Origin of the sequence: Kitasatospora sp. NPDC028055 (assembly GCF_040637885.1) — a bacterium.
GTDB lineage: Bacteria > Actinomycetota > Actinomycetes > Streptomycetales > Streptomycetaceae > Kitasatospora.
In genome coordinates, this window is record NZ_JBEZXE010000051.1 from 1 (window position 1) to 55,041 (window position 55,041).

The window sequence follows — 55,041 nt, forward strand, 5'->3', positions numbered from 1 at the left end:
ACCGGCACCCTCCGCCGCAACACCCCCGAAACCACCCAACTCACCCACGCCCTCGCCCACACCTGGACCCACAACACCCCCACCACCCCACCCACCACACCCACACCCACCACCCCCACCCACCACACCCCCCTCCCCACCTACCCCTTCCAACACCACACCTACTGGCTCCACCCGGTCGCCGACTCCGGCGACTTCGGACGGCACGGCACCGGACACCCACTGGTCGGCGGCGCCATCGAACTCCCGGGCAGCGACGCCCTGGTGCTCACCGGACGGGTCTCCCTCGACGCCCAACCCTGGCTGGTCGACCACGCGGTCCTCGACACCGTCCTGCTCCCCGGCACCGCGTTCCTCGACATCGCCATGCGGGCAGGGTCCGAGGTCGGCTGCACCCACGCACAGGACATCACCCTGGACAACCCGCTGCTCGTGCCCGAACACGACACGGTCGACCTACAGATCCAGGTCAACTCACCCGGCGATGACGGAAATCGGCCCTTCACGATCCACTCCCGCCTCGGCGACGCCGAGTGGATCCGGCACGCCACCGGCGTACTCTCCCCCGAAGCACCGCCGGCACCGCCGGCACCGCCGACTCCGCAGCACGCGGCCTGGCCGCCCCCGACCGCCACGCGCCTTCCGATCGCGGACCTCTACGGGCAGCTGGCGGAACGCGGCTACACCTACGGACCCGCGTTTCGGGGACTTCGGGCCGCCTGGCAGGACGCGGACGCCCTGTACGCCGAAGTGGAACTGGCCGAGGACGTCAGTGAGGCCGGTTTCGGGGTCCACCCCGCACTGCTCGACGCGGTGCTCCACGTGCGGCTCGCAACCACCGGTGACGACGGTGACGGCACGGACCTGGAGCTGCCGTTCTCCTGGTCGGGCGTCAGCCTCCACGAATCGGGCGCCCGAACGCTCCGCGCCCGGGTGGCCCTCGTGGACGACGCCACGATCGCCCTGGACGTGACGGACGCGAACGGCAGGCCGGTCCTCACGGTCGGCGCTCTGGCCACGCGGCCGGTGGACCCGGCGAAGCTCGTGTCGAGCGACCTCGCGCCGTTGGCGTTGGAGTGGGTCCCCGCCACCACCGACACCACCGCCACCACCACACCCCCCACCCCCGACATCCTCATCGTCCGCCCCGACGACACCACCACACCCCACGACCCCATCGCCGCAGCCCACCACCTCGCCGAACAAACCCTCACCCGCGTACAGGAATGGCTCGCCCAGGACCACCCCGACAACGCCCACCTCGTCATCCTCACCCGCGGCGCAGTAGCCACCCACCCCGACGACCCCATCACCGACCTCCCCGCCGCCACCACCTGGGGACTCATCCGCACCGCACAGAACGAACACCCCCACACCCTCACCCTCCTCGACCACCACGGCGACACCCCCAGCCCCGACACCATCACCGCCGCCCTCACCACCGGCCAACCCCAACTCGCCCTCCGCAACGGTGACTTCCTCACCCCCAAACTCACCCCCACCACCCCCACCATCGACCCCACCGCACCCACCCTCGACCCCAACGGCACCATCCTCATCACCGGCGGCACCGGCACCCTCGCCGCACACCTCGCCCGCCACCTCATCACCACCCACGGAGCCCGCCACCTCCTCCTCACCAGCCGCCGCGGACCCACCGCACCCGGCGCACCCCAACTACGCGACGAACTCACCACCCTCGGCGCCACCACCGTCACCATCACCGCCTGCGACACCTCCAACCCCACCGCACTCGCGGAACTGCTCGCCGACATCCCCCAAGAACACCCGCTCACCGCCGTCATCCACACCGCCGGCGTCCTCGACGACGCCACCCTCACCACCCTCACCCCCCACCAACTCCACACCGTCCTCCAACCCAAAATCGACACCGCCTGGCACCTCCACCAACTCACCCAACACCTCCCCCTCACCGCCTTCGTCCTCTTCTCCTCCGCCGCCGGCACCCTCGGCACCCCCGGCCAAGCCAACTACGCCGCCGCCAACACCTACCTCGACACCCTCGCCCACCACCGCCACACCCAAGGACTCCCCGCCACCAGCCTCGCCTGGGGACTCTGGACCGACACCAGCACCATGACCAACACCCTCACCACCACCGACCACCAACGCCTCAACACCACCGGACTCACCCCCCTCACCACCCCCACCGCACTCACCCTCTTCGACACCACCCTCCACACCCCCCACCCCCACCTCCTCCTCACCCCCATCGACCGAACCGCCCTACGCCGCCACGCACGCAACGGCACGCTCCCGCCGCTCCTCGACCGGCTGGTCCCCGCCCCGGCCCGGCAGGCGGCGGCATCGGGCGGCGGCGCGGCGCTGGCCGAACGGCTCAGCGGGCTGGACGGGACCAAGCGGGAACAGGTCCTGCTCGATCTGGTGCGCACGCACGTCGCGACGGTGCTGGGACACGAATCGGCCGCCGGCATCGATCCGGACTCGGCGCTCAAGGAATTGGGCTTCGACTCGCTCACCGCCGTCAGCCTGCGCAACCAGCTGTCCGCCGCGACCGGCCTGCGGCTGTCGACCACCCTGGTCTTCGACCACCCCAGCACGGCGGCCATCGCGAGCCATCTCGGCGAGCAGTTCGAGGGCGGTGCGGGTCGCCAGGCGCCGGTCCAGGCGGAGCTGGACCGTCTCGAGGCGGCCGTGGCCGCCACCGACCTGGACGACGCGGGCCGGGAGCGGCTCGGGGCCCGGCTACAGGCCCTGCTGCTGCGGGTCACCGAGACGCGAGGGGCGGCAACGGCAGCCACCGAGGACGACGATCTCGCGTCGGTGACCGACAACGAACTCTTCGACGTCCTCGACCAGGAGCTCGGACTGTCAGGGCTGGAGGACCGATGACCGGAGGACCTGCACAGATGGACGCGGTGAAGGAGCAGAAGGTCGTCGACTACCTCAGGTGGACGACCGCCGAGCTTCAGGACACCCGGCGGCGGCTCGCCGAGGCCGAGGCCGCCCAGCGCGAGCCGATCGCCATCGTGGCGATGGGCTGCCGCTACCCCGGCGGAGTACGGTCACCCGAGGACCTGTGGCGGCTGGTGGCGGACGGCGTGGACGCGGTCTCGTCCTTCCCGCGCGACCGCGGCTGGGACCTCGAGGCACTCTACGACCCGGACCCGGAGAAGGCCGGCACCTGCTACACGCAGGAGGGCGGATTCCTCTACGACGCCGCCGAGTTCGACCCCGAGTTCTTCGGGATCAGCCCGCGCGAGGCGATGGCCGTCGACCCGCAGCAGCGGCTGCTGCTCGAAACCGCCTGGGAGACCCTGGAGAACGCCGGCATCGACCCCGCCACCCTGCGCGGCAGCCGGACCGGTGTCTTCGCCGGCGTCCTGTACGACGACTACGCCGCCCGCCTGATGGAGCGGACACCGGAGGGCTTCGAAGGCTTCCTGGGGACGGGGAGCGCGAGCAGCGTGGCGACCGGGCGGATCGCCTACACCCTCGGCCTGGAGGGCCCGGCCGTCACCGTGGACACGGCGTGCTCCTCCTCGCTGGTCGCCCTGCACCTCGCGGCCCGGGCGCTGCGCGCCGGGGACTGCGAGCTGGCGTTGGCGGGCGGGGTGACCGTGATGGCGACGCCCGGCGTCTTCGTGGACTTCAGCCGGCAGCGCGGACTGTCGCCGGACGGGCGCTGCAAGTCCTTCGCGGCCGGCGCGGACGGCACGGGCTGGGGCGAGGGCGTCGGCCTGCTGCTGCTGGAGCGCCTCTCCGACGCCCGCCGCAACGGGCACCCGGTCCTCGCCGTGGTGCGCGGCTCGGCGGTGAACCAGGACGGCGCCTCGAACGGGCTGACGGCACCGAACGGTCCGGCCCAGCAGCGGGTGATCCGCCAGGCCCTCGCCGACGCGCGCCTGGAGCCGTCGGACGTGGACGTGGTGGAGGGGCACGGCACCGGCACCGTCCTGGGCGACCCGATCGAGGCCCAGGCGCTGCTGGCCACCTACGGGCAGGGCCGGCCCGCCGAACGGCCGCTCTGGCTCGGCTCCGTGAAGTCCAACATCGGCCACACCCAGGGCGCCGCCGGGGTCGCCGGGGTGATCAAGATGGTGCAGGCCATACGGCACGGCGTGCTGCCCCGGACCCTGCACGCGGACGAACCGAGCCCGCACGTGGACTGGACGGCCGGCAACGTCGCGCTGCTGGCCGAGGCCCGCCCCTGGCCGCACGGGCCCGGGCCGCACCGCGCCGCCGTCTCCTCGTTCGGGGTCAGCGGCACCAACGCGCACGTCATCGTGGAGGAGGCGCCCGAGCCGACTGCGGCGGAGGCGCCCGCGCCCACCGACGCGACGCCGCACGGTGCCCCGGCGAACGGCACCCCGGTGCGCCGCACGGCACCGGACGACGCTCCGGCCCGGCCGGTCCCGCTGGTGCTGTCGGCCCGGAACGGACAGGCGCTGCGTGACGCCGCCCGCGCCCTGGCCGTCCGGCTCGCGGCCGACCCGGCGCCGCGCCCCGTGGACGTGGCGTTCTCGCTCGCCACCACCCGCACCGCCATGGCGCACCGCGCGGTGGTCGTCGGCGCGGACCGGACCGACCTGACCCGCGGCCTGGACGCCTTGGCCCGGGGGGACCTGCTGCCCGGCAACGTGGTGGTGGGCCGCGCCGAGTCCGGGCCGGGCAGGCTCGCCTACCTGTTCACCGGCCAGGGCAGCCAGCGCGCCGGGATGGGGCGCGCCCTCGCCGCGGCCCACCCGGTGTTCGCCGACGCCCTGGACGAGGTGTGCGCCGAGCTGGACCGGCACCTCGACCGCCCGTTGCGCCCACTGATGTTCGGCGCCAAGGACCACCCGGACGCCGCGCTGCTGCACCGGACGCAGTACGCGCAGCCGGCGATCTTCGCCGTGGAGACGGCGTTGTTCCGGCTGCTCGGGCACTGGGGGCTGCGGCCCGACTTCCTGTTGGGCCACTCGGTCGGCGAGCTGGCCGCCGCGCACGTGGCCGGGGTACTCGACCTGTCCGACGCGGCCGGGCTGGTCGCCGCACGGGCGCGCGCCATGCAACGGGCCCGGCCGGACGGCGCGATGGTCGCCGTCGAGGCGGCGGAGGAGGAGGTGCTCGCCACCCTGGTCGGCCGTGCGGCCCAGGTGTCGCTGGCGGCCGTCAACGGGCCGTCGGCGACGGTGGTCTCCGGCGACGAGGAGGCGGTCCTGGAGGTCGCCGCCCACTGGCGCGCCGAGGGCCGGCGGGTCCGGCGGCTCGACGTCAGCCACGCCTTCCACTCCCCGCACATGGACGAGGTCCTGGCCGAGTTCGGGGAGGCCCTGGCCCGGGTGACGTTCGCCGAGCCGACCGTCCCGCTCGTCTCCAACGTCACCGGCGGGCTCGCCGACCCGGCCGAACTGCGCACCGCCGGCTACTGGTTGGGGCACGCCCGGCAGCCCGTCCGGTTCGCCGACGGCATCCGGACGCTGCGCGCGGCCGGGGTGACCTGCTTCGTCGAACTCGGGCCGGACGCGGTTCTGACCGCACTGGCGCGCGAATGCCTCCGCGACCGGACGTACGGCGGACCGGCGGCCCCCCGGCAGGCGAACGGCGGGCCTGCGGGCGACGGCCCTGCGGGCGACGGGCCGACGCCCACGCTGGTGCCCGTGCTGAGCGCCCGGCGGCCCGAGCCGCAGACCGTGCTGACGGCGCTGGCCGCGGTTCACGCGACGGGCCGCCCGGTCGACTGGGCGGCCCAGTTCGCCGGTACGGGGGCCGCGCGCGTCCCGCTGCCGACGTACCCGTTCCAGCGCCGGAGCTACTGGCTCAACCCCGTCGCCGACCCGGCCGGAGCCGGCACCGGACCGGGACAGCGATCCCTGGAGTCCCGGTTCTGGGCGGCCGTCGACGAGCAGGACGCCGAGTCGCTCGGCCGGTCCCTGCGGCTGTCCGCCACCCAACTCGCCTCGCTGGCCGAGGTCCTGCCCCTGCTGGCGGTCCACCGACGGCGCGCCGGGTGGCATCACCGGACGCTCTGGCAGCCCCTCGCGCAGAGCCCGGCGGCGGACGCCCCGCGGCTGCTCCTGCTGGTGCCCGACGATCCGGCCGACGGCGGCCCGGCGGCCCGGCTGGCCGCCGTGCTCGGCGACGCCGCCGACCGCCTCGTGGTTCCGGCCTCCTTCGGGAGCGCCGGGGAGACCGCGGACACCGACGGCCTCACCGCACTGATCGGCGCCGCACTGACCGGCGCCGGGGCCGCCGGCCGCCCGGAGGGGGCGCCCCGCGCGGTCGTGTCGCTGCTCGCCTTCGCACCGGAGCCCGGCCGGGGTCTGGCGCTGACCGCCGCCCTGCCACCGGCGCTGGACCGGGCCGGGGTGGCCGCTCCGCTGTGGGTCCTGACCAGCGGCGCGGTCACGGTCGGCCGGCTCGACCCGCCGGCCTCGCCGGAGCACGCCGCCGTCCGGGGCCTCGGCGAGGTCCTCGTCGGCGACCACCCGCACCGCGCGATCGGCCTGCTCGACCTGGAGGTACCTCCCGCGCGGCCCGGAGCGCAGGCCCCGGCCGACCCCCACCGCCCGGACCAGGACGGATCCGACCGGCCCGCGCAGCGGCTGGCCGGCCTGCTCTCCGCTCCCCCGGCCGACCCGCGCCTCGCACTGCGCGGTCCCGGTCTCTTCGCCCGGCGGCTGGCCCGGATCGCCCCGCCCGAGGACGGCCGCGACCTCCCCCGGTGGCCGGAGGGAACGGTCCTGGTCACCGGGGCCGACCCGGTGCTCGGCGGCCATGTGCTCCGCTGGCTCGCCGAGCACGGCGCCACCCGGCTGGTCCTGGCCGGCCCGCCGGCGCCGGCCGCAGGGTCCGCCCGGGCGTCCGACCTCACCGGGCCGGCCGAGCAGGCGGGCACCGACGTCACGGTGGCGCACTGCCCGGCCGGCGACCGCGAGGCGCTCGCCCGGGTGGTCGCCCAGTGGCCGCCCACGGCCGTCGTGCACCTCGCCCACACCGGCGGCACGACCCCGTCGGCGACGGTCGACACGGCGCTCGCGGTCGACGAGGCGCTCGCGGTCGACGAGGCCACCGCGCACCTCGACCTGGCGGCGTTCGTGGTGTGCTCCTCCGGTCCGGGCGCGCTGGCCGCCCCCGGCGAGGACGGGCCGGCCCCCGTGCACGCCGCCCTGGCCGCGGTGGCCCGGCGACGGCGGGAACGCGGGGGGCGCGCGCTGTCCCTCGCGTTCGGTCCGCTCGTCCCCGGCACCGTCGACGCCCCAGGCACCGGCGACGCCCCCGGCAGCGTCGACGCCCCCGACTCCGCCGGCGCCACCGCGGTCCCCGTCGACGGGGGGCACCCCGCCCCTCCCGCCGGACTCCGGCCGGTGCCGGCGGCCCTCGCCGTCGAGGCGTTCGGCTACGCCGTCCAGCCCGGCGCCGGGGACGTGACGGTGGCCGACCTGGACGGGAGCGCCGCGCCCTGGCCCGGGTCCGACCCGCTCTTCGCCGACCTGCCCGGCTTCGGCTCCGCCGCCGCGGCCGCGTCCGCACCGGGCTCCGCCGCCGGCTCCCCGGCGGTGGATCCCGTGCTGTCGGCCCGGCTCGCCGCCGCGGACCCCGCCGAACGCGCCGCCGTCGTGCTGGAGCTGGTCCGCGCCGCGGCGGCGGAGGTCCTGGGCATCGACGCCGCCGGGGGGGTCGACCCGGACGCCGATCTGCCCGCCCTGGGCCTGTCGTCCCTGGCCGCCCTGGACCTGAGTGCCCAGATGCGCGCTGCGGGACTGGACGTGACACCGCAGCAGGTCTTCGACAATCCGACACCCGCCAAGCTCGCCGCGTCCGCGTCCGCGTACCCGGCCCGCTAGAACCCTGGGGGACATCTCCATGCAGCACGACATCGTCATCGTCGGCGCCGGACCGGTCGGGCTCATGCTCGCGTGCGAGCTGCGGCTGGCCGGCGCGGAGGTCGTCGTCCTCGACGGCCGCCCCGGCCCCGAGGCCCACGCGCCGGGCGTGGCCGTCAACCCCGGGGTCATCGAACTCCTGGAGATGCGCGGGCTGATGGAGGCCTGCCGCCCGGACGGCTTCGAGTTCCCGATGGCCCACTTCGCGCACATCTGGCTGGACCCGTCCGCGCTCGCCGACCGGTACCCGTACAACTTCTCCCTGCCGCACGGCAGGCTGGTCCACCACCTGGTGGAGCGGGCGCGGACGCTGGGGGCGGACCTGCGGTTCGGGCACCGGGTGGTCGGCGTCGAGCAGGACGAGTACCGGGTCGAGACGCGGGTCGAGGGCCCGGCGGGCGGGCAGACCCTGCTCAGCCGGCACCTGGTCGGCTGCGACGGGGTGGACAGCGTGGTGCGCCGGGCGGCCGGCATCGCGTTCCCGGGCCACGAGGAGCCCTTCCACGGCACGGTCTCCGACTTCTCGGTGACGACGGACAGCGTCCTGCGCCAGCACCTGGGCGCCCGCGAGTACCCGGCGGGACTGCTGGCGGTCAGCCCGCTGGGGCCGGACACGGTCCGGGTCCTGACGGCCGAGTTCGGCGTGGAGCCTCCCGAGGGTGACGCCGCGCCGGAACTGGCGGAGATCCAGGGCGCGGTGAGCCGCCTCGCGGGCGTCGGGTTCGCCGACGGGCCGCCGCTCTGGTCGGCCCGCTGGTCCAACGCGACCCGGCTCGCCGAGCGCTACCGTGCCGGGCGGGTGTTCCTCGCGGGGGACGCGGCTCACCGGCACTTCCCGCTCGGCGGGCAGGCGCTCAGCACCGGGCTGGACGACGCGGTGAACCTGGGCTGGAAGCTCGCGGCGGACCTGGCCGGCCGGGCACCGGAGGGCCTGCTCGACAGTTACCACGACGAGCGGCACCCGGTCGGGGCCCGGGCCTGTCTGACGACCCGTGCGCAGGCGGCGCTGCTGCACCCGCTGACGCCGTTGCGGGAGGTCTTCGCCGAGCTCGTCCGCTTCCCGGACGTCAACGAGTACCTGGTCACCCTGGTCGGCGGCACCGACACCCGTTACCAGCTGGGGCAGGCCGGACCGGACGCCGATCCGCTGCTCGGCCGCCGGCTGCCCGGGGTGGCGGCGGCCGCGCGGGCGGTGCCGGGGCTGGCCTCGGCCTGGGAGGCCGGCCGCGCGGTGCTGCTCGATCTCCGTGCCGGAGGCGGCGACGCCGGCACCGACCTGGCCGGCGAACTCGCGGGCCGGGAGGGCCTGGTGGACTTCGTCACGGCGAAGCCGCTGCCCGGCGTGGACGCCGAGGCCGTCCTGCTGCGACCGGACGGCCGGATCGCCTGGACGCTGCCGGCGGACGGGGACTCCACGGGCCTCGCCGCCGCCCTCGCCGCCCTGTTCGGCGAGCCCGCCGCCTAGCGGGCACCACCGAAGCACTCCCCGCCCCGGGCCGAGCCGCACCCGCCCCGGCCCGGCGGCCCGGCGGCCCTTAGGACCGATTAAGCGCCACGACCCAGCATGACGGTGGCAGGCGAAAGGACGAACATGGACGTGTACGTGCACTCCGCCGGGACGGTGCTGCCCGGCGCGCCGGTGGACATCCCGGCCCTGGCCCGACGGTTCAAACTGCCCCAGGTCTGGGAGCAGTGGGTGGACACCTTCATCGGCACCCCCCTCCGGCACTACTCGGTGGACCTGGACTCCGGCGAGGTCCGCTTCTCCCTGGCCGACCTCGCGGTGACCGCGGCGCAGCGCGCGCTGACGGCCGCCGGGATCACGGCGGCCGAGGTCGACCTCGTCGTCATGGGCACCTCCTCGCCGGACATGCTGATGCCGGCCACGGTCAACGTGGTCGCCGATCGGCTGGGCATCGACGGGGTGCCCGGCTACCAGCTCCAGTCGGGGTGCGCGGGCGCGGTGCAGGCCCTGGACGTGGCCCGGCACATGCTGGGCTCGGGGGCGTTCCGCACCGCGCTGGTGATCGGCGCCGATTCCTGTGCCAAGCACTTCGACCTGACCTTGGACGTCAGCGCGCTGCCGCCCGGCGAGCAGGTCAACGGTGTGCTGTTCGGGGACGGCGCCGGGGCGGCGGTGCTGAGCACGGAGCCGTCGGCGGAGCCGGTCGCGCTGCGCTGGACGCAGGTGCGGTGCGTGGGCCGGAACCGGCCGCCGGGGCAGACCCTGGACTGGTTCGGCGCGGCGGACCGGCACCTGGACCGGCCCGCGGCGGTGGAGGACTACCAGGCGGTCCGCGATTCGGTTCCCCCGCTGGCCGTGGCCACCCTGGACGAGGTGCTCGCGGAACTCGACTGGAGCCGGGACGAGTTGGACTACATCCTGCCGCCGCAGCTGTCCGGCCGGATGACCGCCGAGATCCATGCCCGGCTGGACGTGCCGGACGCCCGGGAGGTCAGCTGCATCCGGGAGACCGGCAACACCGGCAACGCGCTGCCGTTCTTCCAGCTGGAGCGGCTGCTGCCGCGCATGATCGCCGGTGACCGGGCGGTCGGGGTCGCGATCGAGTCGAGCAAGTGGATCAAGGCCGGGTACGCCCTGGAGCGGGTGGAGCGATGACCGCCACCGCCGCCCCCTCCGCGCGCGCGGTCGCCGACCTGCACGCGGCCGGCCGACTCGCCGCCGACTACCCGCGGGTCCGCGGACTGCTCGCGGACCTGCCGGACGCCGAACTGGCCAGGGCGGGCCAGGTACTGGCCCGGCTCGACCCCGACGAGGTGCTGCGCGCGCACCCGTCCGTCCCGGTGGTCGAGGTCGCGGTCACCGGGCACCGCACGCTGGGCACCCTGGTCCCCCCGCTGACCGCCGAACTGGCCCGCCACGGCCTGCTGGCGCGGACGCGCCTGTCCGGATTCGACGCCTGGGTCTTCGACCTCGGCGACCCGGGGAGCGACCTGTACGCGGCGCGGCCGGACGTCGTGCTGTGCGTGCTGGACCCCGAGGTGGTCTTCGACGAGGTGCCGCTCCCGTGGACGGCCGCGGACGTCGAACGGGTCCTGGACGAGAAGGTCTCGCTGGTGCGGGACCTGGCGGCCGCGTTCGGCCGCCGGGGCACCGGCACGCTGGTGCTCAACACGCTGCCGCTGCCGAGGCGCTTCGCCGCGCAGCTGGTCGACTACCGCTCCCGGGCCCGGCTGGGCACTGCCTGGCGCACCGCCAACTCCCGGCTGCTGGCCCTGGGCGAGGAACTCCCCTCGGTGGTCACCCTGGACCTGGACCCGCTGCTCGCCGAGGGGATCCCCGCGGAGGACGCCCGGCTGGGCCGCTACGCCGGGGTCGGCCTGTCGCCGGCCCTGCTGGCCCGGTACGCCCGCGAGGTCGGGCACCTGGCGCGGCACCTCGCCGGGCGGACCCGCAAGGCGCTGGTGTGCGACCTGGACGGGACCCTGTGGGGCGGGGTGCTCGGGGACGACGGCGCGGACGGCGTCGAGCTGGGCGGGACCCCCCGGGGCGAGGCGTTCGCCGCGTTCCAGCGGGTGGTCCGGCAGCTCGGCTCGCAGGGCGTCCTGCTGGCGGTGGCGAGCAAGAACGATCCGGAGCCGGTCGCCGCGGCGCTGCGCGACCACCCGGGCATGGTCCTGCGGCCGGAGGACTTCGTGCGGGTCGCGGCGAACTGGCGGCCGAAGCCGGAGAACCTCGCCGAGCTGGCGAGCTCCCTCAACATCGGCGTGGACTCCTTCGTCTTCGTGGACGACAGCGCTTTCGAGTGCGGGATGGTCCGGCACGCGCTGCCCGACGTCGCGGTGGTCCGGCTGGACGAGGAACCCGCCCGGCACGTCGAGCGGCTGCTGGCCGACGGCTGGTTCGACACCCGGGAGCTGAACGCGGACGACCGCGCCCGGTCCGCCCGCTACCGGGAGGAGCTGGACCGGCAGGGCTTCCTGGCCTCGTTCGACTCCGTCGCCGACTACCTGCGCGGACTCGGGGTGCGGGTGCGGTTCGGGCCCGTGACGGAGGCCGAGGTGGCCCGGGCCTCGCAGCTCACGCTGCGGACCAACCAGTTCAACATGACCGGCCGGCGGCTCCAGCCGCCCGAGGTGCGGGCGGCCGCGGCCGCCGCCGGCAGCCGGGTGCTCGCCATCCGCTCCGCGGACCGGTTCGGCGACAACGGCATGGTCGGCGTGGTCCTCACCCGGGCCGAGGCCGGCGTCGTGCACATCGACAACTTCGTCCTCAGCTGCCGGGTGTTCTCCCGGGGCATCGAGTCGGCCTGCCTGGCCGCCGTGCTGGCGGACGCGAAGGCCACCGGGGCGCACGCGGTGGAAGCCGTGTTCCGGCCGGGCCCGAAGAACGCCGGAGCGCGGGACTTCTACCCGGAGCACGGCTTCACCCGGGTCGGCGAGGCGGAGGGCGGCGGTGCGCTCTACCGCCACGACCTGACCGGCATCGCGGCGCCGCCCGCACACATCGAGTTCACCGAGTCCCAGGAGGAGAGCAGTTGACGACCATCGAGGACTTCATGGTGCTGGTCCGCGACGAGATCGGGCTGCCGCTGGGGCCCGAGGACGCCGGCCTGCCGCTCGACCGGCTCCCCGGCTGGGACTCGGTGCACCTGCTGACCCTGCTGACCGCCCTGGAGCGGGAGACCGGGCGGCCGATCTCGCTGCCGGACGTCCTGGCGGCGGACAGCCTGCGGGAGATCCACCGCGTGGCGGTGGGCGCATGACGGCCGGGCCGTCCGTGCCGGTCGGGCCGGTCGCCCGGGAGCGGCGCCCCACCCTGTACTTCCTCCGCGAGATCCGGTCGTTCGCGCCGGTGCACCTCGACACCGAGGTCGACATGACCCGGATCGGGGCGCTCCGGGCGGCCGCGCTCGCCGAGGGCCGGCGCTCGTCCTGGCTGAGCTACGTGCTGTTCGCGGCGGGCCGTGCCCTGGCGGCCCACCCGGAGGCCAACGCCGCGATCGGCGGCCGGGTGCGGCCCAAGGTGGCCCGTTCCGCCTCGGTGAACGGCAAGTTCACGATGGACCACACCACGAACGGGCAGCGGGTGGTGCTGTCGGCGGTCGTCCCCGACCTGCAGACGGCGAGCCTGGAGGAGATCCAGCGGCAGGTCGACCACTACACGGGGGGTGACGCCGAGCAGCTGCCGGAGTTCGCCGGCGCACGGCTGCTGCGCCGCCTCCCCTGGGTGCTCGGCGAGGCGGCGTACCGCGCGCGGGTCCGCCCGCTGCGCGGCCGGGCCGCCGCGGTCGGGACCGTCGCGGTGACCTCGCTGTCCCACCGCGCGGTGGACGGCTTCCACTCGGTCGGCGGGACGACGGTCACGATCGGCCTCGGGCGGATCACCGACCGGCCGGTGGTGCGCGACGGCGCGGTGACGGTGGCGCCCGTGATGCGGCTGAACCTCACCTTCGACCACCGGGTGATCGACGGCGCGGAGGCCGCCGACCTGCTGACCGACCTCAAGCGCCTGTTGGAGGAGTTCGAGGACGAGCCGGCCCGGCCGGGCGGCACCAACGACGTCGGCGAGTTGAAGCAGTTCGTGCTGGCGCACACCCGGGGGCAGAAGGTCGCGGGCCACGAGGCGGTGCTGGCCCGGATCCGCGACGACGCGGACGGCGAGGGGTCGTGGGCCGCCGAGTGGACCCGCTCGGCGAAGCGGCTGGAGCTCGAGGGGCGGCTGCTGGACGCGTGCCGCCACTACTCGATGGCCCGGTTCCCGTTCGTGGACGGGGCCGTGCGCCGGCGGGCGCTGGACGAGACGGTGCGGACCTTCGACGAGTGGCGCCGGGCCGACCCGGACATCGAGCGGCTGGAGGTGGAGCTGCCGAACGGGCGGGTCGCCGCCTGGGCGACCGGGATGTCCGACGGTGTGCGGCGGCCGCTGCTGATCGTCAGCGGCGGCATCGTCACCGTCAAGGAGCAGTGGGGGCCCACGCTGGCCGCGATCCGGCGCCTGGGCATGGCCGGGATCGTCACCGAGATGCCCGGCGTCGGCGAGAACACCCTGCCCTACGACCGGGACGCCTGGCGGATGCTGCCCGGGCTGCTCGACCACGTGGCCGACCGGGCCGACGTGGCCGACTCGTACGCGCTGGCCCTGAGCTTCAGCGGCCACCTGGCCCTGCGCGCCGCGTTGGACGACCGCCGGATCAGGGGGGTGCTGACGGCCGGGGCCCCGGTCAGCGGCTTCTTCACCGACCGGGACTGGCAGGCCGCCCTGCCGCGGATCACCGTGGACACCCTGGCGCATCTGATGGACCGAAAGCCCGACGCCGCGTTCGAGGAGCTGCGGGAGTGGGCGCTGCGGCCCGAGCAGCTCGCCGCGCTGGACATCCCGGTCCGCTACGTCGCCTGCGCGCGCGACGAGATCATCCCGAACTCGGACGTGTCCCTGCTCCGCGCCCACGTGCGGGACTTCCGGAGCCTGCTCCACGACGACGTGCACGGCGCGCCCGCACACTCCGTGGAGACGCAGTTGTGGCTGATCCGGTCGCTGCTGGGGATCCGCGGCGGGAACGTCCCCGCGGCCCTGACCATCGGCCTGCTCTACCGGCTGGCCCGGCTGCGCAGCGGAGCCGCGGGCTGACGACTCCGGGCCGGCCCGGCCCGGCCCGGCCGTCGGACGGGCCGGGCCGAAGGGGTCCGGCCCGGCCCGCGCGGCCGGGGTCCTGGCGGTCGGCGCCGCTACCCGGCGGGCGCGGGGAGCGCGGGGGCGATCCGTTCCAGGGTGGAGCGGATCGCCTCCGACAACGAGACGTTCTGCGGCTCGTCGACCCAGAACTCGATCGCGACCCGGACCGCGTTGACCACCATGGTGGCCAGCAGCCGCGGGTAGACGTCGGTGCGCGGGTCGACGCCGAGCCGCTCGGCGATCCCGGCGGCGAGGGCGGTCTCCCGGGCGGCGTGCGCCTTGAGGTACTCGCCGCCGAGCGGCGAGGTCGCGACGGCCAGCCGCACCTTGGTGACGAGGTCGCGGTCCACGTTGTCGCCGGCCAGGAAGGCGGCGAGCATGGCGTTGACGACCGCTTCGAGCAGCGGCTCGTCGGCCGGCCGGTCCCTCAGGTGCTCACGGATCGCCGCCGACCGGTCGAGGTCGACCGCGAACAGGGCCTCGTTCTTGCTGCGGAAGTAGTTGCCGAACGAGCGGGTGGACATGCCGGCCCTGGCCGCGATGTCCTCGACCCGGACGTTCTCCCAGCCCCGTTCCACCGCCAGGCCGAGCGCGACCTCGCTGAGCGCGCGGCGGACGGCGGCCACTTTGCTGTCCCGAAGCGTTGGCGTCACGGCCTCAGCGTCGCACGCCGGTTCCGGCGGGGCAAGTTCGGACACCGCAGGGAATTGCCGAGTCTGCAAGAGCGGCCCGGGCCCGCGGCCGGGTGTTTTCAGGGGCCCTTTAGCCCGGTCGGATGGACTGGGCCTGTCTGGCCGCACATATCCCCGGGAGTCCACCATGCGCGTCCTGTTCACCCCGCTCCCAGTCGGGAGCCACCTCTACCACCAGGTGTCGCTGGCGTGGGCGTTCCGCGCCGCCGGGCACGAGGTGCGGGTCGCCTCGCAGGCGTCCCTCACCAAGACGACCCTCAGCACCGGACTGACCGCGGTCGAGGTCGGCGACGACTACGACTTCATGGCCAGCATGGCGGCCATGCCCGAGAGCCACCGGATCAGCGCGGCCGCGCTGATGGTGATGTCCGAGGACGAGCGGCGCGCGATGGGGCAGCGCCGGTCCGGCCCGCTGATCGAGCTGAACCAGAGGCTGGCGCCGGACCTGCTGCGGTTCGCCGAGGAGTGGCGGCCCGACCTCCTGGTCACCGACCCGACGCTGTTCGCCGCGCCGCTGGTCAGCGCCGTCCTCGGCATCCCGATCATCCGGAACATCTGGGGCCCCGACATCATCTTCGGCCACCCGTTGCAGGGACAGCCCAACACCGGCGCCGAGCGCGAGCAGTGGCACCCCGGCCTGGTCGAGCTGTTCGACCGCTACGGGGCGGAGGTCCGCAACGACTACATCACCCAGACCGTCGACCCCTGGCCGGCCAGCCTGCGCACCTTCGGGGCGGCCAACCCGCTGCCCCGCCGCTACGTGGCCTACAACGGCGCGGGCGCGGCGCCGGACTGGATCCTCAAGCGCAGCGGCAAGCCGCGGGTCTGCGTCACCTGGGGGACCACCACCAGCGTGCTCGGCGGCCACAGCGCCCTGCTCCCGCGCGTCGTCGACGCGCTCGCCCCGCTCGACATCGAACTCGTGGTCACGGTCAGCAGCACCGACCGGGCGAGCCTCACCGGCCTGCCGGACAACGTGCGGGTGGTCGAGAACCTGCCGCTGAACCTGCTGATGCCCAGCTGCGACGCCATCGTCAACCAGGGCGGCACCGGATCGGTGCTCACGGCCGCCGCCGCCGGGGTCCCGCAGGTCCTCGTGCCGGAGATCTCCGAGGCGCCGACCAACGCGATCAGCTTCACCGCCAGCGGCGCGTCCGTCCTGCTGGAACCGGCCGAACTCACCGCCGAGGCCGTCACCGCCGCGGTGACGGCCGTCCTGACCGACGACACGATCCGGAAGTCGGCGGACCGGATCCGCGAGGAGATCGCCGCCATGCCGTCGCCCGCCTCGGTGGTCTCCACCGTGGAGGCCCTGGTCGCCGCCTGACGGAAGGACACCGCTCCGCGGCCCGCCCGGCAGCACCCCGCCGGGCGGACCGCGGCCGCGCCGCAGCTCCCCGTCGGCCTGCCCGGCACCCCCTCTCATCCGCGACGCCCGCGACGCCCGTGACACCCGCGACGCCCGTGACACCCGTGACGCCCCAGGAGGGCACCTTGCGCATCCTCTTCCTACCGGTCGCCGCGACGACCACACCGCTGTTCCACATGGTGCCGCTGGCCTGGGCCTTCCGGGCGGCCGGCCACGAGGTGCGGGTCGCCGCCCTGCCGGACCTCACCCCGGCCGTCACCGGCGTCGGCCTGCCCGCCGTCGAGGTCGGGCACGGCTACGAGCTGATGGACGGCGTGATCCGTTCACGCGGCGGCCACCGGGTGATCGAGGCGCCGGCGAAGGACTGGGACCGGACCGGGCTGGCCTCCCCGACCGGCCCGCACGGCCGGCCGGCCGCCCCCGGCGACCCGAAGGCCGCCCGGCTGGCCGAGCTCCGCGACGCCACCATGGCCCCGCTCGTCGAGGCCGCCGTCCGCATGGCGCCCGACCTGCTGCGGTTCGCCGAGCGCTGGCGGCCGGACCTGGTGGTGGCCGACTCGATGGTGTTCGCCGCGCCGCTGGTCGCCGCGGCCCTCGGGATCCCGCTGGTCCGCCAGACCTGGGGGCCGGACGTGCTGCGGGTGATCAGCCAGCCGCTGCAGGGCCTGCCCGGCGCCGGCGACGCCGTCCGCCCGCACTGGCCCACCGGACTCCCCGAACTGTTCGACCGGTACGGGGCGGAGATCCGCAACGACTACCCGGTCCGCACCGTCGACCCGTGGCCCACCAGCCTGCAACTGCCGGGCATCTCCGGGCGACTGCCGATGCGGTTCGTCCCCTACAACGGCGCGGCGGCCGCACCGGACTGGGCGCTCGACCGCCCCGGGCGCCCCCGGGTCTGTGTCACCTGGGGCACCTCCACCTCCGCGCTGGCCGGCGACGAGGCGTTCGTCCTGCCGCAGGTGGTGGCCGGGCTCGCCGACCTGGACGTGGAGGTCGTGCTGGCGATCAGCGCCGGTGACCGGGCCAAGATCGGGCCGCTGCCCGCCAACGCCCGGATCGCCGAGAACGTGCCGCTCCACCTGTTCCTTCCGAGCTGCGCCGCCATCGTCAACCAGGGCGGGACGAGTTCGCTGCTCACGGCGGCCCTGCACGGCCTGCCGCAGGTGATGATGCCGCAGACGGCCGACAACCCGTTCAACGCGGCCAACTTCGCCGCCGGCGGCGCGAGCATCACCCTGGACCCGACCGAGGCGGGCCCGGCGGAGATCGGGGCGGCCGTCGGCCGACTGCTCACCGAGGACTCCTTCCGGGCGTCGGCACGGAAGGTGCGCGAGGAGATCATGAGCGCGCCGACGCCGGCCGAGATCGTCCGCTCCCTCGAAGCGCTGGTCTGACCGTCCGAGCCCGCCGGACGCCGCCCCGGACGAGGGGCCCGACGACCGCCGGAAACCACCAAGCCCCGGACGAGGGGCCCGGGTTCCGGGCCCCTCGTCCGGGGTGGGTGACGGATCGTCAGCGGCCGATGCTCTGCTCGAAGGAGAAGAACCCGTGCGGGTCGTACGCGTTCTTCGCCTCGACCAGCCGCGGATAGTTCTCGGCGTAGTACGACTCCCGCCAGTCCGCCAGCGCGGGGTCGATGTAGTTCTGGTAGGTCTCGTGCGCGGAGTACCGGTCGGTGACGGCGAAGCCGTTGTCGATCCACGCCCGGGCGGCCGCCTGTTCCTCGTCGGTGGCCTTGTCCGCCGGCAGCACGGTCGCCCAGTCCACCGAGAACCGGATGTCGCGGTGGACGTAGGCGGTCGCCGTCCGGCCGATGTCCGAGGAGGCCCCGCCCAGCGCGAAGACGTGCACCATCCGGGCGTGGCCGGCCCGGCGGTCGGCCTCGAAGGCCGCGAGCACCTCGGCCGACCCGGTGGCCGGCATGTTCTCCCGGAACAGTCGCGACCGGCTCAGGCTGAACCCGCTGCGGGGCAGGTTCGCCTGCGGGTTGTCGCCGACCCGGTGGCACTGGGCGACCGAGCTGGTGGAGCACTTGAACCAGGACATCATGCCGCCGCGGTATCCCAGCTCCTGCACGTTGCGGTAGGGCGGCGTCTGGCCGATCGCCGCGGCCAGCGCGTTCAGGTGCGGCGTGAGCTCCTCGGGCGAGCCGATGAAGGTGCCGTCGGTGAGCAGGAACGGTGCGGCGCCCGGGGAGGCGTCGAGCAGGCCGAGCAGGCAGCGGGCGCCGATCTCGCGGGGCGCCGAGTCGGCCAGCCAGTGCTGCCAGCCGTCCAGCACCTTCTCGGCGCTGTCCCAGGGCCAGGCCAGCGTGTAGTTGACCATCCGCGGGATGGTGGTGTGGCGCCGCTCGTAGCGGGTGACGATGCCGAAGTTGCCGCCACCGCCGCCGCGCAGCGCCCAGAACAGTTCGGGGTGCTCCTCCTCGGAGGCGGTCACCACCTTCCCGTCGGCGAGCACGACCTCCGCCGACACCACCGAGTCGGCGCCGAGGCCGAGCGCCCGGGTCTGCCAGCCGACGCCGCCGCCCTGCAGGTAGCCGCCCATCGCGACGGTCGGACAGATCCCGCCCGCGAGCGCCACGCCGTTGGCGGAGGCCGCGTCGACGACGTCCACCAACTGGGCGCCGGGGCCCACGACGGCGGTCTGCGGGCCGAACCGGATCCCGTTGAGCTTCGACACGTCGATGATCAGGCCGGTGGTGGTGGAGTAGCCGCCGTAGCTGTGCCCGCCGCTGCGGGGCACGGCCGGTATGCCGTGGTGGTGGGCGAAGGACAGGCAGGTCCGGACGTCGTCGGCATCCGCGCAGTAGGCGATGCCGGCCGGGTTCACGGCGTCGAACGCCATGAAGTTCAGCTGCTTGGCGAACGCGTAGTCGGGGTCCTGCGGCCGGACCAGGCGGCCCTTCAGCCGGCTCCCCAGCCGGCTCCAGTCGGACGCCTCCGCCAGGCTGGCCGGGCCTGCTCCCATCGAGCCGAGGCCCGCCGCGGCCAGCGCGAGCGCGCCGCCCTTCAGCAGTGTTCTACGAGTGGGCACGCGTTGATCTCCTTCGTCGTCGTTCAGCGCCGGGCCGTGTGCGCGGCCAGCTGCTCGGTCATCAGGTCCACGATCGGTTGCCGGTGCTCGGCCAGGAAGAAGTGACCGCCGGCGTAGACGTGCAGGTCGAAGCCGGCCGTCGTGTGCCGTTCCCAGGCGCGGACGTCGTCCAGCGAGGTCTTGGGGTCGGCGTCGCCGGCGAGGGCGGTGATCGGGCAGCCCAACTCCGCCTCGCCGGCGAGCCGGTAGGACTCGGCGGCCTTGTAGTCGGCCCGGATCGCCGGCAGCGCCGAGCGCATCAGCTCGTCGTCGGCCAGGACGCGGGTGTCGGTGCCGCTGAGCCGGGCCACTTCGGCGAGCAGGCGGTCGTCGTCGAAGGTGTGCACCAGTTCCCCGCCCGGCCGCGAGGGCGCGCGGCGCCCGGAGGCGAACAGCCGCACCAGGGTCGCCCCCGGGGCGGTCTCGATCCGGCGCGCCAGCTCGAACCCGAGGGTGGCCCCCATGCTGTGGCCGAACAGTGCCACCGGCCGGTCGAGGAACGGGCGCAGCGCCGCGAAGGCGGCGTCGGCCAGGGCCCCGATGTCGTCGATGCAGGGCTCCTGCCGTCGGTCCTGACGGCCGGGGTACTGCGCCGCCAGGACGTCCACGCGCTCCCCGACCGCCTGGGCGAACGGGAAGAAGTAGCTGGCCGCGCCGCCCGCGTGCGGCAGGCAGACCAGCCGCACCGGCGCATCCCGGGCCTCCGGGACGTATCGCCGGAACCAGCGGGCGCCCTCGTCCGAGACCGTCGTCATCGGTTCCCCTCCTGTCTCCGCGGCCGCCCTCCGGCCGTCTCCTCTGCTGTCCCCCACCGCCTGGCCGGCGGTCTCCGCCTGCCTCCGGACGATCCGCACAGCCGTTCTACCAGAGCGAGTTGAGGCAGGCGAGCAGGGTGCGCGCCTGGACGTTGACGCAGTTGCGGTGCTGCACCCAGGCCGTCAGCTGACGGACGGTCATCCAGCGGAAGTCCGGGTGCGGCTCCAGGGCCTCCGGAAGGTCACCGCAGTCGACGACCAGGTAGCGGCACTCGGCGTGGTAGAAGCGGCCGCCCTCCTCGGAGAGCAGGACGTCGTAGCGGACGTTGTCCGTCGCGCCGAGCACGTAGTCGTAGAAGCGGGGCCGCCGCTCCGGCGGAGCGTCCGCGTAGGTGGCGGGGCTGCACTGCACGGTGGGGCCGAGCTCCACGACGTCCAGGAAGCCGGGTTCGACCGCCGCGCGCATCAGGACGTGCAGGACCCCGTCGATCCGGCGGGTCAGGAAGGCGACGATGCCGACGTCGACGGGGGCCAGCAGGGGCTGCTGCCACGCGTCGACCTCGCGCCGGCCGCGCACCGAGACGCCGATGATGCGGAAGTGCTTGCCCTGCCGGTGCGCGATCTCGTCGTCCGACACCTGCCACTCCCGCAGCCCGGTCAGTTCGATCGGTCCGACGGCGAGCGGGGTGTCGACCCGCACGTCGTTGAGCCAGGCGGAGATCTCGGCGTCGGTGTGGCGGCCGTCGGCGTCGGCGGCCCGCAGGGAGTGCCACAGCTCGGCGGCGAACTCCGGGTCGGGCGCGTCCGCCAACGGGCCGTCCGAGCCGTCCGGCAGTCCGTCCGTGGCGATCGGCACGCAGGCGAGCACCGTCCGGGAGTCCATGTTGACCAGGTTCGGCACGGCCAGCAGTCGCCGTATCTGACCGTACGTCAGCCACCGGAAGTTGTCCCGGACCTCGATCTCGTCGGTGGTCTCCACGACCATGTTGCGGTTGCGCTTGCCCAGGAACCAGGCGCCCTGCTCGGACTGGAGCACATCGGCGATCACCCGGCCCCGGCCTTCCGGCAGGAAGTGGTCCAGATACGGGATCGCCGCCCCGCCGTGCACCTTGGTGTAGTTGCTCCGGGTGGCCTGCACGGTCGGCGACAGCTGGAGCTGCCGGCGGTTTCCCGGCTCGATCTTGGCCTGCATCAGGAAGTGCAGGACGCCCCCGAACTCCTTGGCCAGCAAGCCGAGTATGCCGACCTCGGGCTGATGGATGAGCGGTTGCTGCCAGGCCCGCGGTCCGGGCCCGGTCGAGGTGACGTCCGCCCCCCGGATGCTGAAGAACTTCCCGCTGTCGTGGACGAGCGAGGCCCTGCCCTCGGTGAAGTGCCAGCCCTTGAGGTCGGCCAGCGGGACCCGCTCGACCGTCATCCGGTCGGTCGTCTCACGCTCGCCGAGCCAGGCCGCGAACTCCTCGTTCGTCGTCAGGACACCCTCGGTGGCCAGCCCCGACCGCGTGACGCGCGGGCCGTCGGGCAGGACCTCGGCCGACGCGGACGGCCGACTGAGAATTTCGCTCATAATTCACCCCTCTGCAGAAGCGCCGGCACATATGGTGACGCCCCGCTTTAAACCCGCGCTAAAACCGGCCGAATTCCCGCCCGGAGGCCCCTCTTCCGGCATGCGGTTTTAGCATCGGCCAAGGCCTCCGTTAGCCGCCGGTGCGATTCTCGGCGGCAATTCCTATTGACCGATGCGAGGCGGGGAAAGCGGATGAATTCCGACTCGGCTGCTCTGGGCCCGACGGCCAACGAGGCGAAGCTGCGTGACTATCTGAATCGGACGACCGCGGGTCTCCGTCAGGTCCGCCGACGCCTCGCGGAGGTCGAGGACCGCGAGCACGAGCCCATCGCGGTGGTGTCCATGGGCTGCCGCTTCCCCGGCGGGGTGGACTCGCCCGAGGCGCTCTGGGAACTGCTGCTGTCGGAGCGGGACGCCGTCGCGCGCGTCCCCGGCGACCGCGGGTGGGACATCGACGACATCTACGACCCCGACCCCGACGCCCCCGGCAAGAGCTACACCCGGGACGGCTCGTTCCTGGAGGGCGCCGACCGCTTCGACGCCGACTTCTTCGGGATCAGCCCCCGTGAGGCCCTCGCGATGGACCCGCAGCAGCGCCAGCTGCTGGAGGTCGCGTGGGAGACCTTCGAGCGGGCCGGAATCCCTCCCGCGGCACTGCGCGGGACCCGCACCGGGGTGTTCGTCGGCAGCATCGGGCAGACCTACAACCAGAGCCTCGCGCCGGCCGTCGACCAGGTCGAGGGCTACGTCCTGACCGGCACCCAGAGCAGCATCATGTCCGGGCGGATCGCCTACGCGTACGGGCTGGAGGGCCCGGCGCTCACGGTGGACACCGCGTGCTCCTCCTCTGCGGCGGCCCTGCACCTGGCGATCCAAGCGCTGCGCGGCGGCGAGTGCGACCGGGCCCTGGCCGGCGGGGTCACCATCATGGCCACCTCCGCCTGGTACACCGAGTTCAGCCGCCAGCGCGGCCTGGCTCCGGACGGGCGCTGCAAGCCGTTCGCGGCCGCCGCCGACGGCCTGGGCTGGGGCGAGGGCGTCGGCCTGCTGATGCTGCGACGGCTGTCGGACGCCCACCGGGACGGCGACCGCGTGCTGGCCGTGCTGCGCGGCTCGGCGGTCAACTCGGACGGCGCCAGCAATGGTCTGACCTCGCCCAACGGGCCGTCCCAGCAGCGGGTCATCGAGCTGGCGCTGGCCGATGCCCGGCTGACCACCGGGGACGTCGACGCCGTCGAGGCGCACGGCACCGGCACCACGCTCGGCGACCCGATCGAGGCGCAGGCGCTGCTCGCCACCTACGGACAGAACCGCACCGACGGCGAGCCGCTCTGGCTCGGCTCGGTGAAGTCCAACATCGGCCACCCGCAGGGCGCCGCCGGGGTGGCGGGCGTCATCAAGATGGTGCTGGCGCTCCAGCACGGGCTGCTCCCGAGGACCCTGCACGTCGACGCCCCGACACCGCACGTCAACTGGGAGGCGGGCAACGTCCGGCTGCTGACCTCGGCCCGGCCGTGGCCGGAGACCGGGCGGCCGCGCCGCGCCGCCGTCTCCTCGTTCGGCGTCGGCGGAACCAACGCTCACATCGTCCTGGAGGCCGCACCGCCGCGCCCCGAGCCGGCCGCACCGGACCCGGCCGCCCCCGACGCCGCCCCCGACGCCGACGTCGCGCCCGCTGCTTCGGCCGAGGCCGCCGCCCCGCCCCTGCTGGCCGACGGCGCCCTCCCCTGGCTGGTGTCGGCCCGCAGCGAGCGCTCCCTGCGCGGCCAGGCCCAGCGGCTGCTGGACTTCGCGGCCGCCCGCCCCGAGCTGCCGTCCGCCGACGCCGCGCACGCGCTGGCCGTCGAGCGCGAGCACCACGAGCACCGCGCGGCGGTCGTCGCCGGCACCCGTGAGGAGCTGTTGGACGGCCTGCGGGCACTGGCCGACGGAAAGCCCGGCGCCCACGTCGTCCGCGGCCGGGGCACCACGGCCCGAACGGTGTTCGTGTTCCCCGGACAGGGCTCCCAGTGGGAGCGCATGGCGGTCGACCTGCTGGAGGACTCCGCGGTCTTCCGCGAGCACCTGCACGCCTGCGCCGACGCCCTCGCCCCCTACACCGACTGGTCGCTCCTCGACGTGCTGCACGGCGCGCCGGACGCACCGACGCTGGACCGGGTCGACGTGGTGCAGCCGGCGCTGTTCGCCGTGATGGTCTCGCTGGCCCGCGTGTGGCAGGCCGCCGGGGTCCGTCCGGACGCGGTGGTGGGCCACTCCCAGGGCGAGATCGCGGCCGCCCACATCGCCGGGGCGCTGTCGCTGGACGCCGCCGCGCGGATCGTGGCGCTGCGCAGCCGCGCCCTGCTCGACCTGGCCGGCACCGGCGGCATGGCCTCCGTGCCGCTGCCGGCGGCGGAGACCGCGCGGCTGCTGGACCGCCCGGACCGGCGGAGCCTGAGCGTCGCCGCGGTCAACGCACCGGGCTCCACGGTGGTGGCGGGCGCGCCGGAGGAGCTGCGGGAACTGGTCGACGCGTGCCGGGCCGACCGGGTCCCGGCCCGGCTGATCCCGGTCGACTACGCCTCGCACACCCCGTTCGTGGAGGCCGTCAGGGAACGGATCGGGGAGGCGCTGGCCGGGATCGTGCCGCAGCCGACCGGCGTCCCCTTCTACTCCACCGTCACGGCGGCTCCGCTCGGCGAGGAGGAGGCCCTCGACCCGGCGTACTGGTACCGCAACCTGCGGCAGCCGGTGCGCTTCGAGGAGACCACCCGGGCCCTGCTGGCCGACGGGCACACACTGTTCATCGAGGTGAGCGCCCACCCGGTGCTCACCGCCGCGATCCAGGACACGATCGAGGACGCCGGTGCCGAGGCGGTCGCGCACGGCACGCTCCGGCGCGACCACGGCGACCGGGCCCGGCTGCTGGAGTCCTTCGCCGAGGCGCACGTCAACGGCGCCCGCCCGGACTGGACGCGGATCGCGCCCGGCCGCCCGGCGACGCCCGTCGACCTGCCGACCTACGCCTTCGCCGGGGAGCGCTACTGGCCGGACGCGGCCGGGGCCGCCGGCGACGTCCGGTCGGCCGGGCTGGGCTCGGCCGACCACCCGCTGCTGGCCGCCGAGACCGTGCTGGCCGACGGCACCGGCCACCTGTTCTCCGGCCGGCTGTCGCTGCGCACCCATCCCTGGCTGGCCGACCACGCGGTCCACGGCTCGGTGATCGTGCCGGCCACCGGGTTCGCCGAACTCGCCCTGCACGCGGCGTTCCGGGTCGGCTGCGGCGAACTGGCCGAACTGACCCTGCACGCCCCGCTGGTGCTGCCCGGGCGGGACGCGGTCCGGATCCAGGTGATGGTCGGCGCGCCGGGACCGGACGGCGAGCGCGCCGTCGGCATCCACTCGCAGCCGGAGGACGACGGCCCGGACTCCGAGGACGTCCCGTGGACCCGCCACGCGACCGGGGTGCTGGCCCCGTCCGCGCCGCCGGCGGAGCAGCCCGTCGAGGAGTGGCCGCCGGCGGGGGCGACCCGGCTGGAGACGGCGGAGGTGTATCCGCGGCTCGGCGCCCTCGGCCTGGAGTACGGCCCGGTCTTCCGGGGGCTGCGGGCCGCCTGGCGGCTGGGTGACGACCTGTTCGCGGAGGTCGAGCTGCCCGCGGGCGCCGACGTCCGCGGGTTCGCCCTGCATCCGGCGCTGTTCGACGCCGCACTGCACGTGACGGCGCTGAGCGGCGCCGAGCACGACGGCCGGACCAGGCTGCCCTTCGCCTGGCGCGGGGTGGCCGTGCACGCCGTCGGGGCGACGGCGGTGCGGGTGCGGCTCACACTGTCCGGGCCGGAGACCGTCGGGCTGTCGATCACGGACCGGAGCGGCGCACCGGTGGCCTCGGTGGAGGCACTGACGGTACGGCCGCTCGCCGACGGGCGGAGCGCCGCGCCGGCCGTCCGCCGGGACGCGCTGTACCGCCTCTCCTGGCAGCCCGTGACGGCCCCCGCCGAGCGCGACGACCCGGCCGGCTGGGCGGTGCTCGGCGCGTTCCCGCACCCCGTCGAGTGGCTCGACGGGCGGCCCCGGGAGGCCGACGACCTCGCGGCACTGCTGCGGGAGGCCGACGCGGGCGTGCCGCTCCCGGCGACGGTGGTCGCGTTCGCCACGGCGCGGGGCCCGGCCGGAGCCGGGGGCGCGGCGGGTCCGGACACCGGTGCCGGGGAGCCGGTCGACGGCGCCCATGCCACCACCCACCGGATCCACGGCCTGGTCCAGCAGTGGCTGGCCGACGAGCGGCTGGAGGACAGCCGGCTGGTCGTGGTCACCGAGCACGCGGTCGCCGTCCGGGCCGGGGAGCACGTCACCGGCCTGGCCGACGCCCCCGCCTGGGGCTTCGTACGGGTCGCCCAGCTGGAGCGGCCGGATCGGTTCGCCCTGGTGGACCTCGACGGCCGGGAGTCCTCCGTGCGCCGGCTGCCCGAGGCCCTCGCCGCGCAGGAGCCGCAGCTCGCCCTGCGCGACGGCTCCGCCTTCGCGGCCCGGCTGGTCCACGCCGACACCGAGGCCCTGCTGACCCCGCCCGCGGGCGCCGCCTGGCGGCTGTCGACCACCGCGGCGGGCACCGTCGACAACCTCGTCCTGGAGCCCTCCCCCGCCCTCGAACGGCCGCTGGAGGCCGGGGAGGTGCGGGTCGCCGTCCGGGCCGCCGGGGTGAACTTCCGCGACGTGCTGATCGCGCTCGGCCTGTACCCGGGCGAGGCGGCCATCGGCAGCGAGGCCGCCGGCGTGGTGCTGGAGACCGGCCCGGGCGTCACCGGCCTCGCGCCCGGCGACGCCGTCATGGGGCTGTTCCCGGAGGGCGCGGTCGGCCCCGTGGCGGTGGCCGACCGGCGCGCGCTGACCCGGGTGCCGTCCGGCTGGACGTTCGTCCAGGCCGCCGCGGCACCGGTCGCGTTCCTGACCGCCTACTACGCGCTGCACGACCTGGCGGGGCTGCGGCCCGGGCAGCGGCTGCTCGTGCACGCCGCCACCGGCGGGGTCGGCACGGCCGCCGTGCAGCTGGCCCGGCACTGGGGCGCGGAGGTCTTCGCGACCGCCAGCCGCCCCAAGTGGGACGCGCTCCGCTCGGCGGGCTTCGACGACGCGCACATCGCCGACTCCCGGACGCTCGCCTTCGAGGAGGAGTTCCTGGCCGCGACCGGCGGGGAGGGCTTCGACGTCGTCCTGGACTCACTGGCCGGCGACTTCGTGGACGCCTCGCTCCGCCTGCTGCCCCGCGGCGGGTCCTTCCTGGAGATGGGCAAGACCGACGTCCGCGACGCCGACGAGGTGGCGACGCGGCACCCGGGCGTCGACTACCGGGCGTTCGAGACGGTCGAGGCGGGCCCGGACCACGTCCGGGGGATGCTCGCGGAGCTGGGCCGGCTGTTCGAGGAGGGAGTCCTGCACCCCCTCCCGGTCAGCGCCTTCGACGTCCGCGCGGCGCCCCAGGCGTTCCGGCTGATGAGCCAGGCCAAGCACACCGGCAAGCTCGTCCTCACCGTCCCCCGGCCGCTCGCCGCCGACGGCACCGTGCTGGTGACCGGCGGCACCGGCACGCTCGGCGCGGCGGTCGCCCGGCACCTGGTCGCCGAGCACGGCGTCCGGCACCTGCTGCTGGTGGGCCGGCGCGGCCCCGACGCGGCCGGAGCCGGCGAACTCCGGGCCGAGTTGGCCGCGGCGGGCGCCGAGGTGACCGTGCTGGCCTGCGACACGGCCGACCGGGAGGAGCTGCGACGGGTGCTCGGCACGATCCCGCCCGAGCACCCGCTCACCGCCGTCGTGCACTCCGCGGGCGTCACCGACGACGCCGCCGTCACCGTCCTGGAGCCCGGTCAGCTCGGCCCGGTGCTGCGCCCCAAGGTCGACGCCGCCTGGCACCTGCACGAGCTCACCCGCGACCTCGACCTCACCGCGTTCGTGCTGTTCTCCTCGCTCGCCGGCACTCTCGGCAACCCGGGGCAGGCCAACTACGCGGCGGGCAACACCTTCCTCGACGCGCTGGCGGCGCACCGGCACGCGCTGGGCCTGCCCGCGGTCTCGCTCGCCTGGGGCCTGTGGGAGAGCGCCAGCGGCATCACCGCCGACCTCTTCGAGGAGAAGCAGCACGCCGTCGCGCACAGCCTGCTCACCACCATGTCCGACGCCGAGGCGCTCGCGTTGTTCGACGCCGGGCTCGCCGGGGGCCGCGCCGACCTGGTCCCCGCCGGGATCAACCTGGCCGCGGTCCGGGCGGCGGCCGAGACCCGGGCGGCGCCCGCGGTACTGCGCGGCTTCCTGCGCCCCGCCCGCCGCCGGGCCGGCGGCCGGAGCGCCGTCCAGGGCTCGCTGGCGCGGGAACTCGCCGGCCGTTCCGCGGCCGAGCAGCGCGGCCTGCTGCTGGACCTGGTGCGCGGCAACGTCGGCGCCGTGCTCGGCCACCCCGCGCCGGAGACGATCGACCCCCGGCGCCCGTTCCAGGAGATCGGGTTCGACTCGCTGACCGCCGTCGAACTGCGCAACCGCCTGAACACCGAGACCGGCCTGCGGCTGCCCGCCACCCTGGTCTTCGACCACCCGAGCGCGGCCGCGCTCGCCGAGTACCTGCGCGAGCGGCTGGGCGGCCGGACCGAGGGCGCCGCCGTCAGCGCCAGGGCCGCGTCCGGCGGCACCGACGACCCGGTCGTGATCGTCGCGATGGCCTGCCGTTTCCCGGGCGGCGTCCGGTCCCCGGACGACCTGTGGGACGTGGTCGACACCGGCCGGGAGACGGTGGCGGGCTTCCCCGAGGACCGCGGCTGGGACCTGGACACCCTCTTCGACCCCGACCCCGACCACCCCGGCACCTCGTACGTCGACCGGGGCGGCTTCCTGGAGGAGGCCGGGCACTTCGACGCCGAGTTCTTCGGCATGAGCCCGCGCGAGGCGCTGGGAACCGACCCGCAGCAGCGCGTCCTGCTGGAGACCGCCTGGGAGGCCCTGGAGCGGGCCGGCATTCCCGCCGGGACGCTGCGGCGCAGCCGTACCGGCGTCTTCGTCGGCATGACGTCCTACGGATACCCGGCCAGCGCGTCGCGGGAGGCCGAGGCGGTCGAGGGCTACCTGCTGACCGGTGCGGCCAGCAGCGTCGCGTCCGGCCGGATCGCCTACGCCCTCGGCCTGGAGGGCCCGGCGATGACCGTCGACACGGCCTGCTCGTCGTCGCTGGTGGCGCTGCACCTGGCAGCGCAGTCGCTGCGCAACGGCGAGTGCGACCTCGCGCTGGCCGGCGGCGTCACCGTGATGCCCTCACCGAGCGTCTTCGTCGGCTTCAGCCGCCAGCGCGGCCTCGCGCCGGACGGGCACTGCAAGCCGTTCGGGGCGGGCGCCGACGGCACCGTCTTCTCCGAGGGCGTCGGTCTGCTGCTGGTCGAGCGGCTGTCGGACGCCCGGCGCAACGGGCACCAGGTGCTCGCGGTGGTGCGCGGCTCGGCCGTGAACTCCGACGGCACCAGCAACGGCCTGACCGCCCCCAACGGGCCCTCCCAGCAGCGGGTGATCGAGCAGGCCCTCGCCAGTGCGGGCATCACCCCGGCGGACGTGGACGCGGTCGAGGCGCACGGCACCGGGACCACGCTCGGCGACCCGATCGAGGCCCAGGCCCTGCTGGCCACCTACGGGCAGGACCGGCCCGACGGACAGCCGCTCTGGATCGGCTCGGTCAAGTCCAACATCGGCCACACCCAGCAGGCCGCCGGCGTGGCGAGCGTGATCAAGACGGTCCAGGCGATGCGGCACGGCCGGCTGCCGGCGATCCTGCACGTCGACGAGCCCACGCCGCACGTCGACTGGGAGTCCGGAGCCGTCTCGGTGCTCACCAGGGCGGTGCCGTGGCCGGAGACCGGGCGGGCCCGGCGGGCGGGCGTGTCCGCGTTCGGCATCAGCGGCACCAACGCCCACGTCATCCTGGAGCAGCCGGCCGCCGCCGACCGCGCCACCGCGCCGGCACCCGCCGCCGACCCGGCCGTCCTGGTACCGGACCCGGGCGCCGCCGCGCTGCCCTGGCCGGTGTCGGGCCGGACGCCGGCGGCGCTGCGCGCCCAGGCCGCCCGGCTCGCGGGATACGCGGCGGGCGACGGCGCGGCCGACCCGGCCGACACGGCCTGGGCGCTGGCCACCGGCCGGGAGGCGTTCGAGCACCGCGCCGTCGTCCTCGGCCGCGACCGCGGCGAGCTGGCGGCAGCGCTGGCCGCGCTCGCTGCCGACCGGCCGCACCCGGCCCTGGTCCACGGCCCGGCCGCCGCCTCCGGGCCGGGCCGAACCGTCCTGGTCTTCCCCGGCCAGGGCTCGCAGTGGGACGGCATGGCGCTCGACCTGCTGGAACGCTCACCGGTGTTCGCCGCGCACCTGGCCGCCTGCGCCGACGCGATCGACCGCCACACCGACTGGTCGCTGCTCGACACCCTGCGCGGCGGACCGGGCGCGGCCGACCTGTCGCGGGTCGACGTGGTCCAGCCCGCGCTGTTCGCCGTGATGACCTCGCTGGCCGAGCTCTGGAAGTCCGCCGGTGTCCTCCCGGACGCGGTCGTCGGCCACTCCCAGGGGGAGATCGCCGCCGCCTACGTGGCGGGGGCGCTGTCGCTGGACGACGCGGCCCGCGTGGTCGCGCTCCGCAGCAGGGTCCTGACCCGGCTCGCCGGGACGGGCACCATGGCCTCGGTGCCGCTGCCCGCCGAGGAGGTGGCCGCCCGCCTGGCCGAGGCCGACGACGTCCACCTGGCCGCGGTCAACGGGCCGGACAGCACGGTCGTCGCGGGCGGCGCGGACGCCGTCCGGGCGTTCGTCGAGCGGTACCGGGCCGAGGGCGTCCGGGCCCGGCTGATCCCCGTCGACTACGCCTCGCACACCCCGCACATCGACGCGCTGCGCGACGAGCTGCTGGAGGTGCTGGCCCCAGTCAGCCCGCGGACCGGCACCGTGCCGTTCTACTCCACCCTCACCGGCACGATCATCGACACCGCCGAACTGGACGCCGACTACTGGTACCGCAACCTGCGGCACACCGTCCGGTTCGCCGAGGCCACCGAGGCGCTGCTGGGCAGCGGCCACCGGCTGTTCGTCGAGTCCGCGCCGCACCCGGTGCTGACCGTCGGCGTGCAGCAGACCATCGAACGCGCCGAGGTCCCGGCGCACGCCCTCGGCACCCTGCGGCGCGACGAGGACGGCGGCCGGGAGCTGCTGGCCGCCCTCGCCCGGGCCTACACCCACGGCGCCCCGGTCGACTGGACGACGGTGCTCGCCCCCGCCACCGCACGGCCCGCCCTGCCGACGTACGCGTTCCAGCGCACCCCGTACTGGCTCAAGCCCTCGACGGTGGCCGGCGACGTCTCGGCCGCCGGGCTGGCCGACACCGGGCACCCGCTGGTCTCGGCCGGGCTGTCGGTCGCCGCCGACGGCCGGCGGATCCTCAGCGGGCGGGTCTCCCTGCGCAGCCACCCGTGGCTGTCCGACCACCGGGTGGAGGACGCCGCCCTGGTGCCCGGCACCGCCTTCGTCGAACTGGCGCTGTACGCGGCGCGCGAGACCGGCTGCGCGGCGGTGGACGAGATCACCCTGCTCGCGCCGCTGGTGCTTCCCGAGCAGGGCGCCGTCCACCTGCAGGTCGTCGTCCTGGCCGAGGAGGACGGTGCGCGCCCCGTCACGGTGCACTCGCGCCCCGAGTCCGACGACCCGGACGCGGAGTGGACGCTCCACGCCACCGGGTCGCTGGCCGTGGCCGCGGGCCCGGCGGCGGAGCCGCTGACCGTGTGGCCGCCGGACGGGGCCGAACGGCTCGACGCCGGCGCCGCGTACGACCGCTTCACCGCCAAGGGCCAGGTCTACGGACCGGTGTTCCAGGGCTTGCGGGCGGTCTGGCGGCGGGAGGGCGACCTCTACGCCGAGGTCGCCCTCCCCGAGGACGTCGACCCGGAGGGGTTCGGCGTCCACCCCGCACTGCTCGACGCCGCCCTGCACGCCCTGATGGCGGCGCCGCCCGCACCGGCCGACGCGGCCGACGGGTCGGCGGTGCTGCTGCCGTTCTCGTGGACCGGTCTCTCGCTGGAGGCGGCCGCCGGACGCACGCTGCGCGTCCGGGTGCGCTCCGGCGCCGACCGCTCCGTGGGGCTGGACCTGGCCGACGGCGCCGGCCGCCCGCTCGGGCGGATCGGGGCGCTGCGGCTGCGGCCGCTGACCCAGGGCCCGGGCGGGCTCGGGGCCGGCCGCGGCCGGGGGCCGCTGCTGGCCACCCGGTGGGTCGAGGCCGGCCCGGCCGGCGAGGCCGCGCCGTCGCTGGCCCTGGTCGGCGTGGCCGGCGTCACCGGCGACCGCTCCCCCCGGTACGCCGATCTGGACGCGCTGCGCGCGGCCGTCGCGGCCGGCGCCCCGGCACCGGACGCCGTGGTGGTGGACTGCGGCGGCGCGCGGGCGGGGTCGGGCGACCCGGCCGAACGGGCGCGCCGGGCGACCCGCCACGCACTGGGACTGGTCCAGCAGTGGCTGACCGAGGAGGCGTTCGCCGGGGCGACGCTGGTCCTGCTCTCGCGCGGCGCGGTCGCCGTCACGGACCGGGACGGCACGCCCGTCACCGCGCACGAGGACGTGCCGGACCTCGCGGCGGCCGCCGTCTGGGGGCTGGTCCGCAGCGCGCAGTCGGAGAACCCGTTCAGGTTCCTGCTCGTCGACGTGGACGCGGACACCACCGAGGACGCGCTCGCCGCGGCCGTCGCCGCCGGGGAGCCGCAGGCCGCGGTGCGCGGAGGCAGGGTCCACCTGCCTCGGCTGGCCCGGCCGGCGGCCGCCGCGCCCGTGCCCTCGGCCGCGCCCGTACCGGAGTCCGGGCCCGTGCCGGGGTCGGCGCCCTCGTCCTTCGGGCCGGGCGGCACGGTCCTGGTCACCGGCGGCACCGGCACCCTGGGCGGCCTCGTCGCCCGACACCTGGTGACCGCGCACGGCGTCGACCACCTGCTGCTGATCAGCCGCAGCGGCCCGCTGGCGGACGGCGCCGGCGAGCTGGCCGCCGAACTCGGCGGCCTCGGCGCCACCGTCACCGTCACCGCCTGCGACACGGCGGACCGCGAGGCACTCGCCGCGGTGCTCGCGGCGGTCCCCGGCGAGCACCCGCTGACCGCGGTGGTCCACGCCGCCGGAACGCTGGACGACGCCACCGTGGCCGGGCTCACCCCGGAGCGGCTCGACGCCGTGCTGCGCCCGAAGGCCGACGCCGCGTGGCACCTGCACGCCCTGACCGAGCACCTCGGGCTGTCGGCGTTCGTGCTGTTCTCCTCCGCCGCGGGCGTCCTCGGTGCCCCCGGCCAGGCCAACTACGCCGCCGCCAACAGCTTCCTCGACGCGCTCGCCACCCACCGGCAGGCCCGGGGGCTGCCCGCGGTGTCCCTGGCCTGGGGCCCGTGGGAGCAGACCAGCGCGCTCACCGCCCACACCGAGGGCGCCCGGGGGACGGGCTCGGTCCGCCGCGGCCTCGCCCGGCTCACCACGCCGGACGCGCTGGACCGCTTCGACGCCGCCCTCGACGCGGGCCCCGCGGCCCTGGTCCTGGCCGAACTCGACCTGCGGGCCCTGCGCGCCCAGGCGGCCGCCGACGCCCTGCCGCCGGTCCTGCGCGGACTGGTCCGGATGCCGCAGCGCCGGGTGGACGACACCGGCCCCGCCCTCGCCGAACGGCTCACCGGCCGGGCACCGGCCGACCAACTGGCCTTGGTGGCCGAGGTGGTGCACGGCCACACGGCCGCCGTCCTGGGCCACGGCTCACCGGCCGGCATCGCCACCGACCGCGCCTTCCAGGAGCTGGGCTTCGACTCGCTGACCGCGATCGAGCTGCGCAACCGGCTCAGCCGGGCGACCGGTCTCACGCTGCCGGCGACCCTGGTCTTCGACTACCCGACGGTGGGGGCCCTGGCCGCGTACCTGAGGGAGCGTCTCGCCCCGCCGGAGCAGTCGCCCGCCGAGGCGGTGCTCGCCTACCTCGACCAGCTGGAGGCCGCGTTGGCGGCGCTGCCCCAGGAGGACTCGGACGCGTCGATCGACCAGCGCCTGCGACTGCTGGCCTTCCGCCCGAGGGCCGCAGCCGGCGGCCCGCAGGATGCGGGCGCGGGGAACGGATCCGGGAACGGATCCGCGGGCGCACCCGTGGACGGGGCCCCCGACGGCACGACCGACGGCGCCCCGGGCGGCGCCGGGATCGGGACGGCCTCGGCCGACGAGCTGATGGACCTGATCGACCGCGAGTTCCGCCAGGGGTAACCGTCGCCGGGGGGAGCGGCTCCGGCCGGTCCCCCCGGCCGCGGGCCCCTGGCCCGGCCCCGTCACCGGCCTCACGTGCCCGGAACGCCGAGGACCCCCTTCGGCGAGGATCATGTCCTCGCCGAAGGGGGTCCGCTGCCGCCGCGCCCGGGGCCGCCGACGGGCGGCGCCGGTGGCGCCCGGACGCAGCCGCGTCCTCAGCCCGCCAGTTCGGTCAGGTCCTCGGTAGTCAGCTCCAGGCCGGCCGCGGCGACGTTCTCCTCCAGGTGCTCCAGGACACTGGTGCCCGGGATCGCCAGCACCGCCGGCGAGTGGGCGAGCAGCCAGGCCAGCGCGACCTGATGGGTGGTCGCGCCGTGGCGGGCGGCGACGGCCTCCACCCGGGCCGGGTCGATCTTCTCGCCGCCCCCGCCGAGCGGGAAGAACGGCACGTAGGCGATGCCCGCCCGCTCGCAGATCGCCAGGAGGTCGGCGTCGGCCCGGCGGTGCACGTGGAACTGGTTCTGCACGGCGGCCACCGGGGCGATGGCCCGGGCCTCGGCGAGCTGGGCCGCGTCGACGTTGCTGACGCCCAGGTGCCGGATCAACCCCTCGGCGTGCAGCTCGGCCAGGGCCTCGAAGCGGTCGCCGATCGACTCGCCACCCGGCTCGCCCATGCCGCCGACCCGCAGGTAGACCAGGTCGAGGCGGTCCACGCCGAGCCGGCGCAGGTCCTCCTCGACCAGGCCGCGCAGCTGCTCGGGGGTGGCCTCGGCGGTGGGCACCACACCGCCCTCCAGCATCGGGCCGACCTTGGTGGCGATCACCAGGTCGTCACGGTACGGGGAGAGCGCCTGACGGATCGTCTCGTGCGACTGGAGGTCGCCGAAGCCGTAGAAGCCCGCGGTGTCGATGTGGTTCACGCCGAGTTCGACGGCGCGGCGCAGGACGGCGACGGCCGACTCGGGGTCACGCACCGAGCCGCCGAGGGCGATCCGCATCGCTCCGAAACCGAGCCGGTTGACCCGCAGGTCACCGCCGAGCAGGAATTCCCCGGCGGAGGAGGCCGTGGTGGTGGTCATGTGTGTGCATCCTCGGGTTGTCGGTTGGACAGGTCAGGTCTGAGCAGGTCGGGCCCCCGACGCACGCGGCCCGGCAGTGCGGACACCGCCGGGCCGGATCGCCGCACCGGGCCGGTCACGCCTCCTGCGGCTGGGCCCCCTGCGACTGGGCGGCCTCGGCCGCCTGTCGCGGAACCGGCGCGGGCGCCACCACCGTCTTCGGCAGGAACAGGGTCGGCACGACCGCGAGGACCAGGAAGCCGACGCCCCACCAGAAGGTGGTGCTGTAGGCGTGTGCGAGACCGGTCGGGCCGACGGTGCCGTCGGGCGCCCGGTCCGTCTGGTCGGACAGCTGGATCTGGAGCACCACACTGATCACGGCGGTGCCGGCCGACAGGCCGAGTTGCTGGAAGATCCGCGAGGCGCCGGTCGCCCGGGCGATCTGCTGCGGCGGCAGCCCGACGTAGAGTGCGGTCGACATGGTCAGCACCACCATCGCCAGGCCCACGCCGGAGACCAGCATGGCCGTGATGATGAGGACCCGTGAGGTGCCCGCGTCGAACAGCGGGTAGAAGGCGGCGCCCGCGATCGCCAGGACGATGCCCACCACGCCGACCAGCCGCGGGCCGAGCTTGTTGAACACCCGACCGAGCAGGACGGAGGTGACCACCGAGCCCACCCCGAAGGCGACCAGCAGCACGCCGGTGCTCATCGGGCTCTCACCGTGGACCTGCTGCAGGAACAGCGGCTGGACGATGCCGGCGCCCATGGTGAGCCCGACCAGCAGCAGCAGAGTGCAGGACGTCGCGAAGCCCCGGTACTTGAACATCTGCATCGACACCAGCGCGTCGACGTTCGGCCGCGCGGCGTGCACGCCGAATCCGGCGAGCAGCGCAACGCCGACCGCGAGCAGCGCGATCACCTGGCCGCTGCCGAAGCCGACCGTGCCCGCCCGGGAGAAGCCGTAGACGATGGCCACCAGGCCGGGGACGAGCAGCAGCACCCCGAGCACGTCCAGCTTGGCGGCGGTCTCCGCCTTCATGTTCGGCAGGTTGCGGCCCGCCACCAGGAAGGCGATCACGCCGATCGGGATGTTGATGAAGAACATCCACCGCCAGTCGATGCCGTCGACGATGACCCCGCCGAGGACCGGGCCGAGTGTCGGGCCGATCATGCCGGGGATCGCCATCAGGGCGACCAGTTTCGCCCGGTGCTCCATGCCGGCGAGCCGCATCAGCATCGCCTGGCCGACCGGGACCATCATCCCGCCGCCGAGGCCCTGCAGCACCCGGGCCGCCACCAGCATCCAGATCGAGGTGGACAGGCCGCACAGGACCGATCCGACCAGGAAGACGGCCAGCGAGACGATCCACATCGTCCGGGGCCCGAAGCGGTCCGCGGCCCAGCCGGCGAGCGGCATGCCGACCATCAGGGCGAGCAGGTAGGCGGTCACCACCCACTGCAGGGTCGCCACCGAGGCCGACAGGTCGTGGGCGAGCGTGTTGAGCGCCACGCTGACCATGGTCCCGTCGAGCTGCATCACCAGCAGGCCGATCAGGACGACCCCGGCGACTCTCAGCAGCTCCGGTGGTAACGGCTGGCTCTTGCCTGCGGGCTGGGCGTCACTCGAACTCTGCGCCATCAGACTCCCTCGCGAACGTCCGCACTTCCGGGCCTTTCGATCACGGCATCAGGCTCCCACAAGCTTGCGTGACACGCAACCAGTTGCAGACTCTGCAGAACTCTGCCGATCACGACGGCTCGGCGGCGAGCCCGAGAGGGTTCAGCCCTCCTTTAGCGCACCGGGCTTCCATGGGCCCCCAGCATCCCGAGAGGTGACCCTGTGCGTATCCTTTTCGCCCCGCTCCCCAGGGCTTCCCACCTGTACTTCGTCGCACCGCTGGCCTGGGCCTGCCGGGCGGCCGGGCACGAGGTGCGGATCGCCGCACCGCCCGACCTCACCGAGGCGGTGGTCCGGGCCGGACTGACCCCGGCCGAGATCGGTGCCGGACCGCACCCGGCGACACCCGCGGCGCCCACCCCTCCCGGTGGCCGGCCCGCCACTCCCGGCCTCCTCGCCGAAGCATCCGACGACGAGCGGCGCAGGCTCCTCGACCTCAGGTTCGCCCCCCTGGTCGACACGGCCGTCCGCACCGCCCCCGACCTGGTGCGGTTCGCCGAGTACTGGCGCCCGCAGCTCGTCGTCGCCGATCCGATGGCCTTCGCCGCACCGCTGGTCGCGGCGGCGCGGGACATCCCGTTGCTGCGCCACCTCACCGGGCCCGACATCATGCACCGCACCCACAACCCGATGCACGGGCCGACGACCGGCGACGAGTACACCCCCAACTGGCCCACCGGGCTGGCCGAACTCTTCACGAAGTTCGGCGCGGCGGTCCGCGACGACTACGCGTCGGGCAGCATCGACCCCTGGCCGGGCAGCGTGCAGGTACCGGACGCACCCGCCCGCATCCCCGTGCGCTTCGTCTCGTACGACGGCGCGGCCGCCGCGCCCGACCGGACCCCGGAGCCGAGCGGCCGCCCGCAGGTCTGCGTCAGCTGGGGCGAGCGGGGCGAGCCCGACGGCGGGGTCGGTGAGGCGCCCGTCCTCACCCGCGTCCTCGACGCGCTCGCCGCCCGGGACGTCGACGTCGTCCTCACCGGCAGCGGGATCGACCGGGTCCGGCACCGCCCGCTCCCGGACCGGATCCGCCTCGCCGACGGCCTTCCGCTGCACGCGCTCGTGCCCGACTGCGAGGCCGTGATCAGCGAGGGCGGCACCAACACCATCCTCACCGCCGCCTCGCTCGGCGTCCCGCAGGTCCTGCTCCCCCTGGTGGAACGACCGCCGAACGCGGCGAACTTCTGCGAGAGCGGCGCGGGCATCACCCTGAGCGGCACCGAAGCCGGCACCGAGGCCATCGGCGCCGCGGTCGACTCGGCGCTCGCCGACGACGGGATCCGGGCCGCCGCCCGGAAGATGCGCGACGAGATCGCCGCCGCCCCGTCGCCCGCCGACCTGGTGCGCACGCTGGAGCAGCTGGCCTGACCGCACCGGCCGGCCCCGGCCCGGCGGGACGCCTCCCGGCACCGGGAGGCGTCCCGCCCGTCGTCGTCCCGTCATCGTCCGGCCGGCCGGCCGTCGTTCACGACCGCCGGGCGGACACCGTCATCTTCTTGACCCCGTAGAACTCCGAGTCGTGAAAGACCGCGTCGCCCGTGGCCCGCAGCTCGGTGAACGCGTCCATGAGTCCGTTGAGGGCGATCTCGGTCTCCAGCCGGGCCAGCGGCGCACCGAGGCAGAAGTGGATGCCGTGGCCGAACCCGACGTGGCGGTTCGGGTCGCGGTCGATGTCGAACCGCTCCGGCTCCCGGAACTGCCGCTCGTCGTGGTTGGCCGACAGGATCGACGGCATGACGATCCCGTTGGCCGGGATGACGCCGCCGGCCAACTCCAGCTCCTCGGTGGCGATCCGCAGCGCCCGGGGGAACGGCGGGCGCCACCGGACGACCTCCTCCAGCGCCGCGGGCACCAGGGACCGGTCGGCCCGGATCCGGGCCTCGGCCTCCGGGGTGTCCCCCAGGCAGAGCAGGGTGTTGCCGAGCAGCAGCGTGGTGGTGATGTGGCCGGTGTTGAGCAGCAGGGCCGCGAAGGTGGCCACCTGGAGGTCGGTCAGCCGCTGCCCGTCGAGCTCCGCCGCGGCCAGCGCGCCGAGCACGTCCCCGGTCGACCCGTCCGAGCGCCGGCGCCGGACCTCGGCCACCAGGTACTCGTCGAGCTCCTTGGTGGTGTCCGCGATGGCCTGGGCCGCGGCCTGGTCGGACTCCGAGTCGTCGGCCCGGATGCCGAGCAGCCGGTCGGCGCACTGCCGGAAGAACGCCCGGTCGGCCGGCGAGATGCCGAGGAGTTCGGCGATCACGATGACCGGCAGCGGGTAGGCCAGGTACTCGACGAAGTCGAAGGTGTCGTCCGGGGCGGCGGCCAGCAGCTCCTGGACGATCTCACCGATGCGTGGCCGCAGGGCGGCGACGGTCTTCGGGGTGAAGGCCTGGCTGACCAGCTGCCGCAGCTTCCGGTGGTCCGGCGGATCCTGCCAGGGCAGGTTCGCGCTGAGCTTCTCCTCGCCGAAGACCGGCATGAGCCGGCCGATGTTCGACGAGAAGCGCGCCGGGTCGGAGAACACCTCCTGGACGTCGTCGTACCGGAAGACGAAATAGTGGCCGCGCTCGTCCTGCCAGAGCGGCTGCTCGTCGCGCATCCGCCGCATCCATTCCAGGAGCTCGGCGCCGCCGTCGGTGAACAGCGGCATCCGGACGGTTTCGCCCGTGCTCATCACACCTCCCGTATCGGGCCGCGGGATTCTGGCGAATCCCGTTTCGCGGCCCGCGACAGCGGCCCAATTTATCAACGAACCGGCAGCCTGTCGTGGGAAAAAATACCCGGGACCGCATATTAGTGAGATTTTAGATTTCACCGCTAGCCTGACATCCGCCATGGACAAACGAATTCCGACGACCGCGGTACCGGCAATCCCATGACGCCGGTATTCCCGTGGTGTCGGTAATCCCGCGGCGCCGGAAATCCGACGACTCCGGCCGTGCCGCACCGCCGCCGAAACAGGAGCTGCCATGACCGAGGCCACGTCGGCACCGCACAGTGGCGACCTTCCCGAGGTGCCCGACTTCCCGATGTCGCGCGGCTGCCCGCTCGACCCGGCGCCGATGTACACGCGGCTGCGCACCGAGCGGCCGGTCACCCAGGTCGCGCTGCCCAGCGGGCAGAAAGCCTGGCTGGTCACGAGCTACGCGCACGTGCGCGCGCTGGTGACCGATCCGAGGATCAGCTCGGACCACCACCACCCCAACCTGCCGCTACTCGTCCCGCTCGGCCTCTCCGAGGAGGGCGCCCAGGGCGGGGAGTCCCAGGCGATGGGCAACACCCTGGTGGGGCTGGACCCGCCGGAGCACTCCGCGCCGCGGCGGATGGTCATCGCCGAGTTCACCGTCCGGCGGATCCAGGAGCTGCGGCCCCGCATCACGGAGATCGTGGAGAGCTGCATCGACGACCTGATCGCCGCCGGCCCCGGCGCGGACCTGGTCGGCACGGTCGCGGTGCGGGTGCCCTCGATGGTGCTGTCCGAACTGCTCGGCGTCCACCCGCCCGACCGCGAGTTCTTCCACACCCGCACCTCGGCGATGCTCAGCCGCGCGAGCACCCCCGAGGAACGCCGCACCGCCATGATCGAACTGGCCACCTTCATCGACGGCCTGATCCGGGAGAAGGAACAGGAGCCGACCGACGACGTGCTCGGCCGGCTCGTCGTGAACAACCGGGAGACCGGGGTGTTCACCCACATGGGCCTGATCCAGATGGCCTACCTGCTGCTGGTCGCCGGCAACGAGACGACCGCGAACATGATCGCGCTGGGCACCACCGGCCTGCTGGAGAACCCGGAGGTGGTGGCCGAGCTGATCGCGGACCCGAGCCGGATCGGCCGGACCGTCGAGGAACTGCTCCGGTACTTCACCATCTCGGACGTGCTGCTCAGGACGGCCCGCGAGGACATCGAGATCGACGGCGTGACGATCCGCAAGGACGACGGCGTCCTGCTCGGCCTGGGCTCGGCCAACCGGGACGAGACGGTCTTCGACAGCCCCGACCGGCTGGACATCCACCGGGGCGCGCGGCACCACATGGCGTTCGGCTACGGCATCCACCAGTGCCTGGGCCAGAACCTCGCCCGGGCGGAGCTGGAGATCGTCTTCACCACGCTGTTCGCACGGCTGCCGGGTCTGCGGCTGGCCGTGCCCGTGTCGGAGCTTCCGTTCAAGCAGGACTCCAACACCTACGGCCTGCACGAGCTGCCCGTCACCTGGTGACGGTCCGCCCGGCGCCGGGCGGGCTCGTGACGGCCCCGGCCACCTCCCCGGACCACTCCGAACGGAAAGGACCCCCCGTGCGCATCGTCGTCGACCGCGACGTCTGTATCGGCGCCGGCCAGTGCGTGCTCACCGAGCCCCGCGTCTTCCAGCAGAACGACGAGGACGGCATGGTCGAGCTGCTGACCGACCGTCCCGACCCCGGCACGACCGTGACCGTGCGGGTCGCGGTCAGCCTGTGCCCGGCCCGGGCGCTGTCGATCGAGGACTGAGCGCCCGCACGGGGGAGGCCGCCGGTTCCGGCGGCCTCCCCCCATGTCTGCCCCGGCGCCCGCCGGTCGTCGCCGGCCGTGCGCCGGCCTCCTCCGACGGGCCGTCGGACACCGATGACGGGAGAACCCGTGGACACCGAACAGTCGTCCCCCCTGGCCGGCATCGAACAGTCGTCCCCCCTGGCCGGCACCGGCCTGCGCGGCCTGGTCGGCGACCGGGCCGCCGAACTCGGCGGCCGGAACCGCTGGCACCAGCTGGAGTGCGACCTCACGGACGCCGCCGCGGTGGACCGGGCGGTCGCCGAGAGCCCCGCCGAGGTGGTCGCGCACTTCGCCGCGTTCACCGACCTCAACGCGGCGGCGGCGCAGACCGGCGACCGCGACGGCCGCTGCTACCGGGTGAACGTCGACGGGACCGCGAACCTCGCCGCCGCGTGCCGCCGGCACGGCCGCTACCTGATCCACGTCTCCACCGACTACGTGTTCAGCGGCGACCAGGAGGAGCCGTACCGGGAGACCGACCGGCCCGACCCGCTGGACTGGTACAGCCGGACCAAGCTCTGGGCCGAGCGCGAGGTGCAGGAGTCCGGCTGCGCGTTCTCCGTCCTCCGCCCCAGCTTCCCGTTCCGGGCCCGCTATCGGCGCAAGGAGGACCTGGTCCGCAAGCTGGTCGGCTGGCTCGCCGCCGGCCGGATCCCGCCTATGTTCGAGGACACCCTGGTGACCCCCACCTTCGTCGACGAGTTCGCCACGGCCGTCGAGCGGGTGGCACAACTCCGGCCGCCGGACGGGCTGTTCCACTGCGCGGGCGGCAGCTCGCTGTCCCCCTACGACCTCACGGTGACGGTGGCCCGCACCTTCGGGCTCGACGCGGCCCCCGCCGCCCGCGGCCGCCTCGCGGACTACCTGCGCGACGCCGGACGCCCGTACCCGCGCTGGCTGAACGTGTCCAACGAGCACGCGACCCGGGTACTCGGGGTGCGGTTCTCCCGCATCGAGGACGCCCTGGCCACGATGCGGGACCAACTCGCCCTCAGCGGGGAACTCCCGCGAACTCCCTGATCGAGCCGACCACGTAGTCGATCATCTCGGGGGTGATCCCGGGGTACACCCCGATCCAGAAGGTGTCCTCGGTGACGATGTCGCTGACCGAGAGGTCGCCCGACACCCGGAACGTGACGTCCGCGTACGCCGGGTGGCGCGTGAGGTTGCCGCCGAAGAGCCGACGGGTCGCGATCCGCCGCTCCTCCAGGAACGCCACCAACTCGCGGCGGGTGTACGGCGCGTCCTGCTCGACGGTCAGCACGAAGCCGAACCAGCTCGGGTCGGAGTCGGGGGTCGGCTCGGGCAGCAGCAGGCCGGGGACCCCGTCCAGCCCCTCCCGCAGCAGCCGCCAGTTGCGGCGGCGCGCCTCGCCGAACTCCTCGATGCGGCGCAGCTGGGTCACGCCCATCGAGGCCTGGAGGTCGGTGCTCTTCAGGTTGTAACCGACGTGGGAGAAGATGTACTTGTGGTCGTAGCCCGGCGGGAGGGTGCCGAGCTGCTGGTCGAAGCGCTTCAGGCAGCGGTCGTCCTCGCCCGGCTCGCACCAGCAGTCCCGGCCCCAGTCGCGGATCGACTCCACCAGTCGCGCGAGTGCCAGGTCGTTGGTGACCACACAGCCGCCCTCGCCGACCGTGATGTGGTGGGCCGGGTAGAAGCTCACCGTCGAGAGGTCGCCGAACGTGCCGGTGAGCCTGCCCCGGTAGCGCGAGCCGACGGCGTCGCAGTTGTCCTCGATCAGGAACAGGTCGTGCTGACGCGCCAGTTCGGCGACCTCCTCGGCGGCGAACGGGTTGCCGAGTGCGTGCGCGGTCATGATCGCCCGGGTGCGCGGCCCGATCGCGGCGGCGATGGCCTCCGGCGTCGGGTTGTAGGTGCCGAGTTCGACGTCGACGAAGACCGGGACGAGCCCGTTCTGGAGGATCGGGTTGACGGTGGTGGGGAAGCCCGCGGCGGCGGTGATCACCTCGTCGCCGGGGCGCAGCCGCACGTCCCCCAGCTGCGGTGAGGTCAGCGCGGTCAGCGCGACCAGGTTCGCCGACGACCCCGAGTTGGTCAGGTGGGCCTTGCGCCGCTTGAAGTACCTGGCGAGGTCGCGCTCGAAGCGGCGCGCGCTGGGGCCCGCCGCGATCCGCATGTCCAGCGCCGCCTCGACCAGCGCCGCGCGGTCCTCCTCGTCGAGGACCGCGCCGGAGGTGAGCACCGGGGTCCTCCCCGGGACGAACTCTCCCTCGGCCTGGCTCTGGTGGTAGTCCCTCACCAGCTTCAGGATCGCTTCCTTGTCCTCACCCATGTGGTGGTACCTCCGTAGCCGTTGTCGGTGCGGCGCGCTTCCGCCGGGCGGATCCAGGGCGTGGCTCGGGTCTGCCGGGGTTCCCGGTCGACCAGGTGCAGGAGTTCGACCCGGCCGGGGCCGGCCGGAGCTCCGCTCCGTCTGGGCCTGTCCGGGCAGCCGGTACCGGCGGCACGACCGATCGGCCGAGCCGCGTCGGGACGAAGCGTTCCCCCCTGGGCACCCTCAGTGGGTGCCCACGGGGACAGGTTCGCCGCCGTCCCTAACAGCGAGCCTGGTCGGATCTAAAACCGGCGGCTCAGCCGCACCCCGCGCGGCCGTCGGGCCCGGGGCCGATCCCCAGGGCGTGGCGCAGGGCCTCGCGCAGCACCTCGGCGAACGACGGGGGGTTGACGCTGCTGAGCCAGTACCGGCCCGCCACCCGGACGGCCCCGGCGACCACGGCGGCCGTCACCGCCGGGGCCAGTTCCCAGCGTTCGGCGCCGGTCCGCTCGGCGATCGCGTCCGCCAGCGGCTCCTCGGCCATGCTGAACGCCTTCAGCGCCTCACCCTGCAGCGCGGGCGTGGACATGATCATCGCGAGCCCGGCCCGGTCGGGCTCGGGATCGGCGAAGACCTCGACCACCACCGCGATGAGGGCCTCGCCGAGCGGCTCCTCCGCGGGCCTGGCCCGCAGCGCCCCGCCGAGGCGGCGGGACTGGTCGGTCTGGCCGGCGCAGATCGCCTCCTCCCGGCTGGAGAAGTAGTTGTTGTACGTCCGGGGCGCCACGCCGGCGGCTTCGGCGATGTCGCGCACCCGCACCAGGGCCAGCCCCTCGGGGCCCTTCTCCAGCGCCAGCCGCAGCGCGGCGGCACCGATCGCCTCACGGGTGGCCTGCTTGTTGCGGGCCCGCATGCCCATCGGTTGGTCTGCGGTCATGGCTGGTCAGGGGGCCGGCCGGAACGCGCCGGACGGTCAGCCGCCCCCGTCCTCCTCTCATCGCCCGAAGCCTATGCACCGGCCCGGCCCTCACGGAGGCCCGCACACCCCCGGGCCGGCACCTGAGTGTCCGTCACCGTCCAAGCCCCCCAGGGTATATGCGTGGCGCGACGCCAAGGCCGGCGTCAAAGAAAGCACCGTCCCGGGCGGCGGCCTCAGGATCGCGCCGGTGGCCCCGATCCGACGGGCAGGCTCACGGCGAGGCCTCCGCGGCGGCGTCGACCGGGGCCGGGGCGACCGCGGTGAACCGCCCGTAGCCGCCGCGGAACAGCACCATCGGCCCGGCCTCGGCGCTGCACCCGGTTTTGGCGAGCCGGTGCACCCGGGCGACCACGATCATGTGGTCGCCCGCCGGATGCTCAGCCTCCACCGAGCACTCCAGCCAGGCCAGCGCACCGTCGAGGACCGGCATCCCCGCGGGCGACGCCGACCAGGCCACCCCGTGGAACTTGGAGTCCCCGCTGGCCGTGGCCAGCCGCCGGGCCTGCCCGTACTGGCCGGCCGCCAGGAAGCAGATGCCGTGCCGCCGGCCGCCCCGCAGCCGGGGCCAACTGGTACTGGTGTGCGCCACGCAGAACGCCACCAGCGGCGGGTCCAGCGAGACGGACGTGAACGAGCTCACCAACAGCCCGACCGGCTCCCCGCCGTCCGTCCCGGTCACCGCCACCACGCCGGAGGCGAAGTGGCCCAGCACCCGCCGGAAGTCCGCCTGGTCGAACGCGTCCTCCCGGGGCTCGTCCAGCAGGTCGTTCAGTGCTTCGATACGGTTCGCTGCCATCCGGATCCTTCCACGGTTGCTCCCTGAACCGCCGTCCTGGCCGTTGTCCCGGCCATGGTCCTCCGCAGGGCTAATACAGGACTTGCCTCCGGCTAGCCTGCTCGCGCCCCGACCCGGCACCTCCGCCCCCGGGTCGGGGCGGCCGGAAGCACTTAGCCCCGACTTAGCGGCCGTTCCGACAATCGACCTCCACAGGCTGGGAGACCGGCACCCACGGACGGTGGAGGAACCGCAATGCCGCACCGAGCGAGATGGCGCACCGCCATCCCGGCCCTGCTCCGCTGGTGGCAGGGGGTCGGCGACCTGGGATACCTGATGGGCTGGGCGCCCCCGCCCCCCTACTGTCCGGGGCCCACCCGGGTACCCGCCGCCCACACCGCCGCTCCCGACCCGCACCCGGCCCTGCCGTCCGGCCACCCCGAAGCCCTCGCCACCGACCGCTTGAGCCCCCTGGAGCGCCGTCTCTGGGAGGAACTCGTCCTCCGCTTCCCCCGCTGACCGCGCCCGGCACACGCCTCGCCGGAGCGGCCCACCGACCCGACCGCCCCGCCCGACCCGACCGGCCGCCCGCTAGAGTCCCCGGCATGACCCGCGTGAAGATCGAGATCTCCGTCCCCGAGAGCCACGTCGAGCAGGTGGTCGACGCCCTCCACGCCGCCGGCGCCGGCCGACTCGGGGAGTACGCCCGCTGCACCAGCGTCTGGCGGATCACCGGCAGTTGGCTGCCCTCCCCCGCCGCCCGGCCCTACCTGGGCACGGCCGGCGAGGTGGAACGGGCCGAGGAGTGCCGGGTGGAGTCCTCCTGCGAGCGGGAGCAGGCCGCCGCCGTGCTGGCGGCCGTACGCGCCGCCCACCCCTACGAGGAGCCGGTGGTCAACTTCCTGCCGCTGTACGACCCCGCCGCGGACTGAGCCGGACGGCCCGCCCCGGCCGCCCCATCCGTACCACCCTCCCCGCCCCGGGGAATTCCCCTCGCCCCGGCCGTCCCGACGCCGTACCGTGGTCCGGTCAACGATCTTGGAGCACGCGGAGCGGGCGGTACACCATGCAGGACTACCAGGGCTGGGTCGACGAACACTACGGCGCCGTCGCGGACGCCTTCGCCGGCAACTTCGCCGACTTCCCCGAACTCGGCTCCGCCGTCACGGTCTTCGTCGGCGGCCGCAAGGTGGTCGAGCTGTGGGGCGGCACCGCCGACGAACGCACCGGCCGGGCCTGGACGCAGGACACCGTCGTCCCGGTGTTCTCCTGCGCCAAGGGCGCGGTGAGCATCAGCGCCCTGCTGCTCGCCCAGCGGGGCCGGCTCGACCTGGACGCCCCGGTCGCCCGCTACTGGCCCGAGTTCGCGCGCCACGGCAAGCAGGACATCACCACCCGGATGATCCTCGGCCACCGGGCCGGCATCCCGGCGCTGGACGCGGTGCTGCCGTTCGAGGAGGTCGCCGCCTGGGAGCCGGTGATCCGCGCGATCGAGGCCCAGCAGCCGCTCTGGGAGCCGGGCACCACCTACGAGTACCACGGCCATGTGTTCGGCTTCGCGGTCGGCGAGGTGATCCGCCGGATCACCGGCCTGACCCCGGGCGCGTTCCTGCGCAAGGAGATCGCCGAGCCGCTCGGCCTGCCGCTGTGGATCGGCCTGCCGGAGAGCGAACTCCCGCACCTGGCCCGGCTGGTGGAGGCCGACGGCCGCCGCCCGATGCCCGGCCCGGAGCACCTGCTCACCCGGATCGTCACCATGAACGGCGCCCTGGTCTTCCCCGGCCTGGACGTGCCGCACGGCTGGAACGACCCCGACCTGCACGCGGTCGAGCTCCCCGGCGCGGGCGCGGTCGCCTCCGCCACCGGGCTGGCCGGCCTCTACGCGGCCGCGGCCACCGGCCTGGACGGCGGCGAGCGGCTGCTGTCCGCCGACACCCTGACCGACGCGGTGCGCGAAGTCTCCTCCGGTGCGGGCTTCCTGGGCTTCGACCTGGGTGCCCGCTGGGGCTCCGGCCTGCTGCTGGACTCCGCCGGGTTCCGCCCGCTGCTCGGCGCGCGCAGCTTCGGCAACGACGGCGCCGGCGGCCAGTTCGCCTTCGGCGACGACGAGTTCGGCGTCGGCTTCGGCTACGTCGCCAACCGGATGATCGGCCACGGCGACGCCCGCGCCAACCGGCTGATCGAGGCGCTGCGCGGGTGCCTGGGGTGACGGCGTTCCTCGACCGGCTGATCGGACTCGCCGCCACCGCCGACCTCGGCGGGCTGGGCTACGACGCCTCGCTGCCCCGACTCGCCGCCCGCTTCGGCGACCCGTACGACTCGGGGCCGGTCCACAGGGGCACCCGCTGGCCGCACGCCTTCGGCTGGGGCGACGCGTGGACGGTGTTCTGCCGCTGCCGCCGGCTCCGCTCCTTCTCGCTGCCGACCTGGCACGGGGAGCTCGAACTCCCGGCGGACGGCCCGGGGTTGCTGACGTACGACACCCGCGTCACCGAGTCCGCGCTGGTCGCCGCGCTGACGGCGGCCGGCCTCGCCTGGGAGACCGTGACCTACGAGAACATCCCCGACCAGCGCACCCTGGAGGTGGCGCCGACCGAGGACGTCCGGGTCGCGTTCGTGCTGGCCGACCGGATCTCCCGGGACGAACCGCCCCTGGACGACTGGCTGTTGTACAAGGTCGGCCTCTGGGGCTACGACCACCCCGACTGCCCCGAGCCGGACCGCACCCTGCCGGACGACGGCTGGGGTGCGGCCGAACTCTGAGCCGGCGCCGGGCCGTTCCGTCCCCTGTGCGGAACGGCCCGCCGCCGACCGGCTACTTGAGCAGGAAGCCGACCGGCTACTTGAGCAGGAAGTCGTAGACCGCCTGCCGCCCGACCGGGTTGGCCGCCCGGGTCTGCACCGAGTGCGCCGCCCCCGGGACGATCACGATCTGCGGGTCGTGGGTCAGCTTCGCCTGCTGGTACAGCCACTCGTACGGGGTGGAGAGGTCCCGGTCCCCGCCGAGCAGCAGCACCGGCACGTCGGGCAGCTTGCGGTGCGCCGGCGGCAGCGGCGGCACCGGCTCGCGCGGCCAGTCCAGGCAGACCAGCAGGCTGCCGAGGCCGGTCGCGGTCGCCGGGTCGTACGGCCAGGTCTGCTCGGCGGTCAGCCGCTGACGGGTGCGCTCCAGCGCGGCCGCCCGGCCCGCCACCGGGGTGTCCGAGGAGCCCCACGGGTAGCGCCCGTCGGCGCACAGGGTGGCGGCGTGCAGGCCCTGGCTGAGCAGTTCGGCCGGGGCGGCGTCGTTCTTGTGGACGTCGTCGATGAAGGCCTGGAGCTTCTGCGGGTTGCCGCCGGCCGCTTCGTGCAGGGCTTCCGGTACCCCGCCGTAGTTGGGGTCGGCGAACTCGTAGCTGGTGAGCGCGTCCAGGATCTGCGCGCCGTTGCCGTACTTCCGCACGGTGGCGGCGAGGTCGGCGGCCGGGTCGGTGGTGCAGCCGGTGGCCTGGCAGGCGGTGCGCAGCACCCGGGCGGTGGCGGGCAGCGCGACCAGGTCCATCGGGTCGTAGCCGCCCTGCGGCACCACCGAGTCGAGCACCAGCCGGTTCACGTGCGCCGGGTGGGCGAGGGCGTAGCGCTCGGCGACGAAGGTGCCGTAGGAGACGCCGTCCAGGGTCAGCCGGTGGTCGCCGAGGGCCTGGCGGAGCAGGTCGATGTCGGCGACGGTGTCCGCGCTGCTGTAGTAGCGGGCGTTCGGGCCGAGGGCGGTGGCGCAGTCGGCGATGGACTGCTTGCGGGGTAAGGCGAGGTCGGAGGAGCCCATGTCCTCCTGGAGGCCGGGGCACTGGAGGGCCCGCTCCCCGGTACCGCGCTGGTCGTACATGATCAGGCGGTAGTCCTTGAGGACGGGTGCGATCTTGCCCGCGATCCGGCGGATCAGCGGGACGCCGGGCTGGCCCGGGCCGCCGGCAAGGAACAGCAGGTCGCCCTTGGGGGCGTCGGCGTTGCCGGTCATCGCCACGTCGAGCTGGAGGGTGCCGGGCGTCCGGCCGCTGTGGTCGAGCGGCACGGTGATGGTTCCACAGGTGAATTCGGGCGCGCCCTGGCAGGGGGCCTGCCCGGTGACGCCGCCGCCGTGGCGCTGGGGTTCGGCCGGGGCGGCGACGGCGGGGCCGGCCAGGGTGGTGCCGGCGACCACCGCGACGGCGCCCAGCAGGGCGGCGATGCGGCCGCGCGTGCTCGTCATGTTCGTCGGGGTTCCTTCCGCTCGCGCCGCGTCCGTCCTGACGCGGTCACGGGAAGAAGCCTGCGCCCGGGTGACTTCGAAGGCGAGCATTCGTGCCAGGATTCGACCAGGGTCGAAGGGTTGACGACCGAAAGGACGACAAACCCGACCGTTCCGGCAGGCTGGCAGAGGGGTGGACGGCATGATCCGGCTCACGATCGACTCGACCGGGCTCGCCCGCACCCGGTTCGTCGTCTCGCCGTTGCACGAGGCGGTCAACACCCTGACGGCCGCCTCCGCGCTCAACTCCCGTACCGGCCCGTACGCCTGGGTCGGCCGGTCCCGCCGGGTGCTGCGCCGGGAGGGGCTGGAGCTGCTGTCCGGGCTGGCGCTGGAGCGGGCCGGCGGCTACCTCCCCGATTTCCTCGCCCCGCACCCGACCGGGCCGGACCCGACGATCGCCGAGCAGCTGGAGGCCGTCCGCCGCGCCGACCCGGACCGGGTGCTGGCCGAGTTGGACACCGTCCGCCACGGGCTGCCCGCCGCCAACCTGGCCGGCCGGCCGCTGCCGGACGTGGTGCTGAGCGCGCTGCGGCGCGGCCCGCGCCACTTCGCCGAGCGGGTCGCGGACGAGCTGGGGCGGTACTGGGAGCTGGCGGTCGCCCCGTACTGGCCGGACGCCCGCGCGGTACTGGAGGCCGAGATCGACCAGCGCGGCCGGCACGTCGCCCGGTACGGCACCGGGTCGCTGTTCAACTCGCTCTCCCCGGAACTCTCCTGGTCGGACGGGCTGATCCAGCTGGAGAGCCGCTTCGAGGTGGACCTGCCGGCCCGCATGGTGCTGCTGATGCCGACGCTGGTCAGCCGCTCGATCCACGTCATCCTCGACACGGTCGACGGCTGCCACCGGGCGCCGACGCTGATGTACCCGATCACGCCGTCCGTGCCCGCGCCCCGGACACCAGCGCCCGCGCTGGCCCAGCTGGTCGGGCCGACCCGGGCGGACCTGCTGGCCGCACTGGTGGACCCGGCGACCACCGCGGCGCTGGCCGCCCGGCACTTCCTCAGCCCCGGAACGGTCTCGTACCACCTGGGGGTGCTGCACCGCTCGGGGCTGGTCAGCCGGGTGCGCAGCGGGCGGGAGGTGCTGTACCGGCGGACGCCGCGCGGGGAGGAGCTGGTGACGTCGCACTGAGGAGCGCACGGCGGAGCGCACGGCGATGGGCGCGTGAGCGGGCGCGTGCTCCTGATTTCGCGCCCCTCAGGTCCGTTTCACACCAACGCGCGCGGGAGCACCACCCGCACCCATTCCTCCGGCTGCGACAGGTGCGGAGCGTGACCGGCGCCCTGGTAGAGGTGCCGTTCCGCCTTCGGGAGGGTGAGGTCGATGATGTCCAGCACCTCGCCGTACATCGGCGGACTGTCGTCGCTCTGCGTGAGCAGCACGGCCTCGTTGAAGCCGCTGAGCGCGGTCAGGTCCAGATCCAGCGCGTCCGGGTCCCGCAGCTCGTCCAGGTAGGTCGGGGCATTGCGGATGAAGGTGTGCCGCACCGGCGCGGGCAGCTGGGCCCACGCCCCCGGCCCGAAGGCGACGGTCTCCACGAACAGCTCCGCCGCCGCGGCCGACTCCGCCTGCTCCAGCAGCTCCCGGACGGCGGCGGTCCGGGAGGCGAGGGCGGCGGCGATCGGCCGCAGCTCCGGGTCGGTGAGCAGGATGCCGGTGCCGGGCGGCTCGTGCACGGCGAGGCCCCGCAGCAGGTCGGGCCGGACGGAGGCGAGCCGCAGCGCGATCAGCGCACCGTACGAGTTCCCGGCGACGAAGGCCGGAGCGAGCCCGAGGCCCTCGATCAGCCCGGCCAGGTCGGCGGCGTCCTCGTGCACCGAGCCCTGGGTCAGCGGGTCCTCGCTGCGGCTGTGGCCCCGGCGGTCGTAGGCGACGACGGTGGTGGACTCGGCCAGGCCCGGCATCACCCGGGCCCACGAGTCACCGTCGGTCCACGAGCCGTGCACCAGGACGACACCGGGGCCTTCGCCTTGGGCCTCGTAGTGCAGCCCGACCCCGTTCACCCTGATCTCGGCCATCACGAGCCTCCCGATCTCGGCGGTGCTCCCTCACCAGCCTGACACAGGCGCGCGGAACGGACAGTCCGGTCAGGCGGGACGGACGGTCCGGTCAGGCGGAACGGACGGTCCGGTCAGATCGGGGACTCGAAGAGGTGCGGCTCCCAGTGACCGAGCCAGGAGCAGGTGGAGGAGGGCAGGGCCAGGCCCTCGGTGGACTCGTCGTACGGGAGGAAGGAGGTGGGCGCGAACCAGCCCTCACCGGGGTCGATGCGCAGGCGGAGCAGGCGCAGCGGGCGGTGGAGGGCGAGGTAGGCGCGCAGGTCGTCGGTGGAGGGGTGGTGGTCCTCGTAGCGGTCCTGGACGCAGCGGCAGATGGTCAGGATGTCGGTGTCGGCGAGGAGGAGGTAGCGGGGGCCGGGGCCGAGGTTCACGCAGAGTCGTCGGCGGGCCTTCCGGCGCTCGCCGTAGGGAAGGTTCTGGTGGTTGTCGACGTGGAGGCCGGGGCGTCGGGCGGACTCGGGGAGGAGGTGGGTGGTGGGCAGGCCCGGCGGGTCCTCGGCGTCACCGAGGGTGATCGGGTGGGGGTCGCCGAGGGTCTCGACCAGGGCGGCGACGGTGTCGCGGTCGGTGACGGTGTCGGGGAGCCGGAACAGCTCGATCAGACCGGAGGCGGGGGTGAAGTAGCCGGGGGCGAACCGCTCGGGGTAGCCGCCGGGCAGGGGCTCCCAGGCGTCGGGGTCGGGGACGACGGCGCAGGTCTCGTAGTCGGGCTCGAAGTAGAGCCGGCGGGGGCGGCCGTAGTCGCAACGGGCGTGCAGGGCGGCGGGGTTGCGGAAGGCGATCGCGGCGGGGTGCATGGCGGGTGGACTTCCTCGGGGTAGGTGGAGGGTCGGCGGGGGTCAGGTGAGGAGGACGCGCGCCCAGACGCGCTTGCCCGAGCCCCGGCGGACGACGACGCCGAAGTCGAGCGAGAGCTCACGGACGAGCTGGATGCCCCGGCCGCCCTCGTTGAGGCGGCGCAGGCGGGGCTTCTGGAGCGGCAGGTCGAAGCGCGGGTCCCACACTTCGAGGCGGCAGTCGCCGCCGAACTCCTGGAGGTAGAGGCGGATTTCGCCGTGGCCCTGGCAGGCGTGGACGACGGCGTTGGTGACGAGCTCGGAGCCGATGAGGACCAGGTCGTCGACCGTGTCGCCGCAGTAGCCCCAGAAGCCCAGCTGGTTGCGGATGTGGTGGCGGGCGGTGCGGACCGAGGTGGAGTGCTCGGTGAGGGTGAGCTCGGAGGTGCGGAGGAGAGGTGTGCTCAACGCGGACATGGGTGCCCCTTCGCTTCGACACGACGTCAGGTGCGTGTCCGTGCGGTCACGTTGAGTGTGGGGGAGTTCGATTCGAATTTGCAACCCGAACGCCACCAAAGAAGAAACAAATTAGTTGATCTTGAACGCGGCTAGACTGGCCGCACATCCAAGGGAGGGCAGCGTTGGGCACAGACCCGTCAGCGATCAGGAACATCCGCCTCGGCGAGGAACTACGGCAGTGGCGGCTGGAGAACAACAAGACGCTGGCCGACGTCACCGCCGGTCTGAGGGGCTGGAATCCTGCCCGGCTGAGCAAGATCGAACGAGCCCGTCTACCAGTGAGCGCCGCCGACTTGGCCACCTACCTGGACCACTGCGGGATCACGGGGGATGACCGCGCCGAGATCGAGCGTCTCGCCACGGACAGTCCTTCGAAGCACTGGTGGGAAGACCACGAGTTTGCCGACACAATCAGCGCCGCGTTCGCGGAGTTCCTCGGCCTCGAAGCTGATGCGACGCACATGCTCGACTACTTCCTGTCCGCCTTCCCCGGTCTGCTCCAGACCGAGAGTTATGCGCGAGAGGTGATCGCCGCCGGTCTCGACGGCCTCAGCGACGACCAGCGTGAGGCCGCGGCAGAGATTCGAGTCCTACGCCAGCGCCGACTGACCGAGGAACCCCGGATCAATCTGGAGGCTTACTTCGGTGAGGTCGCGCTCCTGGTCGGTGGCGACCGCGACATTCTGGCTGGTCAGATCCGTCATGCCATCGATGTGGCACAGCAGCCGAACGTGACCCTGCGCATGGTCCCGCTGAGCGCAGGACGCCAAGCAATCCTCTCTTCCGGCCTCACCCTGATGCACTTCTCCGGCGAGGAGAGCTTCGTCTTCATCGAAGCCGCCGGAGGTATGCTCCCGCGTAAGTCGGGACGCGATGTACGACGAGCCGAACGCGCCTTCGCTCGGCTGAAGCGACATTCGCTGTCGCCGGAGGACACCATCACCGCACTTGAGCACAAGTTGGAAGAGTTGACGTGATCAGCAAGCACGACCCCTACTCCCACGATCCTGCTGACGCCGACTGGGTCAAGTCCCCTTTCTCCGGCGACTCCAACGGCAACTGCGTGATCATCGCCCGCTTCGACAACGGCGACGTCTGGCTCGGCGACGACAAGAACCCCCACCGCCCCCACCTCGCCTTCAACCACAGCGAGTGGACCGCCTTCATCCAGGCCATCGAAGCCCGCGACCCCCGCTTCACCGCCTAACCTGACAGTGGCCCTGCTCGACACCAATGAGCAGGGCCACCGGCCATCGGGAGGCAATCATGCACAACCCGTACAACCACAACCCCGCCGACGCCCAGTGGGTCAAGTCCCCCTTCTCCGGCGACGACAACGGCGACTGCGTGATCATCGCCCGCTTCGACAACGGCGACGTCTGGCTCGGCGACGACAAGAACCCCCACCGCCCCCACCTCGCCTTCAACCAGGCCGAGTGGACCGCCTTCGTCCAGGCCGTCCAAGCCCGCGACCCCCGCTTCACCGTCTAACAGACCCTCCGACCCGGCCCGTTCACCAACGGGCCGGGCCGTCCTCAGCCGATTCCCCGGACCGGCGGCTCGTCCCTGGTCCCGTCCTCCGCGACGACCGTGAACTGCTCCCTGCCCGCCACCGACAGGTCCACCGGGTACAGCGAGGCGGTGTCGTTGACGTCCAGCTCGCGGCGCTGCCGGCCGGTCGCGGCGTCGATCCGCGTCAGCTTGTCGCGGGTCATCGCCCACACCGACGTCCCGTCGACCAGCACCCCCGTCACCTGGGCGGACGCCGCGAACTGCAGCCCCTGCCACCCCGGCAACGACTCGCACTGACCGGCCAGTTGCGGGGGGGGGGGCCCCCCCCCCCGGCCCCCCCCCCCCCCCCGGGGGGGCACCCCCCCCCCCCCCCCCCCCCCCCCCGCGCCCCCCGCGCCGCCCCCGCGGGGGGCCCCCCCCCCCCC

37 protein-coding genes are annotated in these 55,041 nt (G+C 74.5%); 22 read left to right on the top strand and 15 right to left on the bottom strand.

What is annotated here, in order from left to right; genetic code table 11:
* The 7 genes from AB0F71_RS33485 to AB0F71_RS33515 form a co-directional block, all read left to right on the top strand.
* Positions 1–2,874 (top strand): type I polyketide synthase (locus AB0F71_RS33485; protein WP_360242697.1); only part of this gene is annotated, 2,874 nt, incomplete at its 5' end.
* 17 nt (positions 2,875–2,891) lie between these two features.
* A complete protein-coding gene (locus AB0F71_RS33490; protein ID WP_360242700.1) occupies positions 2,892–7,811 on the top strand; it encodes a type I polyketide synthase in 4,920 nt (1,639 codons plus the stop codon).
* A gap of 19 nt (positions 7,812–7,830) precedes the next feature.
* On the top strand, positions 7,831–9,315 hold the full coding sequence (locus AB0F71_RS33495) for an FAD-dependent monooxygenase (RefSeq protein ID WP_360242703.1): 1,485 nt from the start codon (positions 7,831–7,833) through the stop codon (positions 9,313–9,315).
* Between the two features lie 126 nt (positions 9,316–9,441).
* The gene (locus AB0F71_RS33500; protein WP_360242706.1) at positions 9,442–10,470 is read left to right on the top strand and encodes a 3-oxoacyl-ACP synthase III family protein; all 1,029 of its coding nucleotides are present in this window, start codon (positions 9,442–9,444) and stop codon (positions 10,468–10,470) included.
* Positions 10,467–12,353, top strand: coding sequence for an HAD-IIIC family phosphatase (locus AB0F71_RS33505; protein WP_360242709.1), 1,887 nt, complete (start codon positions 10,467–10,469; stop codon positions 12,351–12,353). Before AB0F71_RS33500 ends, AB0F71_RS33505 begins: the two co-directional genes overlap by 4 nt.
* Positions 12,350–12,577, top strand: a complete 228-nt coding sequence (locus AB0F71_RS33510; protein ID WP_360242712.1) for an acyl carrier protein — start codon at positions 12,350–12,352, stop codon at positions 12,575–12,577. The genes AB0F71_RS33505 and AB0F71_RS33510 overlap by 4 nt, the downstream gene beginning before the upstream one ends.
* A complete protein-coding gene (locus AB0F71_RS33515; RefSeq protein WP_360242716.1) occupies positions 12,574–14,442 on the top strand; it encodes a 2-oxo acid dehydrogenase subunit E2 in 1,869 nt (622 codons plus the stop codon). The genes AB0F71_RS33510 and AB0F71_RS33515 overlap by 4 nt, the downstream gene beginning before the upstream one ends.
* A gap of 98 nt (positions 14,443–14,540) precedes the next feature.
* On the opposite strand, the gene AB0F71_RS33520 is transcribed toward AB0F71_RS33515, so the two are convergent.
* A complete protein-coding gene (locus AB0F71_RS33520) occupies positions 14,541–15,140 on the bottom strand; it encodes a TetR family transcriptional regulator (protein ID WP_360242719.1) in 600 nt (199 codons plus the stop codon).
* Between the two features lie 166 nt (positions 15,141–15,306).
* Here AB0F71_RS33520 and AB0F71_RS33525 point away from each other — a divergent pair, with 166 nt between their 5' ends.
* Positions 15,307–16,506 carry a nucleotide disphospho-sugar-binding domain-containing protein gene (locus AB0F71_RS33525; RefSeq protein ID WP_360242722.1) on the top strand — a complete coding sequence of 400 codons (1,200 nt, stop codon included), beginning with the start codon at positions 15,307–15,309 and terminating at the stop codon, positions 16,504–16,506.
* A 167-nt stretch (positions 16,507–16,673) separates the two neighbouring features.
* Positions 16,674–17,945, top strand: a complete 1,272-nt coding sequence (locus AB0F71_RS33530; RefSeq protein ID WP_360242725.1) for a nucleotide disphospho-sugar-binding domain-containing protein — start codon at positions 16,674–16,676, stop codon at positions 17,943–17,945.
* A gap of 118 nt (positions 17,946–18,063) precedes the next feature.
* Here the strand turns inward: AB0F71_RS33530 and AB0F71_RS33535 are convergent, their stop codons facing one another.
* The 3 genes from AB0F71_RS33535 to AB0F71_RS33545 all read right to left on the bottom strand — a co-directional run bounded on the left by AB0F71_RS33535 (position 18,064) and on the right by AB0F71_RS33545 (position 21,948).
* Positions 18,064–19,587 carry an FAD-binding oxidoreductase gene (locus AB0F71_RS33535; RefSeq protein ID WP_360242728.1) on the bottom strand — a complete coding sequence of 508 codons (1,524 nt, stop codon included), beginning with the start codon at positions 19,585–19,587 and terminating at the stop codon, positions 18,064–18,066.
* A 23-nt stretch (positions 19,588–19,610) separates the two neighbouring features.
* Positions 19,611–20,381, bottom strand: a complete 771-nt coding sequence (locus AB0F71_RS33540) for an alpha/beta fold hydrolase (RefSeq protein ID WP_360242731.1) — start codon at positions 20,379–20,381, stop codon at positions 19,611–19,613.
* Positions 20,382–20,487: 106 nt separating this feature from the next.
* Entirely contained in the window at positions 20,488–21,948 is a 1,461-nt protein-coding gene (locus AB0F71_RS33545) for an NDP-hexose 2,3-dehydratase family protein (protein ID WP_360242734.1), read from the bottom strand.
* A 192-nt stretch (positions 21,949–22,140) separates the two neighbouring features.
* Here AB0F71_RS33545 and AB0F71_RS33550 point away from each other — a divergent pair, with 192 nt between their 5' ends.
* A complete protein-coding gene (locus AB0F71_RS33550; protein ID WP_360242737.1) occupies positions 22,141–34,215 on the top strand; it encodes an SDR family NAD(P)-dependent oxidoreductase in 12,075 nt (4,024 codons plus the stop codon).
* Positions 34,216–34,412: 197 nt separating this feature from the next.
* Here the strand turns inward: AB0F71_RS33550 and AB0F71_RS33555 are convergent, their stop codons facing one another.
* The gene (locus AB0F71_RS33555) at positions 34,413–35,276 is read right to left on the bottom strand and encodes an aldo/keto reductase (RefSeq protein WP_360242740.1); all 864 of its coding nucleotides are present in this window, start codon (positions 35,274–35,276) and stop codon (positions 34,413–34,415) included.
* A 115-nt stretch (positions 35,277–35,391) separates the two neighbouring features.
* Entirely contained in the window at positions 35,392–36,897 is a 1,506-nt protein-coding gene (locus tag AB0F71_RS33560) for an MDR family MFS transporter (RefSeq protein WP_360242742.1), read from the bottom strand.
* Between the two features lie 201 nt (positions 36,898–37,098).
* Here AB0F71_RS33560 and AB0F71_RS33565 point away from each other — a divergent pair, with 201 nt between their 5' ends.
* Positions 37,099–38,304, top strand: a complete 1,206-nt coding sequence (locus AB0F71_RS33565; RefSeq protein WP_360242745.1) for a nucleotide disphospho-sugar-binding domain-containing protein — start codon at positions 37,099–37,101, stop codon at positions 38,302–38,304.
* Positions 38,305–38,401: 97 nt separating this feature from the next.
* On the opposite strand, the gene AB0F71_RS33570 is transcribed toward AB0F71_RS33565, so the two are convergent.
* Positions 38,402–39,589 carry a cytochrome P450 gene (locus AB0F71_RS33570; protein ID WP_360242748.1) on the bottom strand — a complete coding sequence of 396 codons (1,188 nt, stop codon included), beginning with the start codon at positions 39,587–39,589 and terminating at the stop codon, positions 38,402–38,404.
* Positions 39,590–39,884: 295 nt separating this feature from the next.
* On the opposite strand from AB0F71_RS33570, the gene AB0F71_RS33575 reads away from it, so the two are divergent.
* From AB0F71_RS33575 to AB0F71_RS33585, 3 genes are all read left to right on the top strand, one after another.
* Entirely contained in the window at positions 39,885–41,135 is a 1,251-nt protein-coding gene (locus AB0F71_RS33575; protein ID WP_360242751.1) for a cytochrome P450, read from the top strand.
* Positions 41,136–41,212: 77 nt separating this feature from the next.
* Positions 41,213–41,407, top strand: a complete 195-nt coding sequence (locus AB0F71_RS33580; protein ID WP_360242754.1) for a (4Fe-4S)-binding protein — start codon at positions 41,213–41,215, stop codon at positions 41,405–41,407.
* A gap of 129 nt (positions 41,408–41,536) precedes the next feature.
* Entirely contained in the window at positions 41,537–42,469 is a 933-nt protein-coding gene (locus AB0F71_RS33585) for a sugar nucleotide-binding protein (protein WP_360242757.1), read from the top strand.
* On the opposite strand, the gene rfbH is transcribed toward AB0F71_RS33585, so the two are convergent.
* The 3 genes from rfbH to AB0F71_RS33600 all read right to left on the bottom strand — a co-directional run bounded on the left by rfbH (position 42,441) and on the right by AB0F71_RS33600 (position 45,499).
* Entirely contained in the window at positions 42,441–43,742 is a 1,302-nt protein-coding gene (gene rfbH / locus AB0F71_RS33590) for a lipopolysaccharide biosynthesis protein RfbH (protein WP_360242760.1), read from the bottom strand. The two genes, AB0F71_RS33585 and rfbH, sit on opposite strands and share 29 nt — an antisense overlap.
* 298 nt (positions 43,743–44,040) lie before the next feature.
* Complete coding sequence (locus AB0F71_RS33595) at positions 44,041–44,661, bottom strand: TetR/AcrR family transcriptional regulator (protein WP_360242763.1); 621 nt, start codon at positions 44,659–44,661, stop codon at positions 44,041–44,043.
* Between the two features lie 253 nt (positions 44,662–44,914).
* Positions 44,915–45,499 (bottom strand): flavin reductase family protein, encoded by a 585-nt coding sequence (locus AB0F71_RS33600; RefSeq protein WP_360242766.1) that lies wholly within the window; start codon positions 45,497–45,499, stop codon positions 44,915–44,917.
* Between the two features lie 234 nt (positions 45,500–45,733).
* Here AB0F71_RS33600 and AB0F71_RS33605 point away from each other — a divergent pair, with 234 nt between their 5' ends.
* The 4 genes from AB0F71_RS33605 (at position 45,734) to AB0F71_RS33620 (ending at position 48,241) form a co-directional block, all read left to right on the top strand.
* The gene (locus AB0F71_RS33605) at positions 45,734–45,997 is read left to right on the top strand and encodes a hypothetical protein (protein WP_360242769.1); all 264 of its coding nucleotides are present in this window, start codon (positions 45,734–45,736) and stop codon (positions 45,995–45,997) included.
* 86 nt (positions 45,998–46,083) lie between these two features.
* A complete protein-coding gene (locus AB0F71_RS33610) occupies positions 46,084–46,410 on the top strand; it encodes a hypothetical protein (RefSeq protein WP_360242772.1) in 327 nt (108 codons plus the stop codon).
* A gap of 134 nt (positions 46,411–46,544) precedes the next feature.
* Positions 46,545–47,687, top strand: a complete 1,143-nt coding sequence (locus AB0F71_RS33615; protein WP_360242775.1) for a serine hydrolase domain-containing protein — start codon at positions 46,545–46,547, stop codon at positions 47,685–47,687.
* On the top strand, positions 47,684–48,241 hold the full coding sequence (locus tag AB0F71_RS33620; RefSeq protein ID WP_360242778.1) for a hypothetical protein: 558 nt from the start codon (positions 47,684–47,686) through the stop codon (positions 48,239–48,241). Before AB0F71_RS33615 ends, AB0F71_RS33620 begins: the two co-directional genes overlap by 4 nt.
* Before the next feature lie 76 nt (positions 48,242–48,317).
* Here AB0F71_RS33620 and AB0F71_RS33625 read toward each other — a convergent pair whose 3' ends face one another.
* Complete coding sequence (locus AB0F71_RS33625) at positions 48,318–49,706, bottom strand: alpha/beta fold hydrolase (RefSeq protein WP_360242781.1); 1,389 nt, start codon at positions 49,704–49,706, stop codon at positions 48,318–48,320.
* A gap of 181 nt (positions 49,707–49,887) precedes the next feature.
* On the opposite strand from AB0F71_RS33625, the gene AB0F71_RS33630 reads away from it, so the two are divergent.
* Complete coding sequence (locus AB0F71_RS33630) at positions 49,888–50,880, top strand: helix-turn-helix domain-containing protein (protein WP_360242784.1); 993 nt, start codon at positions 49,888–49,890, stop codon at positions 50,878–50,880.
* Between the two features lie 77 nt (positions 50,881–50,957).
* Here AB0F71_RS33630 and AB0F71_RS33635 read toward each other — a convergent pair whose 3' ends face one another.
* The 3 genes from AB0F71_RS33635 to AB0F71_RS33645 form a co-directional block, all read right to left on the bottom strand.
* Complete coding sequence (locus tag AB0F71_RS33635) at positions 50,958–51,767, bottom strand: alpha/beta hydrolase (RefSeq protein WP_360242787.1); 810 nt, start codon at positions 51,765–51,767, stop codon at positions 50,958–50,960.
* 113 nt (positions 51,768–51,880) lie between these two features.
* Positions 51,881–52,606 (bottom strand): hypothetical protein, encoded by a 726-nt coding sequence (locus AB0F71_RS33640; RefSeq protein ID WP_360242790.1) that lies wholly within the window; start codon positions 52,604–52,606, stop codon positions 51,881–51,883.
* A 42-nt stretch (positions 52,607–52,648) separates the two neighbouring features.
* Positions 52,649–53,062, bottom strand: a complete 414-nt coding sequence (locus AB0F71_RS33645; protein ID WP_360242793.1) for an ATP-binding protein — start codon at positions 53,060–53,062, stop codon at positions 52,649–52,651.
* A 164-nt stretch (positions 53,063–53,226) separates the two neighbouring features.
* On the opposite strand from AB0F71_RS33645, the gene AB0F71_RS33650 reads away from it, so the two are divergent.
* The 3 genes from AB0F71_RS33650 to AB0F71_RS33660 are packed head-to-tail and all read left to right on the top strand — an operon-like array spanning position 53,227 to position 54,595.
* The gene (locus AB0F71_RS33650) at positions 53,227–54,081 is read left to right on the top strand and encodes a helix-turn-helix transcriptional regulator (protein ID WP_360242796.1); all 855 of its coding nucleotides are present in this window, start codon (positions 53,227–53,229) and stop codon (positions 54,079–54,081) included.
* Entirely contained in the window at positions 54,078–54,311 is a 234-nt protein-coding gene (locus tag AB0F71_RS33655; protein ID WP_360242799.1) for a DUF397 domain-containing protein, read from the top strand. Before AB0F71_RS33650 ends, AB0F71_RS33655 begins: the two co-directional genes overlap by 4 nt.
* Positions 54,312–54,370: 59 nt before the next feature.
* Positions 54,371–54,595, top strand: coding sequence for a DUF397 domain-containing protein (locus AB0F71_RS33660; RefSeq protein WP_360242801.1), 225 nt, complete (start codon positions 54,371–54,373; stop codon positions 54,593–54,595).
* A gap of 44 nt (positions 54,596–54,639) precedes the next feature.
* Here the strand turns inward: AB0F71_RS33660 and AB0F71_RS33665 are convergent, their stop codons facing one another.
* Positions 54,640–54,900, bottom strand: coding sequence for a hypothetical protein (locus tag AB0F71_RS33665; RefSeq protein ID WP_360242804.1), 261 nt, complete (start codon positions 54,898–54,900; stop codon positions 54,640–54,642).
* Positions 54,901–55,041 lie beyond the last annotated feature (141 nt).

Bases quoted from the DNA above. Each gene is read 5' to 3' on its own strand.
- AB0F71_RS33645 (WP_360242793.1), bottom strand. From the start codon at position 53,062: ATGTCCGCGTTGAGCACACCTCTCCTCCGCACCTCCGAGCTCACCCTC.
- AB0F71_RS33550 (WP_360242737.1), top strand. From the start codon at position 22,141: ATGAATTCCGACTCGGCTGCTCTGGGCCCGACGGCCAACGAGGCGAAG.
- AB0F71_RS33500 (WP_360242706.1), top strand. From the start codon at position 9,442: ATGGACGTGTACGTGCACTCCGCCGGGACGGTGCTGCCCGGCGCGCCG.
- AB0F71_RS33615 (WP_360242775.1), top strand. From the start codon at position 46,545: ATGCAGGACTACCAGGGCTGGGTCGACGAACACTACGGCGCCGTCGCG.
- AB0F71_RS33640 (WP_360242790.1), bottom strand. From the start codon at position 52,606: ATGCACCCCGCCGCGATCGCCTTCCGCAACCCCGCCGCCCTGCACGCC.
- AB0F71_RS33660 (WP_360242801.1), top strand. From the start codon at position 54,371: ATGCACAACCCGTACAACCACAACCCCGCCGACGCCCAGTGGGTCAAG.
- AB0F71_RS33515 (WP_360242716.1), top strand. From the start codon at position 12,574: ATGACGGCCGGGCCGTCCGTGCCGGTCGGGCCGGTCGCCCGGGAGCGG.
- AB0F71_RS33575 (WP_360242751.1), top strand. From the start codon at position 39,885: ATGACCGAGGCCACGTCGGCACCGCACAGTGGCGACCTTCCCGAGGTG.
- AB0F71_RS33560 (WP_360242742.1), bottom strand. From the start codon at position 36,897: ATGGCGCAGAGTTCGAGTGACGCCCAGCCCGCAGGCAAGAGCCAGCCG.
- AB0F71_RS33490 (WP_360242700.1), top strand. From the start codon at position 2,892: ATGGACGCGGTGAAGGAGCAGAAGGTCGTCGACTACCTCAGGTGGACG.
- AB0F71_RS33595 (WP_360242763.1), bottom strand. From the start codon at position 44,661: ATGACCGCAGACCAACCGATGGGCATGCGGGCCCGCAACAAGCAGGCC.
- AB0F71_RS33540 (WP_360242731.1), bottom strand. From the start codon at position 20,381: ATGACGACGGTCTCGGACGAGGGCGCCCGCTGGTTCCGGCGATACGTC.
- AB0F71_RS33625 (WP_360242781.1), bottom strand. From the start codon at position 49,706: ATGACGAGCACGCGCGGCCGCATCGCCGCCCTGCTGGGCGCCGTCGCG.
- AB0F71_RS33555 (WP_360242740.1), bottom strand. From the start codon at position 35,276: ATGACCACCACCACGGCCTCCTCCGCCGGGGAATTCCTGCTCGGCGGT.
- AB0F71_RS33495 (WP_360242703.1), top strand. From the start codon at position 7,831: ATGCAGCACGACATCGTCATCGTCGGCGCCGGACCGGTCGGGCTCATG.
- AB0F71_RS33600 (WP_360242766.1), bottom strand. From the start codon at position 45,499: ATGGCAGCGAACCGTATCGAAGCACTGAACGACCTGCTGGACGAGCCC.
- AB0F71_RS33570 (WP_360242748.1), bottom strand. From the start codon at position 39,589: ATGAGCACGGGCGAAACCGTCCGGATGCCGCTGTTCACCGACGGCGGC.
- AB0F71_RS33545 (WP_360242734.1), bottom strand. From the start codon at position 21,948: ATGAGCGAAATTCTCAGTCGGCCGTCCGCGTCGGCCGAGGTCCTGCCC.
- AB0F71_RS33630 (WP_360242784.1), top strand. From the start codon at position 49,888: ATGATCCGGCTCACGATCGACTCGACCGGGCTCGCCCGCACCCGGTTC.
- rfbH (WP_360242760.1), bottom strand. From the start codon at position 43,742: ATGGGTGAGGACAAGGAAGCGATCCTGAAGCTGGTGAGGGACTACCAC.
- AB0F71_RS33605 (WP_360242769.1), top strand. From the start codon at position 45,734: ATGCCGCACCGAGCGAGATGGCGCACCGCCATCCCGGCCCTGCTCCGC.
- AB0F71_RS33525 (WP_360242722.1), top strand. From the start codon at position 15,307: ATGCGCGTCCTGTTCACCCCGCTCCCAGTCGGGAGCCACCTCTACCAC.
- AB0F71_RS33505 (WP_360242709.1), top strand. From the start codon at position 10,467: ATGACCGCCACCGCCGCCCCCTCCGCGCGCGCGGTCGCCGACCTGCAC.
- AB0F71_RS33635 (WP_360242787.1), bottom strand. From the start codon at position 51,767: ATGGCCGAGATCAGGGTGAACGGGGTCGGGCTGCACTACGAGGCCCAA.
- AB0F71_RS33610 (WP_360242772.1), top strand. From the start codon at position 46,084: ATGACCCGCGTGAAGATCGAGATCTCCGTCCCCGAGAGCCACGTCGAG.